This is a genomic window from Sulfitobacter sp. AS59, assembly GCF_038899995.1.
Taxonomy (GTDB): Bacteria; Pseudomonadota; Alphaproteobacteria; order Rhodobacterales; family Rhodobacteraceae; genus Sulfitobacter.
In genome coordinates this window covers 567,052-622,865 of record NZ_JBBMQK010000002.1, presented here as the reverse complement: position 1 = coordinate 622,865, position 55,814 = coordinate 567,052, and the positions used below count along the sequence as shown (strand labels likewise).

The 55,814-nt window shown below is 57.1% G+C and carries 57 protein-coding genes and 1 tRNA gene (2 of these 58 only partly in view); 39 read left to right on the top strand and 19 right to left on the bottom strand.

The features are described from left to right. The 9 genes from WNY39_RS07370 to WNY39_RS07330 all read left to right on the top strand — a co-directional run. Positions 1-1,321, top strand: partial view of a trypsin-like peptidase domain-containing protein gene (locus tag WNY39_RS07370; protein ID WP_342844962.1) — the 3' portion only. The gene continues 50 nt to the left of window position 1, outside the view; only the last 1,321 of its 1,371 coding nucleotides appear in the window; its start codon lies off the left edge, out of view; it ends in the stop codon at positions 1,319-1,321. Positions 1,322-1,324: 3 nt separating this feature from the next. After that, a complete protein-coding gene (locus WNY39_RS07365; protein WP_342844946.1) occupies positions 1,325-2,632 on the top strand; it encodes a replication-associated recombination protein A in 1,308 nt (435 codons plus the stop codon). A gap of 31 nt (positions 2,633-2,663) precedes the next feature. Then, entirely contained in the window at positions 2,664-3,044 is a 381-nt protein-coding gene (crcB, locus tag WNY39_RS07360; protein WP_341233842.1) for a fluoride efflux transporter CrcB, read from the top strand. Then, positions 3,041-4,090 (top strand): RluA family pseudouridine synthase, encoded by a 1,050-nt coding sequence (locus tag WNY39_RS07355; RefSeq protein ID WP_341233843.1) that lies wholly within the window; start codon positions 3,041-3,043, stop codon positions 4,088-4,090. Before crcB ends, WNY39_RS07355 begins: the two co-directional genes overlap by 4 nt. Before the next feature lie 73 nt (positions 4,091-4,163). Continuing rightward, on the top strand, positions 4,164-4,877 hold the full coding sequence (locus tag WNY39_RS07350) for an ATP12 family protein (protein ID WP_342844945.1): 714 nt from the start codon (positions 4,164-4,166) through the stop codon (positions 4,875-4,877). 185 nt (positions 4,878-5,062) lie between these two features. Further along, on the top strand, positions 5,063-6,079 hold the full coding sequence (locus WNY39_RS07345) for an amino acid ABC transporter substrate-binding protein (protein WP_341233845.1): 1,017 nt from the start codon (positions 5,063-5,065) through the stop codon (positions 6,077-6,079). 121 nt (positions 6,080-6,200) lie between these two features. Next, positions 6,201-7,415 (top strand): ABC transporter permease subunit, encoded by a 1,215-nt coding sequence (locus WNY39_RS07340; RefSeq protein WP_342844944.1) that lies wholly within the window; start codon positions 6,201-6,203, stop codon positions 7,413-7,415. Position 7,416: 1 nt separating this feature from the next. Next, on the top strand, positions 7,417-8,712 hold the full coding sequence (locus WNY39_RS07335; protein WP_342844943.1) for an amino acid ABC transporter permease: 1,296 nt from the start codon (positions 7,417-7,419) through the stop codon (positions 8,710-8,712). A gap of 15 nt (positions 8,713-8,727) precedes the next feature. Beyond that, positions 8,728-9,498 (top strand): amino acid ABC transporter ATP-binding protein, encoded by a 771-nt coding sequence (locus WNY39_RS07330; protein ID WP_093917665.1) that lies wholly within the window; start codon positions 8,728-8,730, stop codon positions 9,496-9,498. Between the two features lie 29 nt (positions 9,499-9,527). Here the strand turns inward: WNY39_RS07330 and WNY39_RS07325 are convergent, their stop codons facing one another. From WNY39_RS07325 to rpmH, 10 genes are all read right to left on the bottom strand, one after another. Beyond that, complete coding sequence (locus tag WNY39_RS07325) at positions 9,528-10,028, bottom strand: histidine phosphatase family protein (protein WP_342844942.1); 501 nt, start codon at positions 10,026-10,028, stop codon at positions 9,528-9,530. A 1-nt stretch (position 10,029) separates the two neighbouring features. Beyond that, on the bottom strand, positions 10,030-10,893 hold the full coding sequence (gene argB / locus WNY39_RS07320) for an acetylglutamate kinase (protein WP_342844941.1): 864 nt from the start codon (positions 10,891-10,893) through the stop codon (positions 10,030-10,032). Positions 10,894-10,922: 29 nt separating this feature from the next. Continuing rightward, complete coding sequence (yihA, locus tag WNY39_RS07315) at positions 10,923-11,573, bottom strand: ribosome biogenesis GTP-binding protein YihA/YsxC (protein WP_342844940.1); 651 nt, start codon at positions 11,571-11,573, stop codon at positions 10,923-10,925. Then, positions 11,573-12,325 carry an MOSC N-terminal beta barrel domain-containing protein gene (locus tag WNY39_RS07310; RefSeq protein ID WP_342844939.1) on the bottom strand — a complete coding sequence of 251 codons (753 nt, stop codon included), beginning with the start codon at positions 12,323-12,325 and terminating at the stop codon, positions 11,573-11,575. Before WNY39_RS07310 ends, yihA begins: the two co-directional genes overlap by 1 nt. Then, the gene (gene yidC / locus WNY39_RS07305) at positions 12,325-14,166 is read right to left on the bottom strand and encodes a membrane protein insertase YidC (protein WP_342844938.1); all 1,842 of its coding nucleotides are present in this window, start codon (positions 14,164-14,166) and stop codon (positions 12,325-12,327) included. Before yidC ends, WNY39_RS07310 begins: the two co-directional genes overlap by 1 nt. A gap of 115 nt (positions 14,167-14,281) precedes the next feature. Further along, positions 14,282-15,829, bottom strand: a complete 1,548-nt coding sequence (locus tag WNY39_RS07300) for a GGDEF domain-containing phosphodiesterase (protein WP_342844937.1) — start codon at positions 15,827-15,829, stop codon at positions 14,282-14,284. A 124-nt stretch (positions 15,830-15,953) separates the two neighbouring features. Beyond that, positions 15,954-16,781, bottom strand: coding sequence for a tRNA 2-thiocytidine(32) synthetase TtcA (gene ttcA, locus WNY39_RS07295; protein WP_342844936.1), 828 nt, complete (start codon positions 16,779-16,781; stop codon positions 15,954-15,956). Between the two features lie 113 nt (positions 16,782-16,894). Continuing rightward, entirely contained in the window at positions 16,895-17,116 is a 222-nt protein-coding gene (yidD, locus tag WNY39_RS07290) for a membrane protein insertion efficiency factor YidD (protein WP_342844935.1), read from the bottom strand. Beyond that, positions 17,113-17,529, bottom strand: coding sequence for a ribonuclease P protein component (gene rnpA, locus WNY39_RS07285; RefSeq protein WP_341233856.1), 417 nt, complete (start codon positions 17,527-17,529; stop codon positions 17,113-17,115). The genes yidD and rnpA overlap by 4 nt, the downstream gene beginning before the upstream one ends. Positions 17,530-17,554: 25 nt before the next feature. Then, on the bottom strand, positions 17,555-17,689 hold the full coding sequence (rpmH, locus tag WNY39_RS07280) for a 50S ribosomal protein L34 (protein ID WP_184562158.1): 135 nt from the start codon (positions 17,687-17,689) through the stop codon (positions 17,555-17,557). Positions 17,690-17,993: 304 nt separating this feature from the next. Between rpmH and WNY39_RS07275 the strand changes: the two genes are divergently transcribed. The 4 genes from WNY39_RS07275 to WNY39_RS07260 all read left to right on the top strand — a co-directional run bounded on the left by WNY39_RS07275 (position 17,994) and on the right by WNY39_RS07260 (position 21,696). Then, complete coding sequence (locus tag WNY39_RS07275) at positions 17,994-18,728, top strand: VTT domain-containing protein (RefSeq protein WP_342844934.1); 735 nt, start codon at positions 17,994-17,996, stop codon at positions 18,726-18,728. Next, positions 18,725-20,143: an FAD-dependent oxidoreductase gene (locus WNY39_RS07270; protein ID WP_342844933.1), complete on the top strand. Its 1,419-nt coding sequence runs from the start codon at positions 18,725-18,727 to the stop codon at positions 20,141-20,143. Before WNY39_RS07275 ends, WNY39_RS07270 begins: the two co-directional genes overlap by 4 nt. Positions 20,144-20,155: 12 nt before the next feature. Next, entirely contained in the window at positions 20,156-21,541 is a 1,386-nt protein-coding gene (locus tag WNY39_RS07265; RefSeq protein ID WP_342844932.1) for a HAMP domain-containing sensor histidine kinase, read from the top strand. Positions 21,542-21,619: 78 nt separating this feature from the next. Continuing rightward, a tRNA-Arg gene (locus WNY39_RS07260) sits at positions 21,620-21,696 on the top strand. A 90-nt stretch (positions 21,697-21,786) separates the two neighbouring features. On the opposite strand, the gene WNY39_RS07255 is transcribed toward WNY39_RS07260, so the two are convergent. Next, the gene (locus WNY39_RS07255) at positions 21,787-22,653 is read right to left on the bottom strand and encodes a MurR/RpiR family transcriptional regulator (RefSeq protein ID WP_342844931.1); all 867 of its coding nucleotides are present in this window, start codon (positions 22,651-22,653) and stop codon (positions 21,787-21,789) included. A 115-nt stretch (positions 22,654-22,768) separates the two neighbouring features. On the opposite strand from WNY39_RS07255, the gene WNY39_RS07250 reads away from it, so the two are divergent. The 7 genes from WNY39_RS07250 to WNY39_RS07220 all read left to right on the top strand — a co-directional run bounded on the left by WNY39_RS07250 (position 22,769) and on the right by WNY39_RS07220 (position 30,423). Then, entirely contained in the window at positions 22,769-23,518 is a 750-nt protein-coding gene (locus WNY39_RS07250; protein ID WP_342844930.1) for an N-formylglutamate amidohydrolase, read from the top strand. Next, entirely contained in the window at positions 23,515-24,036 is a 522-nt protein-coding gene (locus WNY39_RS07245) for a TRAP transporter small permease subunit (RefSeq protein ID WP_342844929.1), read from the top strand. The genes WNY39_RS07250 and WNY39_RS07245 overlap by 4 nt, the downstream gene beginning before the upstream one ends. Next, positions 24,026-25,351 carry a TRAP transporter large permease subunit gene (locus WNY39_RS07240; RefSeq protein WP_342844928.1) on the top strand — a complete coding sequence of 442 codons (1,326 nt, stop codon included), beginning with the start codon at positions 24,026-24,028 and terminating at the stop codon, positions 25,349-25,351. The genes WNY39_RS07245 and WNY39_RS07240 overlap by 11 nt, the downstream gene beginning before the upstream one ends. Before the next feature lie 69 nt (positions 25,352-25,420). Beyond that, on the top strand, positions 25,421-26,458 hold the full coding sequence (locus tag WNY39_RS07235; RefSeq protein WP_341233864.1) for a TRAP transporter substrate-binding protein: 1,038 nt from the start codon (positions 25,421-25,423) through the stop codon (positions 26,456-26,458). Positions 26,459-26,531: 73 nt separating this feature from the next. Then, positions 26,532-27,893, top strand: coding sequence for a glutamine synthetase family protein (locus WNY39_RS07230; RefSeq protein WP_342844927.1), 1,362 nt, complete (start codon positions 26,532-26,534; stop codon positions 27,891-27,893). A gap of 3 nt (positions 27,894-27,896) precedes the next feature. Then, entirely contained in the window at positions 27,897-29,273 is a 1,377-nt protein-coding gene (locus tag WNY39_RS07225) for an aldehyde dehydrogenase family protein (protein ID WP_342844926.1), read from the top strand. A 4-nt stretch (positions 29,274-29,277) separates the two neighbouring features. Then, a complete protein-coding gene (locus WNY39_RS07220) occupies positions 29,278-30,423 on the top strand; it encodes an iron-containing alcohol dehydrogenase (protein WP_342844925.1) in 1,146 nt (381 codons plus the stop codon). A 91-nt stretch (positions 30,424-30,514) separates the two neighbouring features. On the opposite strand, the gene WNY39_RS07215 is transcribed toward WNY39_RS07220, so the two are convergent. Continuing rightward, entirely contained in the window at positions 30,515-31,633 is a 1,119-nt protein-coding gene (locus tag WNY39_RS07215; RefSeq protein ID WP_342844924.1) for a Do family serine endopeptidase, read from the bottom strand. 158 nt (positions 31,634-31,791) lie between these two features. Here WNY39_RS07215 and WNY39_RS07210 point away from each other — a divergent pair, with 158 nt between their 5' ends. From WNY39_RS07210 to WNY39_RS07185, 6 genes are all read left to right on the top strand, one after another. After that, positions 31,792-32,463 (top strand): response regulator transcription factor, encoded by a 672-nt coding sequence (locus tag WNY39_RS07210; protein ID WP_342844923.1) that lies wholly within the window; start codon positions 31,792-31,794, stop codon positions 32,461-32,463. Then, complete coding sequence (locus tag WNY39_RS07205) at positions 32,460-33,827, top strand: HAMP domain-containing sensor histidine kinase (protein ID WP_342844922.1); 1,368 nt, start codon at positions 32,460-32,462, stop codon at positions 33,825-33,827. The genes WNY39_RS07210 and WNY39_RS07205 overlap by 4 nt, the downstream gene beginning before the upstream one ends. 86 nt (positions 33,828-33,913) lie before the next feature. Beyond that, positions 33,914-35,329, top strand: a complete 1,416-nt coding sequence (locus WNY39_RS07200; RefSeq protein WP_342844921.1) for a cytochrome ubiquinol oxidase subunit I — start codon at positions 33,914-33,916, stop codon at positions 35,327-35,329. Between the two features lie 10 nt (positions 35,330-35,339). Continuing rightward, entirely contained in the window at positions 35,340-36,347 is a 1,008-nt protein-coding gene (cydB, locus tag WNY39_RS07195) for a cytochrome d ubiquinol oxidase subunit II (RefSeq protein WP_342844920.1), read from the top strand. Beyond that, positions 36,347-36,457 carry a DUF2474 family protein gene (locus WNY39_RS07190; RefSeq protein ID WP_341233873.1) on the top strand — a complete coding sequence of 37 codons (111 nt, stop codon included), beginning with the start codon at positions 36,347-36,349 and terminating at the stop codon, positions 36,455-36,457. Before cydB ends, WNY39_RS07190 begins: the two co-directional genes overlap by 1 nt. Before the next feature lie 114 nt (positions 36,458-36,571). Then, positions 36,572-37,537: an NADPH:quinone oxidoreductase family protein gene (locus WNY39_RS07185; protein ID WP_342844919.1), complete on the top strand. Its 966-nt coding sequence runs from the start codon at positions 36,572-36,574 to the stop codon at positions 37,535-37,537. Here WNY39_RS07185 and WNY39_RS07180 read toward each other — a convergent pair. After that, positions 37,534-38,514 carry a DMT family transporter gene (locus WNY39_RS07180; protein WP_342844918.1) on the bottom strand — a complete coding sequence of 327 codons (981 nt, stop codon included), beginning with the start codon at positions 38,512-38,514 and terminating at the stop codon, positions 37,534-37,536. The genes WNY39_RS07185 and WNY39_RS07180 overlap by 4 nt on opposite strands. 108 nt (positions 38,515-38,622) lie before the next feature. Here WNY39_RS07180 and WNY39_RS07175 point away from each other — a divergent pair, with 108 nt between their 5' ends. The 10 genes from WNY39_RS07175 (at position 38,623) to WNY39_RS07130 (ending at position 47,290) form a co-directional block, all read left to right on the top strand. Then, positions 38,623-39,147, top strand: coding sequence for a carbon monoxide dehydrogenase subunit G (locus WNY39_RS07175; protein ID WP_342844917.1), 525 nt, complete (start codon positions 38,623-38,625; stop codon positions 39,145-39,147). A gap of 64 nt (positions 39,148-39,211) precedes the next feature. Then, complete coding sequence (locus WNY39_RS07170) at positions 39,212-40,141, top strand: ABC transporter ATP-binding protein (protein WP_342844916.1); 930 nt, start codon at positions 39,212-39,214, stop codon at positions 40,139-40,141. After that, entirely contained in the window at positions 40,138-40,899 is a 762-nt protein-coding gene (locus tag WNY39_RS07165) for an ABC transporter permease (RefSeq protein WP_342844915.1), read from the top strand. The genes WNY39_RS07170 and WNY39_RS07165 overlap by 4 nt, the downstream gene beginning before the upstream one ends. A gap of 53 nt (positions 40,900-40,952) precedes the next feature. Continuing rightward, complete coding sequence (locus WNY39_RS07160) at positions 40,953-41,750, top strand: S49 family peptidase (protein ID WP_342844914.1); 798 nt, start codon at positions 40,953-40,955, stop codon at positions 41,748-41,750. 172 nt (positions 41,751-41,922) lie between these two features. After that, a complete protein-coding gene (locus WNY39_RS07155; protein WP_342844913.1) occupies positions 41,923-42,876 on the top strand; it encodes a calcium/sodium antiporter in 954 nt (317 codons plus the stop codon). A gap of 13 nt (positions 42,877-42,889) precedes the next feature. Next, positions 42,890-43,669 carry an SDR family oxidoreductase gene (locus WNY39_RS07150; RefSeq protein ID WP_342844961.1) on the top strand — a complete coding sequence of 260 codons (780 nt, stop codon included), beginning with the start codon at positions 42,890-42,892 and terminating at the stop codon, positions 43,667-43,669. A gap of 286 nt (positions 43,670-43,955) precedes the next feature. Beyond that, positions 43,956-45,821 (top strand): excinuclease ABC subunit UvrC, encoded by a 1,866-nt coding sequence (uvrC, locus tag WNY39_RS07145; protein WP_341233881.1) that lies wholly within the window; start codon positions 43,956-43,958, stop codon positions 45,819-45,821. A gap of 119 nt (positions 45,822-45,940) precedes the next feature. After that, entirely contained in the window at positions 45,941-46,600 is a 660-nt protein-coding gene (gene pgsA / locus WNY39_RS07140) for a CDP-diacylglycerol--glycerol-3-phosphate 3-phosphatidyltransferase (RefSeq protein ID WP_342844912.1), read from the top strand. Beyond that, entirely contained in the window at positions 46,600-46,845 is a 246-nt protein-coding gene (moaD, locus tag WNY39_RS07135) for a molybdopterin converting factor subunit 1 (RefSeq protein WP_342844911.1), read from the top strand. The genes pgsA and moaD overlap by 1 nt, the downstream gene beginning before the upstream one ends. 1 nt (position 46,846) lies before the next feature. Further along, positions 46,847-47,290 carry a molybdenum cofactor biosynthesis protein MoaE gene (locus WNY39_RS07130; protein WP_342844910.1) on the top strand — a complete coding sequence of 148 codons (444 nt, stop codon included), beginning with the start codon at positions 46,847-46,849 and terminating at the stop codon, positions 47,288-47,290. On the opposite strand, the gene WNY39_RS07125 is transcribed toward WNY39_RS07130, so the two are convergent. The 3 genes from WNY39_RS07125 to ubiA all read right to left on the bottom strand — a co-directional run bounded on the left by WNY39_RS07125 (position 47,291) and on the right by ubiA (position 50,546). Further along, a complete protein-coding gene (locus WNY39_RS07125) occupies positions 47,291-47,617 on the bottom strand; it encodes a hypothetical protein (protein ID WP_341233885.1) in 327 nt (108 codons plus the stop codon). 1 nt (position 47,618) lies between these two features. Then, a complete protein-coding gene (locus WNY39_RS07120; RefSeq protein WP_342844909.1) occupies positions 47,619-49,508 on the bottom strand; it encodes an OmpA family protein in 1,890 nt (629 codons plus the stop codon). A gap of 63 nt (positions 49,509-49,571) precedes the next feature. Next, positions 49,572-50,546 carry a 4-hydroxybenzoate octaprenyltransferase gene (gene ubiA / locus WNY39_RS07115; protein ID WP_342844908.1) on the bottom strand — a complete coding sequence of 325 codons (975 nt, stop codon included), beginning with the start codon at positions 50,544-50,546 and terminating at the stop codon, positions 49,572-49,574. Positions 50,547-50,558: 12 nt separating this feature from the next. Here ubiA and WNY39_RS07110 point away from each other — a divergent pair, with 12 nt between their 5' ends. The 3 genes from WNY39_RS07110 (at position 50,559) to WNY39_RS07100 (ending at position 53,362) form a co-directional block, all read left to right on the top strand. Beyond that, entirely contained in the window at positions 50,559-51,281 is a 723-nt protein-coding gene (locus WNY39_RS07110) for a 16S rRNA (uracil(1498)-N(3))-methyltransferase (protein ID WP_342844907.1), read from the top strand. A gap of 94 nt (positions 51,282-51,375) precedes the next feature. Beyond that, positions 51,376-51,903: a hypothetical protein gene (locus WNY39_RS07105; RefSeq protein WP_341233889.1), complete on the top strand. Its 528-nt coding sequence runs from the start codon at positions 51,376-51,378 to the stop codon at positions 51,901-51,903. An 88-nt stretch (positions 51,904-51,991) separates the two neighbouring features. Then, complete coding sequence (locus tag WNY39_RS07100; RefSeq protein ID WP_342844906.1) at positions 51,992-53,362, top strand: glutamate--cysteine ligase; 1,371 nt, start codon at positions 51,992-51,994, stop codon at positions 53,360-53,362. A gap of 77 nt (positions 53,363-53,439) precedes the next feature. Here WNY39_RS07100 and plsY read toward each other — a convergent pair whose 3' ends face one another. From plsY to WNY39_RS07085, 3 genes are all read right to left on the bottom strand, one after another. Next, positions 53,440-54,051, bottom strand: coding sequence for a glycerol-3-phosphate 1-O-acyltransferase PlsY (plsY, locus tag WNY39_RS07095; RefSeq protein ID WP_342844905.1), 612 nt, complete (start codon positions 54,049-54,051; stop codon positions 53,440-53,442). Between the two features lie 2 nt (positions 54,052-54,053). Continuing rightward, positions 54,054-55,331, bottom strand: coding sequence for a dihydroorotase (gene pyrC, locus WNY39_RS07090; RefSeq protein WP_342844960.1), 1,278 nt, complete (start codon positions 55,329-55,331; stop codon positions 54,054-54,056). 125 nt (positions 55,332-55,456) lie between these two features. After that, a protein-coding gene (locus WNY39_RS07085) for a hypothetical protein (RefSeq protein WP_342844904.1) crosses the window boundary here: on the bottom strand, positions 55,457-55,814 show its 3' portion. The gene runs 179 nt beyond the window's last position; 358 of the gene's 537 nt are visible here — the last part of the coding sequence; its start codon lies beyond the right edge, outside the window — the gene reads right to left on this strand; its stop codon occupies positions 55,457-55,459.

Sequence of the window (55,814 nt, the reverse complement as noted above, 5' to 3'; positions counted from 1 at the left end):
GCAAACGGTGCCGACATCGGCAGCGCAAATGCAACTTAGCTTTGCCCCGTTGGTGAAAGAGGCGGTGCCCGCTGTCGTGAATATCTATGCGCGTAAGATCGTGCAAAGCAGCCGCACGCCGTTGCAATCAGACCCGTTTTTTGAGCGGTTTTTCCAAAGCCCGGATGCCGGACGTCCGCGGGTGCAAAATTCCCTGGGGTCAGGTGTGATCCTGTCGGAGGACGGGATTGTTGTGTCGAATTATCATGTCGTTAGTATGGCGACGGACATTCGTATTGTACTTGCCGATCGACGCGAGTTTTCGGCCCGTGTGATGCTGAGCGATGCAGAGAGCGATTTGGCGATTCTCAAGATTGACGATGTGGCTGACCTGCCGTTTTTGAACTTGCGCAACAGTGATGATGTCGAGGTCGGTGAACTGGCGCTGGCCATCGGGAACCCCTTTGGCGTCGGGCAGACGGTCAGCAGCGGTATTGTTTCGGGACTTGCGCGGTCGGGTGGTATGAATGGCGGCGGGCAGGGATATTTCATCCAGACCGATGCGCCGATCAATCCGGGCAATTCGGGCGGTGCGTTGATTGATATGCAGGGCAATCTGATTGGCATCAACACATCCATCCTGACCAGTTCGGGTGGGTCAAACGGCATCGGTTTTGCGATTCCCGCCAATTTGGTGGCGGCGTTTGTGGATCAGGCGCGGAAAGGGGCCACGCGGTTTGCGCGCCCCTGGGCGGGGCTAAGCGGGCAGGCGGTTGATGCAGATATGGCAGCGCCATTGGGGTTGGACCGGCCCGGCGGTATTATTCTATCGGGATTGCATCCGGTCAGCCCGTTTCTGGAAGCAGGGTTTCGTGTGGGCGATGTGATCATTGCCGTTGATGGCCAGGATGTGCATTCGCCAGCCGAAATGATTTATCGGATGAGCGTGGCCGGTTTGGGCAAGCAAGCCGTTATTACGCGCCTGCGTGAAGGTGTGCAGAGCGACGTCGTGGTGTCATTGATCCAAGCACCGGAAGAGCCGCCGCGTGATGCGGTTGTTTTGGGTGATCGCGAGCTGTTGCCCGGTCTGAAACTGGCGCGGATCAATCCGGCGGTTCTGTCCGAACTGAACCTGTCGCTTGAGGTGGAAGGGGTTGCCGTGATGGACGTCGGTGCCTTTGGCCTGCGGGTGGGGTTACGCCCCGGCGATGTCATCTTGGCTGTGAACGGTCAAAATGTACAGACGCCTGCGCAAGTGCGAACGGCGTTTAAAGGCAAACGCAGTGCGGAATTATTTGTGCAACGCGGCGGGCAGCGACTGTCCCTGCGGTTTCGGATTTAGCCTGTGGCGGATCTGTTTGGCAGTCCAGCAGTCGTAGCAGAAGGGGGGCATCGCCCGCTTGCGGACCGGTTGCGACCAAAATCCTTGGCCGAGGTAATCGGACAACGGCAGGTATTGGGCCCGGATGCGCCGCTTACGGTAATGCTTGAATCGGGGTCTTTAGGCTCGCTGATTTTCTGGGGTCCGCCGGGCGTTGGCAAGACCACGATCGCGCGGCTGCTGGCGGATGAAACCGACCTGCATTTTGTCCAGATCAGCGCGATTTTCAGCGGTGTTCCCGAATTACGCAAGGTGTTCGAGGCGGCCAAGATCAGGCGGCAGAACGGGCAGGGGACATTGCTGTTCGTTGACGAAATCCACCGTTTCAACAAGGCGCAGCAAGACGGTTTCCTGCCGCATATGGAGGACGGTACGATTTTGCTGGTCGGCGCGACCACGGAAAACCCGTCTTTCGAACTGAACGCCGCTGTGCTGAGCAGATCGCAGGTGTTGGTGCTTGAACGCTTGCCGCATGCTGATCTTGAGTTTCTGGCAGAGCGGGCAGAGGCCGAACTGGGCCGCCCGTTGCCTTTGGATAGTGCTGCGCGGGAAAACCTGCTTGAGATGGCAGATGGGGACGGACGCGCCTTGCTCAACCTGATCGAACAGGTTGCGGCGTGGAAAGTGGACGGCGCGTTGGATGGCAAGGCGCTATCGGCGCGGTTGATGCGGCGGGCAGCACAGTACGACAAAGGTGGCGACGCGCATTACAATCTGATCTCGGCGCTGCATAAATCGGTCCGCGGGTCCGACCCTGATGCGTCGCTTTATTGGTTGGCACGGATGCTGGAGGGCGGTGAAGACCCGCGCTATCTGATGCGTCGGATCACCCGCATGGCGGTCGAGGATATCGGGCTTGCCGATCCTCAGGCGCAAGCGATCTGCCTGCAGTCATGGGAAACCTACGAGCGGCTCGGATCGCCCGAGGGGGAATTGGCGCTGGCGCAGGCTGTGACCTATCTGGCGTTGGCCCCAAAATCGAACGCCGCCTATGTCGCCTATAAATCCGCGCGGCGCGCCGCAAAACAGACCGGGTCCGCCCCGCCGCCCAAACATATCATGAATGCGCCAACCAACCTGATGAAAGATCAGGGGTACGGTGCGGGCTATGCCTATGATCACGATGCCGAAGACGGGTTTTCGGGGCAGAACTACTTTCCCGACGGGATGGAGCGGCCGCAGTTGTATCAGCCCGTTGAACGCGGGTTCGAGCGTGACCTGAAAAAGCGGCTCGATTATTTTGAAAAGCTGCGCGCGACGCGCAAAACTTGACAATCCGCGCGCAACGCGTGACAGACCGCAGATGATTTCTACCCTGTTCTTTGTGGCCCTTGGTGGTGCGATTGGCGCGTCCTTGCGATACCTTTGGGGTGTCGGGATTATGCGTGCCTTTGGCATTCTGGATTTTCCGGTGGCTGTGTTGACGGTGAACATTCTGGGATCGTTCATTATGGGGCTGTTCATTGTGGCAGCCGCGCAAAAAGGCCTGACTCATCTGAACCCGTTCATTGCGACGGGTATCTTGGGCGGCTTTACGACGTTCTCATCGTTTTCGCTGGAAACGGTAACACTGATCGAGCGCGGCCAGATCGCATCGGCAGGGATATATGTGGCACTGTCAGTCGGGCTGTCGGTGCTAGGATTAATGCTGGGCCTGATGGTGGCCAGAGGAGTATTTGCATGAGCCGGGTTCAGAACCTGATCATTGAACAGGGCGACGGGGATCAGCGGTTGGACCGCTGGTTCAAACGTATGTTCCCGCTGATCAGTCAGGGGCGTATCGAAAAGATGTGCCGCAAGGGTGAAATTCGTGTCGATGGCGGGCGGGTCAAAGCGTCTACGCGGCTAGAGGTCGGGCAGGAAATTCGCATTCCACCGCTGCCCGATACCGAAGCCCCACCACCACCAAAACGCACACGGATTTCGGATGCGGATGCCAAATTCATCCGGTCCTGTGTGATTTACCGTGACGATTACATTATCGCCCTGAACAAGCCGCCGGGCCTGCCCGTGCAGGGTGGGTCAGGGCAATCTGATCGTCACGTTGATGCCTTGGCTGATGCGCTGATGTTCGATCTGGATGAAAAGCCACGGCTTGTGCACCGCTTGGATAAAGACACCTCGGGTGTGCTGATCATGGCGCGCACGCGGTCGATTGCGGCTGACCTGACATCATCGTTCCGCCACCGCCAAACGCGCAAGATTTACTGGGCGGCTGTCGCTGGTGTTCCACACCCCAAGAACGGGACGATTAAATTCGGTTTGGTCAAAGCGTTCGGTCACGGTGCGCGGGGCGAGGGCGAAAAGATGTATTGCGTCCACCCCAAGGACATGGACACCACCGAAGGGGCCAAGCGCGCCACGACGGATTACGCGACATTGGCACAAGCGGGCAACCGCACCTGTTGGGTCGCGCTGATCCCCGTCACCGGTCGTACGCACCAGCTGCGTGCGCATATGGCCGAGATCGGGCATCCGATTGTCGGTGACGGCAAATACGGTGGCTCCGGTCAGGAAAACATGGGCGACGGGTGGGGCGCGCAACTGGGCGGCGACATCTCGAAAAAGCTGCATCTGCATGCGCGGTCCTTGACGCTTGAGCATCCGGTGACCAAGGCCCGACTGAACCTGATCGCGCCGATGCCTGACCATATGGTGCGCACGTGGAACACGTTCCAATGGTCGCCATCGGATGTACCCGCTGACCCGTTCGAGGAAGACTGGGCGTAAGCGCAGCAGGGCACTTGATCAATCAACCCGATCAGGTGCCAGCAGTGCCGACCCAAATCTGGAGCATTGAAAAATGAGTGATTGGAAAGCCAAACGCTTTTGGAAAGAGGCGCAGGTTGTCGCGCGTGAGGGGGGGCATTCGGTCGAGCTGGATGGCCGTCCGATCAAAACGCCGGCAAAGCAGTTGCTGGTGTTGCCAACGGCCAAGATGGCCGATGCAATCGCCGCTGAATGGCAAGCGCAGGACGGGGTGATCAACCCGCAAACGATGCCATGCACGAAAACCGCCAATGCCGCGATCGACAAGGTTGCGGTTCAGCATACCGAAGTCGCCGATATGTTGGCGGCATATGGCGATTGCGATCTGCTATGTTACCGGGCGGACAGCCCGCAAGAGCTGGTTGACCGCCAAAGCGCTGTCTGGGACCCGATGCTTGACTGGGCAGAGGATGCGTTGGGCGCAAGGTTGCAGCCGCGCACAGGTATCATGCATGTCCCCCAAGACCCCGACGTGTTTGCGGGTCTGACCCGTCGGACACATGCCTTGGATCACTTTGAATTGGCGGCATTCCACGACCTTGTCAGCCTGTCTGGATCACTGGTTTTAGGCTTTGCTGCGGCGATGAATGCCCGCGAAATGGAATCGCTTTGGGATATGTCGCGCCTGGATGAGATCTGGCAGGCCGAATTATGGGGCAAAGACGATGATGCAGAAGCGCTTGCTGCCGCCAAAAAGGGCAGTTTTCTTCACGCAAAGTTAATGTTTGACCTGAGCAAGGCCACCTAGCTGGGAAACTAGGCGGTTGCCCTTTGGTCGAGGCTGTTTTTTAGGCATATAGCCTTGACGCGCCGGCATAAATTCGCCCAAACTCCGTAGCACTAATGGGATCATTCCATTAAAATAGCCTCCGACCCAAAAAAGGTGTCGGTTAAACCACCCATGAACGTGGTGGAAATCAGGAAGAGGTAACTATGAATAAATCCGTATTTTTCGGTGCGCTGACAGTTGCTGGCGTTCTCGCCGGTGCGTCCGCGGCCGCAACACTTGACGACGTGAAAGCGCGCGGCAAGCTGAACTGTGGTGTAACAACTGGTCTTGTCGGCTTTGCCGCACCAAACGCCAATGGCGAATGGGAAGGTTTCGACGTTGCGGTATGCCGCGCCGTTGCAGCCGCCGTTTTTGGTGATCCAACAGCCGTTGAATTCATTCCAACAACCGGCAAAACACGCTTCACAGCGCTTGCCTCGGGCGAGATCGACTTTCTTGCGCGTAACACAACATGGACGTTCTCCCGCGATGTCGACCTGAAGTTCGACTTTATCGGTGTGAACTACTATGACGGCCAAGGCTTCATGGTTCCAAAATCCTTGGGCGTTTCTTCCGCCAAGGATCTGGATGGCGCGACTGTCTGCATTCAAACCGGTACAACAACCGAACTGAACCTTGCTGACTTCTTCCGCTCCAACAACATCTCGTACGAGCCCGTGCCAATCGAGACAAACGCCGAAGGCCAGCAGCAGTACCTTGCCGGTGCATGCGACACTTACACAACTGACGCATCCGGTCTGGCATCCACACGTGCCACATTCGAGAACCCTGGCGATCACGTGATCCTGCCAGAAATCATCTCGAAAGAGCCTTTGGGTCCAGTGGTTCGCCACGGCGACAACGACTGGGGCGACGTGACACGTTGGGTTCTGTACGCTCTGATCGCAGCTGAAGAGCTGGGTGTTACATCGGCAAACGTCGAAGAAATGTCCATGAACACAACCAACCCCGAAGTTGCCCGCCTGTTGGGTTCCGAAGGTACGTTGGGTGAAATGTTGGGTCTTGAAGCCAACTGGGCCAAGAACGCAATCGCGTCTCAAGGCAACTACGGTGAAATCTTTGCCAAGAACATCGGCGAAGAAACACCAATCGGTCTGGCCCGTGGCCTGAACGCTCAGTGGACAGATGGCGGCCTGATGTACGCGCCTCCTTTCCGCTAAGAACTTTGCCAAAGGGCGTGGATTTTTCCACGCCCTTTGCGCCTTTCAAGACAAAAAAACAAAACCGGCCAGCGATATCGAATGATGCGCATGAATGGATCCGGAACACAGGGATAATCTGATGACGACAATGTCCGACCCTCAACAGGGCTCGTTCCGGCTGTCGATGTTGCTGAACGACACCCGCTATAGATCCTATACATTCCAATTTATCGCTTTGGTGCTGTTGATTGCGCTGATGGCCTTTTTGGGCGTCAACTTGATGCGCAACCTCGCCGAAGCGGGCCTCAATATCTCGTATGATTTCCTGGGCGTTCCAGCGGGTTACGATATCAACCAAACGCTGATTGACTATAACAGCCAATCCTCGAACCTTCGGGCGGCGATGGTTGGTATTATCAACACCTTGCTTGTCGCATTTCTGGCCTGTCTGACAGCCACAGTGATCGGTGTGATCGCCGGTGTTGCGCGCCTGTCGAAAAACTGGCTCGTGTCCAAGCTGATGTCCGTCTACGTCGAGATTTTCCGCAACATCCCCGTGCTGATCTGGATCTTGATGATCTACACGCTGATGACGGCGGTTCTGCCTGCGCCTAACGCGTTCCGCGGTGACAACGCCACTTCTAGCATGTTGTTTGATGCATTCGCCTTCACCAACCGCGGTGTTTATATACCCGCGCCAGTGTGGGGGCCGGGCTCGATGATGGTCGTGGCGACCTTCATTCTGTCGATTATCGCAGTGGTTTTCTATCGCCGCTACGCCGTCAAACTGTTGTTTGAAACCGGTAAACTGTTGCCAACCGGCTGGCCGACCTTGGCGATCCTGATTGTCCCAACTATTTTGATGTTCTTCATCATGGGCAGCCCCATCGGGTTGGATATGCCTGCGCTGAAAGGGTTTAACTTTCGCGGTGGTATTCAAATTGGCGCGCCATTGATCGCACTTTGGCTGGCGTTGTCGGTCTATACCGGTGCCTTTATTGCGGAAAACGTGCGGGCCGGTATTCAGGCGATCCCTAAAGGCCAGACCGAGGCCGCGGCATCGCTGGGCTTGCGCCCCAAGCGGGTCATGAACTTGGTCGTCTTGCCGCAAGCCTTGCGGGTGATCATTCCACCGCTGATTTCGCAATACCTGAACATCACCAAAAACTCGTCTCTGGCAATCGCGGTTGGCTATGCCGACATTACGGCGACGCTGGGCGGGATCACCTTGAACCAGACGGGCCGCGCGATCGAATGCGTGCTGTTGTTGATGCTGTTCTATCTCACGATCTCTTTGTCGATCTCTGCGATTATGAACGTCTACAACAAAAACGTCAGCCTGAAGGAGCGGTAATATGTCAGATACACATGCCCAAACCGTTACCTATGTCCGTGATACGATGCTGCCCCAGGCCGCACCGCCATCAACGGCACAAGGCCCGGTCAAATGGGTCCGCGAAAGTCTCTTTTCGTCGATCCCTTATACCATTCTGACGATTGCCGCGCTGTACGTGATCTATGTGCTGCTTTCCGGCTTCCTACCTTGGTTGCTGGGCGGCGTCTGGACGACATCCAACATCCGCGAATGTCGTGAAGTATTGGATGGCGCGACAGGGGGCTGTTTCTCGGTTCTGGCCGAGCGGTGGAACCAGCTGTTGTTCGGTATTTCGTATCCACAAGACGGATACTGGCGCCCGACATTGGCCTTTGTGCTGCTGTTCGTTGCTGTTGCACCGGTTCTGTTTTCAAACTTGCCGCGCCAGTTGCTGATCGTTACTGCGCTGTATCCTTTCATCGCATTCTGGTTGATCTGGGGTGGCTCGTTGTTGGTGCCGGTCTCGGCGCTCGTCAGCATTGTCGTCGGCTATGTCGTCTATGGTAAACTTGTGAAAACAAGCTTTGCAGCCGGACTGGCAGGCGGTGTCGTCGCCGCTGCGGTAGTATGGTTCGTCTTGAGCATGATCACACCAAGCTTGTCGGGCGCTCTCGCGCTTGAGGAAGTGGTGTCGCGGAACATGGGTGGCTTTATGCTGAACATGATCCTTGGGGTGGTGTGCGTGTCGCTCTCGCTGCCTCTGGGTATTCTGTTGGCCCTTGGCCGTCAGTCTCGCCTGCCGATCATCAAGATGATTTGCGTGGTGTTTATCGAATTCATCCGCGGCGTGCCGTTGATCACCTTGCTGTTCGTCGCAAACGTGGTTTTGGCATATTTCTTGCCACCGGGAACCAGCTTTGACCTGATCTTGCGCGTGATCATCATGATCACGATGTTCGCATCAGCATATATCGCCGAAGTTATTCGTGGCGGTCTGGCGGCGTTGCCGCGTGGCCAATACGAGGGCGCTGAAAGCCTTGGCCTTGATTATGCGCAGTCTATGCGTCTGATCATTCTGCCGCAGGCGTTGAAGATCTCGATCCCGGGCATCGTGAACGTCGCTGTGGGTCTGTTCAAAGACACCACACTGGTTTCGATCATTTCGATGTTCGATCTCGTGGGCATGATCCGCGGTCCGATCCTCGCCTCGACCGATTGGAACGGCGTTTATTGGGAACTCTGGGGCTTTGCCGCCCTTCTGTTCTTCGTCGTTTGCTACGGCATCTCGCAATATTCACAATGGCTGGAACGTCAACTCCAGACCGACCACCATTAAGGAAAGGCTGTTATTATGGCTGAACAAGCAAAAGCACTACAGGTCTCGGACGAGGTCGCCATTAGCATTCAAGGGATGAACAAGTGGTACGGCACATTTCACGTGCTGCGCGATATTGATCTGACCGTTTACCGTGGCGAACGTATCGTCATCGCGGGCCCATCCGGGTCGGGTAAATCGACGCTGATCCGTTGCATCAACGCGTTGGAAGAACACCAAAAAGGCCTGATCGAAGTTGATGGCACTGTGTTGTCCTCTGATGTGAAAAACATCGACAAGATCCGGTCAGAGGTTGGCATGTGCTTCCAGCACTTTAACCTCTTCCCGCATCTGACGATCCTTGAGAACTGCACCTTGGCACCGATCTGGGTACGCAAAACACCCAAGAAAGAAGCCGAAGAAATCGCGATGCATTTCCTTGAAAAGGTTAAGATCCCTGATCAAGCGGACAAGTACCCCGGCCAGCTTTCCGGTGGTCAGCAGCAGCGCGTGGCGATTGCGCGCAGCCTGTGTATGCGCCCGCGCATCATGCTGTTTGATGAACCGACATCCGCGCTTGACCCCGAGATGATCAAAGAAGTCTTGGACACCATGGTCGAACTCGCCGAAGAAGGCATGACCATGCTTTGCGTGACCCATGAGATGGGCTTTGCCCGTCAGGTCGCCAACCGCGTGATCTTTATGGATGAAGGTCAGATCGTTGAGCAAAACGAACCTGAAGAGTTCTTTAACAACCCACAAAGCCCACGGACACAACTGTTCCTGAGCCAGATTCTGGGTCACTAAAATACCAGTAAGGCGGGGGAAACCTCGCCTTACTGCTGCGGCGCGGGTAAATCGCGGGGCACGACGAACTGATCCATCGTACCCATACGCCATTTCACGTCCGCCCAATCCTCAACACTAAATGTCGCGACAAGCGTTGCACCCGTGGGATAGTCGGTGATCCCGCCGTTGTCTGACGTTTCGACAATCATTCCGGCCATCGTGCCGATGCCGGGATTGTGGCCGATGATCACGACGGTATCGCCCGATGCACCCCGCAGCGTGGCCAAGATCGTTTCTGGATCAGCGAGATACAGATCGCGGGTAAACTGCACGTCGGTGTCAGGACCAAGCGCAAGACCTTCCAACGTTTCGGCGGCGCGTGTGGCGGTCGAACAAAGAACGGTATCGGGGGCTATCTTTTGTTCACGCAGCCAATCACCAAGCGCTGCGGCACTGGCGCGGCCGCGTGTATTTAGCGGGCGATCATGGTCGGATGTGGCACCTGACCAATCCGACTTTGCATGCCGCATCAGGACAAGACGTTTCATCTTAACCCTTGCGGATGATGCTGCCGGCACCATGCTCGGTAAACAGCTCAAGCAGGCAGGCATTAGGTGCGCGACCGTCAAGGATGACAGCGGCACGCACACCGCCTTCGATTGCGTTCAGGGCGGTTTCCGTCTTGGGGATCATGCCGCCGGCAATCGTCCCATCTGCGATCATCTCGCGAATTTGGGCGGCTGTAAGTTCGGTCAGCACCTCGCCATCGGCGTTTTTGACGCCTGCAACATCCGTCAGCAACAGCAAGCGGTCAGCCTTGAGCGCGGCAGCAATTGCACCGGCTGCGGTGTCGCCGTTGATGTTAAATGTCTCGCCGTTGCGGCCCATTCCCAAGGGGGCAATGACCGGAATGATGCCCTTGTCGGCCAGATCACGCAAAAGGCGGGGGTTAACCTCTTTAGGGGCCCCAACGAGGCCCAATTCGGGGTCTTCCTGGTCGCAGATGATCAGACCGCTGTCTTTGCCAGATACGCCCACACAGCGTCCGCCTTGGGCGGTGATGGCCTGCACGATACGCGCGTTCACAAGGCCCGACAAAACCATCTCGACCACTTCCATAGTCGCAGCGTCGGTCACACGCTTGCCGTTAATAAATTCAGATTTGATATTGAGCCGCTTGAGCATGCTGTTGATCATCGGGCCGCCGCCGTGGATGATCACAGGGTTCACGCCAACCTGACGCATCAGGGCGACATCACGGGCGAATTCTTCCATCGCCTCGTCGCTGCCCATGGCATGGCCGCCCAGCTTGATCACCACCGTGGCGTCGGCATAGCGTTGAAGATAGGGCAAAGCCTGGCTTAGGGTTTGCGCTGTGGCGATCCAGTCGCGGTTCATCTCTTGTTTTCTCATTCTATGCCTAAGGTACCCAAGGGTGTATTCTACGTTAACGTGCTGATAATCGCACGCAATGTCGGAATACCCCAACCCTTTTCCGACGATGTCACGACGATTTCCGGATAGGCAGCGGGGTGTTTGGCAAGGGCCGCACGAACCTGCTCCAAGATCTTGCCGCGCTCTGCTTCTTTCACTTTGTCAGCTTTGGTCAAGACGCATTGAAAGGTCACTGCAGAACTGTCCAGCAGGGACATGATTTCTTCATCAACCTTTTTGACGCCATGGCGCGCATCGATCAACACAAAGGCCCGGCGCAATGTTTGGCGACCGGACAGATATTGCTTGAGCAGACGCTGCCATTTCTCGACCACGGGCAGGGGGGCATTCGCATAGCCATAGCCCGGCAGATCGACGAGGTAATGATCGTCGCCCGCGGTGAAATAGTTAATCTCTTGCGTCCGGCCCGGTGTGTTCGAGGCCCGCGCGAGGGCTTTCATCCCGGTCAAGGCGTTGATCAGTGTTGATTTGCCCACGTTTGACCGCCCGGCAAAGCAAACCTCCAAACGGTCGGCAGGCGGTAGCCCGTCCATGGCAACGACACCCTTTACGAACTCGGTCTCACCCGCGAACAGCAGCCGGCCCTTTTCAGCGGTCAGCGCGTCGGGTTCTTCTGCGATATTAAATTGAATTTGCATCAGATTACCTCTGCTTTTGTGCCAAGCGCGATATCGCCTGATGTGATGACCTCAGCATAGACGCCAAAATTCTGATGTCCAAATACGCTGTTCAAAATATCCAGCGTCGCTGTGTCGCGTTCGCCTGTAATCGGGTTTGTGTTGGTGACGGGGCACCGTTTGATCGGCTCGCGGATGCGCAATACCGCGTCTCCGATTTTGACGTCGCGGCCGATCCAGCCAAATTCAGACCATGCCGCAGTATCATCCAGCCAGATATTACCGCGCCAGCGTTCTTTGGTGATCTCAACCCCCAAGGCATCCGCGACCGCGTGGTGCGATGCCGTGTTCATGATGGATACCGACGGATAGGTGGTATCCGTCATCCCCCGGTTCGGTGCCGCAACGATGGCCGTTGGTGCCGCACGGTTTGACGGGCAAAGCGGTGCAACCCAGTCAAGGAAACGCGCAGTTTCAGCAGGGTCGTCGGGGTGAAAGGTCAGCGATGCAAGGGCCTGATGTGTCAACGTAATTGCACGGTCAGCTTCATCCATTATCGCCCAAATCCCGGCCAGACCTGGGGTGCGCGAGCCGATCATAAAGTTATTGCAGCTCGCCCATTTGGGCGCGCCTGCATCAAACTTTGTCGCCTCGTGCGTCACGGCCCATACCCGATCCCAAGGCATGGTCGCGCCCTGAGCAAGGTGCACTCTCTCAATTGCCTCGCGCCCGTGGCTTTTTATCGGGTGCCGGTAAAGGGCGCAGACCTGCATTACTTTTTGCCTTTGGACGGCGCCTTAGGATCGTTTGCAGCGGATTTGTCCTTGCGTTTCAGCCCGCTTGTAATGTTCCCAAGCAGATCAGGTTTATACCCTTGGCTGCGCATGATCAGGTACTGCTGCGTAAATGTGATGGTGTTGTTCGCGATCCAGTAGACGACTAGACCCGATGCAAAGCCACCCAGCATGAACATAAACACCCATGGCATCCAGGCGAAAATCATTTGCTGTGTCGGGTCTGTGGGGGCCGGGTTCAGCTTTTGCTGAAGGAACATGGATATGCCCAATAGCAGCGGCAAAATACCGATAAATACCAGGGCCATGATCGAACCCGCATCAGGTGAAGCCCATGGCAGAAGGCCGTAAAAGTTGAAAATCGATGTGGGGTCCGGCGCGCTCAGGTCCTGGAAGGGACCAAAGAAAGGCGCGTGGCGCAGCTCGAGCGTGACAAAGATCACCTTGTAGAGCGAGAAAAAGATCGGGATCTGCATCACGATCGGCAAACAGCCCGCTGCGGGGTTTACCTTCTCGCGCTTGTACAGCTCCATCATGCCTTGCTGAAGTTTTTGGCGATCTTCGCCAGCGTCCTTTTTCAGCTTCTCCATCTGGGGCTGAAGCTCTTTCATCTTTGCCATCGAGACATATGATTTATAGGCCAGCGGGAACAACAGCGCCTTGATCAGCAGGGTAAGCCCGATGATGGCGACACCCATGTTGCCGATCAGCAGGTTCAGGTGGTGCAGCACCCAGAAGATTGGCTTGGTCAGGAAGAAGAACCAGCCCCAATCGATCGAGTCGATAAACTTGTAGACACCTTTTGCCTCATACTCGCGCAGGATTTCCCATTCCTTTGCACCGGCGAACAACTGGGTTGTCACTGTCGCGGTCGTGCCCGATGCAATCGTTTGCGTCGGCAATACGGCTTCGGTCTGGAAGATTTCGGTGTTTGGCAGATATTTGACCGTCAGGCGCGATGCTTGTGCAGGGTCGGGGATAAGGTTTGTCATGAAATAGTGGCCGGTGAAACCGATCCAGCCGTTCGTGACGCCGTCAATCCGTTCCGATGGCACACCGTTAATCGGATCAAGGTCCGGGATATCGTCCCAACCTGTTTCAAGAAGTTCGCCATTGTTCATGGCGACCATACCTTCGTGAAGAATAAAGAAGTTTTGCGCGTCAGACGGAATGCCGTGCCGGGCAATGATCCCATAAGGGGCCATCGTCACAGATGTATCGGATGTGTTTTCAACCGATTGCGCGACGTTGAACATATAGTTTTCATCGATGGAGATAACCCGAGAGAAAACCTGACCCGCGCCGTTATCCCATGTCATCGTAACAGGGCTACCCACCGTAAGGGTGTCGCCTTCAGTCAAAGACCAAAGCGTGTTGGGACCTGGGACCTGTTCGGGGGCGATGCCCGCACCAGCGGCCCAGCCGTAAAGCGCGTAATAGGCATCATCAGTGCCGGCGGGGGACAAGAGCGTCACAATCGGTGCGTCGTCGTCAATTGTCGTCCGGTAATCTTTAAGCATCAGATCATCGACCCGACCGCCCAAAAGCGAGATGGACCCGGTAAGGCGCGCAGTCTCGACCGGGATGCGCGGCGCTTGTTCAAGGGCGTCTGCCCGGGTTTCGGAGGACGCAGGCGTTGTTGCCGCATTCGTGCCGGTTGGCACCGACGCGATTGGCGCAGCGGTGCCACCCGAGGTTGCCGCAGCCGTTTCCTGAACGGCGGGTGTGGTTTCCGGAGGGGGGAATAGTACGAACCACCCAAGGATCACTATGAAACTTAGAACCGTCGCTATGATGAGATTCTTGTTCTGATCGTCCATATGACCGCCACCTGATGTCTATAATATCAGCGTGGGTTCAACAGAGTGCAGCACCAAAGGTCAAGCAGATTCGGCCTTTCGCCTGTAGTATTGAAGTTGGTTTCGGGCCGCGGAACTATGCTTTTCCACCCATGATCCTTGGAACGTCGTGCAGTTTTGCGTTATGCGCTTCGATCCACGCAATTGTTTCGTCCATGGGCATCGGGTGCGCAATCCCGAAGCCTTGGACATGGTCGCAGCCAAGTTGGGCCAGAATGACGTGTTCTCCAACGGTTTCGACCCCTTCGGCCAGCGTCTCTACACCCAATCTTTCTGCCATGGTGAGGATCGCGCTGATCATGCGTTGTTGTTCAGGGTCACGGTCGGCCCTCAAGACAAAGGAGCGGTCGATTTTTATGCGGTTTACGCCAAACCGTCGGATCGAAGTGATAGAGGCGTGGCCCGTGCCAAAATCGTCTAGGTCAATCCGGCAGCCTAGGTCGCCCAATGCATTGATGTTTCGGGTGATCATGTCATCAGGCGCGCTTGCTACGACTGTTTCAAGCACCTCAATCGCCAGCCTGCCTGCTGTGAGGTCAAAGCGATCCAATTCCCAGCTGATTTTTCGAATGAGTAAGGGGTTACTAAGTTCAGAACCGGCAAAATTCACGCCGATTTGCGGCACGTGTAACCCGGCTGCGTCCCAGCTTTGTACTGCTGCGAACGCGTGATACATCATCATCTCGGCAAGCCGTTCCGACAATTCAGCCTGTTCTAATGCGGGCAGGAAATCTGATGGGAGCAGCATGCCGCGGGTCGGGTGAGACCATCTGGCCAATGCCTCGAACCCGCTGATTTGGCCTGTTTCGGTCGATATCTGGGGCTGGAACCAAGGCATGATCTGACCATTCTCAAGCGCCTGCGCAACTTCGTCGATAAGGGCGGCAGAATGTGCGGTTGGCGGTATCATGCGGTCGGTAAAGGCACGGATGCCTGATGGCCCGTGGCGCGTTGCCTCTTTCAGCGCGGTAAGTGCGGCACCCAACCAACCTTCGCCAGTGTTGCTGGGCGATCTGCTGTGCTGGCAAAATCCGACAGAGACCGAAACGTAAATAACGGTGCCGTCTATGGAAATAGGGTCTTCCGACACGCGTTGCAGCCTCGCGGCCATTTGGATGCAAAGCTCAAGATCAAGGTGGCGCACCGGATCAAGGCAGACGGCAAAGGTAACATTGTCGACGATGCCCACGCTGTCCTTGTCACGAAGGGATGACATCAAACGTTCTGAAATCTGTGTTCTGACCTGATCCGCGGCGGCCTTTCCAAAGCGGTTTTGTAATTCGGAAAAATCCTCTATCTCGAATGAAAAGACGGCTGATTTCCACCCGATTTCAGTCGCTTTTAGAAATACCTGATCGGCCAAGTCTTTGAACGCATTTGGTTGCAGGAGGCCTGTAACCCCTTCGCGGGCCAGAAGCAGTTGGTTCGCTGACCCATAAAAACTGCCTAGAAAAAGATAGGTAAGGGGGATGGCGACGGCGCAGATCAGTAACGCCTCTTCGCCACCGAACCAGTAGGTAGACAGGCAAAGGGCGGGTAAAAACGCCAACGCCGGGGGGCCGGTCATGATCGTTGAAATGCTGCGTCCCAAGTGTAGAACTGTTGCCTGCAAACTGCGCGCCATCGTTAAACCCCCATCTGACGCGGCTTGCGCGTCGTTGGATCAGCACTAGGGGCTTGCTGGTATCTGTCAGGTTAATGTTCCTGTTTTCTTCCAACCTGAATGCATAAGATTAGACGAAATTCTGCTAGGTATTTCGGGTCAACGCAGCAAAATCGAACAGTTTCGGGTCCAACAGGTGGGAGGGTCTGGCGTTCATCAGGGCGCGGAACATCACCTGACGACGACCAGGACTGTTGGCTTCCCAACCATCCAGAATCGCCTTGACCTGTTGACGTTGCAGACCGTCTTGCGATCCACATAGATCACAAGGAATAATAGGGTAACTCATGGCGTTAGAGAATTTTTCGCAATCAACCTCGGCAACATGGGCGAGTGGCCGATACACGAAAACATCGCCTTCTTCATTCAGCAGTTTGGGCGGCATCGTCGCCAGCCTTCCGCCGTGAAACAAATTCATGAAAAATGTCTCTAAAATGTCATCGCGGTGATGGCCCAAGACAACCGCGCTGCAGCCTTCTTCGCGGGCGATGCGGTACAAATGGCCACGACGCAATCGGCTGCACAGGGCACAGAACGTGCGGCCTGCAGGTATTTTATCCATCACGATTGAATAGGTATCTTGATATTCAATGCGATGCGGAACGCCCATTTTTTCAAGAAATGCTGGCAAAACGGTAGCAGGGAAATTCGGCTGACCCTGATCCAGATTGCAGGCGATAAGCTCAACCGGTAGCAATCCGCGCCATTTCAGTTCGTGCAGAATAGCCAGCAAAGTATAGCTATCCTTGCCGCCGGACATGCAAACCAGCCATTTGGTCCCTGGTTCGATCATGCCATATTGTTCAATCGCCTCGCGCGTGTGCCTCACAAGCCGCTTGCGCAGTTTGCGAAATTCGGTGCTTTGGGGTGCACCGTAAAAAAGCGGGTGAATATCGTCAGGTTGATCCAGCATGGGCTTGGCTTAGATCAACTGCCTGCGCCGATCAAGCGGCGGTTTAAGTCTGGCGCGCGCGATGGCGGCATTTTGTATGAGCTTTGACTGTAAACCGCAGGGCCAACAGGCAGCTAGTCCGGCACGTTATCAATGCCGCTGCCACCCCACGGATGACAGCGTGCAATACGGCGCAGGGCAAGCCAGCCGCCTTTGATGCCGCCATGTTTGTTTAAAGCTTCAAGCGCGTAGGCGCTGCATGTCGGCTGATAGCGGCAGTTTTGGCCAATCCACGGGCTGAAAACCAAGCGGTAAACATGCACCGGACCAGCAAGAATGCGCGCCAATACTGTCATTTGGCTTTGCCGTGTAGGATGTTGAGCGCTTTGATGAGATCGGCCTGAAGCTGCGAAAAGGGAATGCTGGCGGTCGCGCCCTGCCGCCCGATCAACACGTAGTCCATCCCGTCGCGACCGTGGTCCGGCAAGGCCAAGCGGGCAATTTCGCGCAGACGGCGTTTGGCGCGATTGCGCGCGACGGCATTCCCGACCTTTTTCGAACAGGTGAACCCGACGCGGACGCCTTCGGCCTCGTCTGGGGCGCGTTTGCGCATCTGCAGGATAAATCCCGGCATGGCGACGCGGGGCGATCTGGTGGCCCGTTGAAAGTCGGGCCTGTTTTTGAGGGTGGTCAAACGCAAAGAAACCGCCGGAAGCGGTTCCCGTTGGGCGGCGTTGGTGCCATCCATGGGTGCTTCCGACGGTGTCATAATTGCAAAGTCCTGAAAGCGCGAATTACGCGCTCAGTTCTTTCCGGCCTTGGGCACGGCGCGAGTTGATGATCTTGCGACCCGCTTTTGTTGCCATACGTGCACGGAAACCGTGGCGCCGCTTGCGCACAAGGTTTGAAGGTTGAAAGGTGCGTTTCATCGCTCCGGCTCCACTTAATACGTTAGATCAACACCAGATTCGGCGCATCACTGTCAATTCAAGCCCTGCCTCTAAAGCTGCTGCGCCCGCAAGTCAAACCCTTGAGACGGCAAATTTGGCGAAGCTGCAATAAAAACGGCGATTTTTCCCGCCGACTGTTTCAATAAGCTATCATAACCTTGGTTTTCTGCAACATACAGGGGTTTGCGATCAAGCGCGCGTGATGCCTCTGTCTGACAACGGCGATGTGGCCCATCTATAGGGTACGCGGCCACATTGACCGACATAGAGGGCGACCCGAGACATGGCAGATCAGACAGACAACAAACCCGCATGGCTTGGATACCTGCCAATCGCTGTGATCGTTCTTGTGGCAATCGTGGGCTTTTTCACGCTGCGTGATTACCTGACCTTTGAAACGCTGCGCGATAATCACGAGGCATTGATCGCATTTCGTGATGCGCATTACGTGCTGACTGTCCTTGTCTTCATCGCGACCTATATCCTGATTGTGGGGTTTTCACTGCCGGGGGCCGGGATCACCACCATCACGGGGGGGTTCCTGTTTGGTACCTTCTTTGGTGTGCTTTTTAACGTGACAGGGGCCACCCTAGGGGCCGTTGTGATTTTTCTGGCCGCGCGGATGGGCTTTGGCGAAAAGCTCAAGGCGCGCATGGATGCGTCAGAGGGTATGGTGCGTAAAATTAAGGACGGGATCGATAAAAACCAGTGGTCAATGTTGTTCTTTATCCGGTTTGTACCTGTGGTGCCGTTTTTTGTCGCCAACCTGATCCCTGCGTTTCTGGGCGTCATGCTGTACCGTTTTGTAATCTCGACATTTCTGGGAATTATTCCCGGGTCATTGGTCTTTACGTCGATCGGCGCGGGGCTAGGTACAGTGTTCGCCCGTGGTGAGACACCGAATTTCGGCGTCATATTCGAGCCATATGTTTTGCTACCTATTCTCGGCCTCGGTGCCTTGTCGCTTCTTCCCGTAATACTGAAAGCCGTCACTGGCAAAAAGGAACTGCTGAAATGAACCGTATTAAAACCGATCTTTTGATCATTGGCGCAGGTTCTGGCGGGCTGTCTGTTGCGGCGGGGGCCGCGCAAATGGGGGCGGATGTTGTCCTGCTTGAGGGGCACAAAATGGGCGGCGATTGCCTGAACTACGGCTGTGTCCCCTCAAAAGCGTTGATCGCGACGGGTAAGGCGGCATACGGCCAGCGGCATTCGGAACAGTTTGGCGTGACCAACGGCGCGGGCAATGTGGATTATGCAGCGGCCAAAGACCACGTGGCCGATGTGATCGCGCAGATTGCCCCCGTCGACAGTCAAGAACGGTTCGAGGGGTTCGGGGTCAACGTGATCCGTGAATTCGGGCGCTTTATCTCGAAGGATGAGGTGCAGGCCGGTGACACGATCATCAAGGCGCGCCGTATCGTGATTGCGACCGGGTCGTCCCCCTTGGTGCCGCCGATTCCTGGGTTGGACAAGACCCCGCACGAGACGAACGAAACCCTGTTCGATCTGCGCGAGAAACCCGATCATCTGTTGATCATTGGCGGCGGACCCATCGGCATGGAAATGGCTCAGGCACATATTCGCATGGGCTGCCAAGTGACGGTGATCGAAGGCAGCAAGGCGCTGGCCAAGGACGATCCCGAAACGGCTGCAATCGTGCTTCAATCGCTGAAAGACGAGGGCGTTGAGATTGCAGAAGATGCTGAGGCATCCGAGATCAGCGGTGATGTCGGTGCGATTGTGGTGAAATCTAAGGATGGCCGCGTGTTCAAGGGCTCGCATCTGCTCGTCGCTGTTGGGCGCAAGACGAATACAGATAGGCTGGACCTGGACAAAGCCGGGGTCGAACCCACCAAGAACGGCATCAAGGTGGATGCATCCCTGCGCACGACGAATCGCAAGATTTATGCGATTGGTGACGTGGCAGGTGGCATGCAATTCACCCATGTCGCGGGCTATCACGCTGGCGTTGTGATTAGATCACTGATGTTTGCGATCCCGTCCAAAGCCAAGACCGCGCATATCCCTTGGGCAACATATACTGACCCCGAATTGTCTCAGGTCGGCCTGACCGAAGCGCAGGCCAAAGAAGAGCACGGCGACAAGGTCGAGGTGGTACGCTTTCACTATAATCACAACGACCGCGCGATTGCGGAGCGGAAAACCAAGGGGTTTATCAAGGTCATGGTGGTTAAAGGCCGGCCCGTTGGCGTCAGCATTGTCGGCTATCAGGCGGGCGAGCTGATCAACCTGTGGGCATTGGCACTGGCAAATAACATGAAAATGAGCCAGATTGCAGGCATGGTTGCACCGTACCCCACGATTGGCGAAGTCAATAAACGCGCGGCAGGGGCCTATTTCTCGCCGCGGCTGTTCGAAAGCGATCTGGTCAAGACCGTCGTGCGATTGGTGCAACGGTTCATCCCCTAGGGCACGCCGCGCATGTTGAAATCCTTTTCAGGCCGATTGCTTATTCTAACCACCGTCTTTGTGATGTTGGCAGAGGTTCTGATTTTCGTCCCGACCATCGCGCGGTTCCGCGAAGAATACCTGATGAACCGGCTTGAACGGGCGCAGATTGCATCGCTGACGCTGCTGGCCAATGACATGATTGATCCCGCGCTCGAGGCCGAGCTGTTAAGGACCGCCGAGGTGTTCAACGTGGTGTTGCGGCGCGACGAGGTGCGGCAATTGGTGCTGTCATCGCCCATGCCGCAGTCGATTATCAACACCTATGATCTGCGCGATTCTACGCCGCTGATTTTGATCAGGGACGCGTTCATGCAATTGGCTGATACGCGGGACGGTGTGATCCGGGTGATCGGTGCGCCGGTTCAGGATGCGGGGAGTTCGATCGAAATTACCATGCAGACCGTGCCGCTGCGCGACGCGATGATTGATTATGGGCTTCGCATTTTGCTGCTGTCTGCCGTGATCTCGATCATTACTGCATCGTTGCTGTTCGTCGCGTTGCGGGTGTTATTGTTGAAACCGATCAAGGGCGTCGTTGGCCATATGCAAAACTATGCGCTGGCCCCCGAAGACGCCCGCCGCATTATCACGCCCTCGGCCGGTGTGACCGAGGTCCGCGAGGCCGAGGAAGCCTTGATGAAGCTTGAGACGGAGCTGACCCAAGCTTTGCGCCAGAAAGAACGTTTGGCGCAGTTGGGGCAGGCGGTCAGCAAGGTCAGCCACGATTTGCGCAACATCCTGACCACCGCGCAGCTGTTTACCGACCGTATCGAGATGTCCGAGGACCCCAGCGTGAAACGGATGGCCCCCAAGCTGGTCAGCTCCATCACCCGTGCTGTGCATCTGTGCGAATCAACGCTGGCCTTCGGTAAGGCCGAAGAACCCAGCCCGACACTGACGGTCACCGCATTGGATCACATCATCCAAGATGTTGTTGAGAACGAGCGTCTGGCCGCTGATGGGGCTGATATCAAATTTGTGATGGATGTCCCCGAAAACCTGAAAGTTCGTGCCGACCCTGAACAGTTATTCCGTGTGCTGTCTAACCTGACACGCAACGCCCGTCAGGCGATTGCCGCCACAGGGCAGGGCGGAGAGATTCGTTTAACCGCCACGGATCAGCCCGGATATTGGGTGATTGATGTCCAAGATGACGGCCCCGGCCTGCCGCCAAAGGCGCGCGAGCATCTGTTCACAGCCTTTCGGGGCGGCGCGCGCAAGGGCGGCTCTGGCCTTGGCCTTGCCATCGCTGCCGAATTGGTGCGCGGCCATGGTGGTACGCTTGAACTAAAGGAAACCGGCGCATCGGGGACCGTTTTCCGCATATCGCTGCCCAAAGGCGATGGCACGTTCTAGGTCAACGGCAGGAAATTGCAATTCAGGCCAAACAAGGGGTTGCAAAGCTCTGCGCCCAGAACTAAACCGCGCCGTAGTGCACCCGTAGCTCAGCTGGATAGAGTACCTGACTACGAATCAGGGGGTCAGAGGTTCGAATCCTCTCGGGTGCACCATTATTCTCTCAGCTATATCCCGCCTTCTTGGTATGATCCGAAGGCACGAGCGGATTCGTAATTCCCCGCTCCGTCCACGACTGGGCGTGATCAGTTGCTGCGAAAGATTCGCGACTCACCGATCATCTGTTCAAGGGCTGCAATGCGGTCTGCACTTTGATCAGAGCTGCGCAGCTGAATCTCAGCAACCAGTGCTTCGATCAGGAAATTGATCGCAAGGGTCGAATCCCAGCTCGACGGGACTTCGACCATTGAGCGAAAACAGAACCGCGCGTGTTTTTCGATGGGCGACCCCCATGCGTCGGTGAACAGCACAATGCTTGCCCCCTGTTTCACGGCAAGATTGGCCAGTTTTTCCAGCTCTTTCTCGTAACGGCGGATGTCAAAGATCACCAAAATCGCACCGGCATCCATATCCAGCAAGGATTGCGGCCAGACGCTTGGCGATGAATCCAGCAGCGTCACCTTGGGGCGGATGATTTGTAGGTGGTTAAAAAAGTAATGCGCGTTGGACCGCGTGATACGCCCACCCAATAAATAAAGGCGATGGGCGGGGTCCGACAGCACTTCGGCGACCTGATTGAATTCTGCCAGATCAAGGCGGTCTAGTGTGCGGTTGATGTTGTCGGACACTGCCTCGATAAACCGCGAGACCATGTGATCGCGGCTGTCAGTAGGGGCCACGGCATCCAGCTTGGCCAGTGGTTGCTTCATCCGCGCGCCGATTTCCTCGCGGATGGCGTCTTGCATATCCGAGAACCCGTCGAAGCCCAGTTTGCGCGCCAATCGAATAATGGTGGGCGATGACACCTCGGCGCATTCGGCCAACCGGTTGATGGATTGCAGGCCGGTCAACAAGGAATCGTCGAGCAGAACAGCGGACAATTTGCGCTCTGCTGCCGTAAGCTCTGTCTGCTTTTCTTTTAGCAAATCGCGGACGAGTGCTTTTTTGTGCAAAAGCTGTTCCTTTCGGTACAGAAATTCTGTGTATGAAGCAAAGGTTACAGGAAAATTCTTGACAGGCTAGAAAAATCTGTAGTGATGGGGGCCAGTCAAAAAGGATATTTTCGTTTTGAGCAGCGATTGGACAGCGGCGCGGGTGATTGGTAGCAGCGGGCAGACCCCGGTGTTGTTGATATGCGAACACGCATCCAATTTTATCCCTGATACGTTCGATTTGGGGCTTAGCGCAGATGCGCAGGCGTCCCATGCTGCGTGGGATATTGGTGCGCTGGATGTCGCGATTGAACTATGTGACGCGCTTGATGCGCCATTGGTGGCCGGCGGTGTTTCGCGCCTGATCTATGATTGTAACAGGCCCCTTGCTGCGCCGGATTGCGTTCCGGCCCGCAGCGAAGTTTTCGATATTCCGGGGAATGCGGGCCTGTCCGAGCAGGGAAAACAGGACCGGTTTGACCAAGTGCACACACCGTTTCACGACGCCGTGGATAAACAGCGCGCCCGGATGGCACCGCAGCTGGTCGTCACCATTCACAGCTTTACCCCGATCTATAACGGCAAAAAGCGCGAGGTAGAGTTGGGGTATCTCTATCACTCTGATCCCTCGGCTGCCCAAGCGCTTTTGGCGCAAGAACAGGCGCAAGGCACTTATCTAGCAGCGTTGAACGAACCTTATGCAGCCACGGATGGTGTGACCTATTCCCTTGAGAAACACGGAGAGGCGCACGGTGTGCCAGCCGTGATGATCGAAATCCGAAATGACCTGATCGATACCGGACCAAAGGCAAAAGCAATGGCGCAACATCTGGTTGGATCGCTTACCGCCGCGTTCCCCTCTCTTTTCCACGAGGCTGATAAATGAACGCCATGCGCAAATATATCTCGGTTGTGGATGGGTTTAACCACGGGCTGGGCCGTATCGCGATGTATGGCATCTTTGTCCTGATGGGCATTTTGCTATGGTCGTCCTACAATAAGACCTTTGCATCACCCCAGCTTTGGACGCTGGAAATGGCGCAGTTTGTCATGGTGGGCTATTACATTCTGGGCGGCCCCTACGCGATGCAAATGGGCGCGAACGTGCGGATGGACCTGTTCTATGCCGAACTGACCCCGCGCAAAAAGGCGTGGACCGATTGCATTACTGTACTGTTTTTGCTGGCTTATCTGTTCATCCTGCTGTGGGGCGGAATCGAATCCACGATGTATTCCTTTAAATACGGTGGCGAACGGAGCCCGACGGCGTGGCGCCCCTATATGTGGCCGGTCAAGGTAACCATGTGCATCGGCATATCGCTGATGTTGCTTCAAGCTGTCTCTGAGCTGTTCAAGGACATCCTTTTCCTCAAATCCGGTGAGGACACACGCGATGCCCTATGAACTGATCGCCATATTGATGTTTTCGACCATGATGCTGATGCTTCTGACGGGGCAGCGGGTGTTTGGTGCCATCGGTTTTGTCGCCGTGATCGCTGCGCTGTTTTTATGGGGTGACAGGGGCGGCTATGACATCGGGTTTTCAGCCGCGATCAAGCTGATGCGCTGGTATCCGTTGCTGACCCTGCCGATGTTCATCTTCATGGGCTATGTGCTGTCCGAGTCTAAAATCGCGGATGACCTCTATAAGATGTTTCACGTCTTTATGGGCGGCGTGCGGGGCGGGCTGGCGATTGGGACAATCGGTCTGATGGTGCTGATTTCCGCCATGAACGGGTTGTCTGTTGCGGGGATGGCGATTGGTGCAACGATTGCGCTGCCTGAATTGCTGAAACGGAATTATGACAAGCTGATGGTGACGGGTGTCATTCAGGCCGGGTCAAGTTTGGGCATCCTTGTGCCGCCATCCGTGGTGCTGGTGCTATATGCGATGATCGCGCGTCAGCCGGTGGGGCAATTGTGGCTGGCGGGGGCCATTCCGGGGCTGATGATGGCGACGATGTTCATTATCTATATCGCCATTCGCTGCCGGATTAACCCAGAGCTTGGGCCAGCGCTGTCGCCCGAAGAACGTGATGTCGGTTGGCCCGAAAAGCTGCGCCTGCTGCGCGCTGGGCTGCTGCCAGTGGTGATCTTTGCCGTGATGATGGTGCCCTTTGTGAACGGGTGGACATCGCTGGTCGAAAGCTCGGCCATTGGGGCCATCGCCGCCTTTTTGGCCGCGATCCTTAAGGGGCGTATGACACGGCAGGTATTCGAGACATCGGTGCGTCAGACCCTTGCGATTACCTGTATGTTCATGTGGATCATTTTGGCGGCGCTGGCGTTTGGTGCGGTGTTTGACGGTCTGGGTGCGGTCAAGGCGATTGAAAACCTGTTTACCGAACAATGGGGGCTGAACCCTTGGGTGATCCTGATCCTGATGCAGCTGTCATTTTTGGTCATGGGCACCTTTCTGGATGACACAGCAATGCTGGTTATCGTGGCCCCGCTGTATGTGCCGCTGGTTGGCGCGTTGGGCTTTGATCTGGTGTGGTACGGCGTGCTATACACGATCACCTGTCAGATCGCTTATATGACGCCGCCGTTTGGCTATAACCTGTTCCTGATGCGGGCCATGGCCCCGCCCGAGATTACGATTACAGATATCTACCGTTCCATCATTCCGTTTGTGGGTGTGATGATACTGGCCTTGGCCGTTGTGATGCTGTTCCCGCAGATCGCCCTTTGGCTGCCCAATTACGTTTACGGCAAGTAACCGAATTAACCACCACGTGGCCGGGTGAACCGGCCCTTGAAATCCGAAACCCGACAAGGAGTATGTCACATGACAACCAGACGTAAGTTTCTTAAGGGGGCCGCAATTGCAGGTCCCGCAGCCATTGCCACACCGTCGATCCTGCATGCGCAGGAACCGATCCGCTGGCGTTTTCAAACCTATGCCGGTGCGGCACTGGGCGAAGAAGTAACAAAACCCGCCATCGACGCCATCAATGCTGCGTGTCAGGGCGAGCTTGAGATCGAACTGTTCTATGCAGACCAAATCGTTCCCACGGGCGAGCTGTTCCAGGCGTTGCAGCGCGGCACCATCGACGGCGTGCATTCGGATGATGATTCCATGGCGTCGCCAACACCTGTGCGGTCCTTTGGCGGGTATTTCCCGCTGGCGACCAAGCACGCGTTGGACGTGCCTGTGCTGTTCAACCAATACGGTCTGGCCGATATCTGGCGTGAAGAATACGCCAAGGTTGGCGTGCATTGGCTGTCCGCTGCGGGTCAGGATCCGTGCAACTTTAACACCGTTAAACCGATCACATCGCTTGCCGACATGGACGGTCTGAAACTCTATACCTTCCCAACTGCTGGCCGTTTCTTGTCGCAGTTTGGTGTTGTGCCGGTGAACATCCCCTATGAGGACGCCGAAGTTGCCGTTCAAACAGGCGAGCTGGACGGTATGGCATGGTCAGGCATCACCGAAGACTACACCGTGGGCTGGGCAGATGTGACCAATTATTTCTGCACCAACAACATTTCGGGCGCATGGATCGGGTCGTTCTTTGTCAACGCCGAGAAATGGGCAGAGCTGCCTGATCACCTGAAACAGATCGTGTCCTCGGCCATCGAGGCAAGCCACACCTACCGCAACCAGTGGTATTGGGGCGGCGAGGCGCGTCTGCGCGCATCTGGCGAAAAGCTGGAGCTGACATCGGTCCCGCAGGAAGAATGGAAGGTCGTCGAAGAGGCAGCCGTCAAGTTCTGGGACGAGATGGCCGAAGAAGGCGAAACAGCCGCGAAGATCGTTCAGATTTTCCGCGACTACAACGAAGTGACATCGAAAGCGGGCCCGCCCTATACCTTTGGCTGATCCGCGATAAACTTATGATAAATGGGGCGGCGCGGTTGTGCCGCCCTCACACATGCAAAAGGAACGTCTGCACATGGGCAATTTAACATTCGATACGCTCAGGGAAATGGCCGATAACGGCGAGGTTGATACCGTATTGGTGGCCCTTGTCGATATGCAGGGCCGTCTGATGGGCAAGCGCTTCCACGTCACAAATTTTATCGAGCATTCCCATGCCGAGACCCACTGCTGCAATTATCTGCTGGCCACCGATCTGGTGATGTCCACGCCCGAAGGGTTCGCATCGACCAGTTGGCAAACCGGCTATGGTGACTATGTTTTGCGCCCCGATCTGTCGACGATGCGGCAGGTGCCGTGGTTGGATAAAACCGTATTGGTGCTGGGCGATGTGCTGGATCACCACACCCATGAACCTGTGCCTCATTCGCCGCGTTCGATGCTGAAAAAGCAGATCGCGCGGCTGGATGCCTTGGGCTTTGACGCGATGATGGCGACCGAGCTTGAGTTCTTTTTGTTCGAGGGCGATTACCGCACCCTTCAGAAAGAGAAATACGCAAACCTCGTGCCGCTGAACGGCCATAACGAGGATTACTGCCTGTTCCAAACCTCCAAAGAGGAAGCATTCTTGCAGCCGTTGCGCAATCATCTGGTTGCCGCTGACGTGCCGATTGAATGCACCAAGGGCGAGGCCGAAACCGGCCAGCAAGAGCTGAACATCCGCTATGCAGCGGCTCTTGATTGCGCGGATAATCATACGATTGCGAAACAGGCGACCAAGGAAATCGCCTTTCAGCAGGGGTTTTCGGCGTCGTTCCTGCCAAAATGGGCACCGGACAAGGTCGGGTCGTCCAGCCACGTGCATATGTCACTGTGGAAAGACGGCACGCCTGCATTTTTCGACAAAGACGCCAAGCTGGGCATGTCCGAACTGATGGGCCATTTCATGGCGGGTTTGATCAAATACGCGCCTGATTTCACCTATTTTCTGGCCCCCTATATCAACAGCTACAAACGCTTTGCCAAAGGCACCTTTGCGCCCACGAAAACGGTTTGGTCTGTCGATAACCGCACCGCCGGTTTCCGGCTGTGTGGAGATGGCACCAAGGGTATTCGCGTTGAATGTCGCATCGGCGGGTCGGACCTGAACCCCTATCTGGCGCAGGCTGTTTTGCTGGCGGCGGGCCTCAAGGGGATCGAGGAAAAGCTGCCCCTGCAAGAACCGACAATGGGCGATGTCTATGAAGACGCAAGCGTCACGGAAATCCCGCGTACCTTGCGGGCTGCGACCGACACTTTGCGCAACTCTGCTATGCTGCGCGAGGCCCTTGGCGACGACGTGGTTGACCATTACACCCGCGCAGCTGAATGGGAGCAGGAGGAATACGACAAGGTCGTAACCGACTGGGAAATTAACCGCGGATTTGAGCGAGCATAAGCAATGACAAAGACCCTGAAATGTATCTCACCGATTGACGGATCGGTTTATCTGGAACGCCCTGTCCTGTCGCTGGATGCTGCGCGCGACGTCTGCGCACAGGCGAAATCGGCGCAAGTTTTGTGGGCGGCACGTCCGCTGACTGAGCGCATTGATCTGGTGCGCGCCGCCATCGCCGAGGTTGGCAAAACGACAGACCGCATGGCAGTTGAACTGGCCCATCAAATGGGCCGCCCCGTCCGCTATGGCGGTGAGTTTGGCGGCTTCAACGAACGTGCCAGCTATATGGCCGACATCGCCGAAGAGGCGCTGGCCCCGATGATTATCGAGGACAGCGAAACAGCCACCCGCAAGATCACCCGCGAGGCGCGCGGCGTGGTGTTGGTCGTGGCCCCTTGGAACTACCCTTACATGACGGCGATCAACACCGTTGCCCCTGCGTTGATCGCGGGCAACACTGTTGTGCTGAAGCACGCCACGCAAACCTTGCAAGTGGGCGAACGTCTGGCCGAGGCATTCCACGCCGCGGGTATTCCCGAACATGTATTCCAGAACGTGTTTCTGGATCACGACACCACGTCGGCCCTGATCGCTGAACGCCAATTTGGTTTCGTGAACTTCACTGGTTCCGTTGGTGGCGGCAAGGCGATGGAGGTCGCCGCAGCAGGCACATTCACCCCCGTGGCGACTGAATTGGGCGGCAAAGACCCCGGTTACGTGCGCGCTGATGCGAATGTGGATGCGGCGGTGGACGGGTTGATGGACGGCGCAATGTTTAACGCGGGCCAATGTTGCTGCGGGATTGAGCGGATTTACGTGCATGAAAGCCTGTATGACGCATTCGTAGAAAAAGCCGTTGCATGGGTAAACGCCCTGAAACTTGGCAACCCGTTGGAGCAGGAAACCACCATCGGCCCAATGGCCAACGTCCGCTTTGCCGCCGAAGTCCGCGCGCAGATCGCCGAGGCTGTGGCGGATGGCGCGACCGCGTTGATCGAACCCTTTGCGCAGGATGACGGGGCCGCCTATCTGACGCCGCAAATCCTGACGAACGTGAACCACAACATGCGCGTGATGCGCGACGAAAGCTTTGGCCCCGTGGCTGGCATCATGCCGGTCAAGGATGACGCCGAAGCGATTGCGCTGATGAACGACTGCCAGTTCGGGCTGACCGCTGCGATCTTTACCAAAGACGCGGATGCCGCTGACGCTATCGGTGCGCAACTGGAAACCGGCACTGTGTTCATGAACCGTTGTGATTACCTCGATCCCGCGTTGTGCTGGACGGGCTGCAAAGACACCGGCCAAGGCGCGGGCCTGTCCGTGCTTGGCTATCAGGCGCTGACGCGTCCCAAATCTTACCACCTTAAAAAGGCTTGATCCTATGGAGCTGAAAAACAACTGGTCCTACCCCACTGCAATGCGTTTTGGTGCGGGCCGCATATCCGAGATCGGCGAGGCCTGCGCGGCCGCTGGGATCAAGAAACCACTGCTTGTCACGGACAAGGGGCTGGCATCGATGGCCATCACCACCAAGACGCTTGACCTGCTTGAGGCCGCGGGCCTTGGCCGTGCGATGTTTTCCGAAGTGGACGCGAACCCGACCGAGATTAACCTTGATGCGGGCCTGAAGGTTTACCGCGACGGGGGCCATGACGGTGTGGTTGCCTTTGGCGGTGGGTCTGGCCTTGATCTGGGTAAGATGGTTGCGTTTATGGCGGGCCAAACGCGCCCTGTTTGGGATTATGAGGATGTCGGCGATTGGTGGACCCGCGCCGACGCAGATGCCATCGCGCCGATCATCGCCGTGCCGACCACGGCTGGTACGGGATCAGAGGTCGGTCGCGCGTCGGTGCTGACCAACTCTGAAACCCACGTGAAAAAGATCATCTTTCACCCCAAGGTGCTGCCAACGGTTGTGATCTGTGACCCCGAACTGACTGTCGGGATGCCAAAACATATCACCGCAGGCACCGGCCTTGATGCCTTTGCCCACTGTGTCGAGGCGTTTAGCAGCCCGCATTACCATCCCATGAGCCAAGGTATCGCGCTGGAAGGCATGCGTCTGGTCATCGATTATCTGCCTCGCGCCTATGCCGATGGCACCGATATCGAGGCGCGCGCGCAGATGATGTCAGCCGCCGCGATGGGGGCCACAGCATTTCAAAAAGGTCTGGGTGCGATCCACGCGATGAGCCACCCGATTGGCGCGGTGTTCAACACCCACCACGGCACCACCAACGCCGTGTGTATGCCTGCGGTGCTGGACCTGAATGAAAGCATGATCCGCGAACGCTTCGACCGTGCCGCAGGATATCTGGGCATCGAGGGCGGCTATGACGGTTTCCGCGCCTTTGTGCAGGATTTCAATGACAGCTTTGCCATCCCACGCAAACTGTCCGAGATGGGCGTGACCGCTGATCGTATGGATGATCTGGTCGCCATGGCGTTGGAAGACCCGTCTTGCGGCGGCAATCCGGTTACCTTGACCAGCGATAACCTGCGCAAGCTGTTCGAGGCGACAATCTAAACTGAAAAAATGCCCCGATAGGTTTCTATCGGGGCATACAGGCTGGAGTGTGACTGCCAGCTTGAACGAGGCAAGCCCGCTGGCAGCTCTGTTATGCGTCTTGTGCGGCCAAGGTGCCGATCTTGACGGCGCGGGTCACTTCCTTGCCCCGGTGCAGAACCACCACATCAGCCGTTTGATCGGGGTCCGTGTCCGCCACGGCGCGGGTCAGATCGCGCAGTTCGTCAATCTCGGTCCCGTTGAACGACAAGATGATATCGCCCTTTTTCAGCCCTGCCTTTTGCGCGGGACTATCGTCGCTAATGGCTTCGATCACGGCCCCTTTGGGCGCGTCATAACCCAAGACCTGCGCGATCTCGTCGGTCATCGGGCGGATTTGAACGCCCAGCCAGCCGCGTGTGATCGACCCGTCATCAGCCAGATCGGCAACGATGTTTTGCACCAGATCGGAGGGCACGGAAAACCCGATCCCAACAGACCCGCCACCGGGGGACAGGATCGCGGTGTTGACGCCGATCACTTCGCCAGCGTTGTTAAACAGCGGCCCACCCGAATTGCCACGGTTGATCGCTGCATCGGTCTGGATGAAGTCATCATAAGGGCCCGCGTTGATGTTGCGCGATTTGGCCGAGATGATACCGGTGGTCACTGTGCCACCAAGGCCAAAGGGGTTGCCCATGGCCACAACCTCATCGCCCACACGCATGCTGTCAGATGATCCAAAGTTCACGGCGGGCAGATCAACATCGGCCTCGATTTTCAGCAGGGCAATGTCGGTCAACGGATCGCTGCCGACAACTTTGGCCTCAAAGCTGCGCCCGTCCGACAGCTTGACGGTAACCTTGTCCGCGCCTTCGACGACGTGGTTGTTGGTCACGATCTGACCGTCGGTTGAGATAATAAACCCTGAGCCAAGACCCTGAACCGGCTGCGCCTCGGCCCCTTGGCCGGGCATCATTTGTTCAAACCGCTTGCGCAATTCTTCGGGCATGCCTTGGGGCAATTCAACCTGCGCCTGGGGTTTCGTGGTTGTCCCTGAAACTTCGATAAACACGACCGAAGGCGATATCGTTTCGACCAGATCGGCATAACCGCCTGCCGGAACCGCCAATGCGGTGGTGGGGGCGATTGCCACCAAAGATGTCGACGCCAAAGCGGCAGCCAGAACAAATGGCAATGCGCGGCGGGGTGATTTCGTTAAAGATGTCATGTTTGCTTCCTTACATCATTGGTATGGTCCCCAAATGGCTGCCCGTTGTTACAGGGCGTTTTTGCGCCATATACAAATCTGTAAGATTGCTTTGCAGGGCTGCCGGACGCCTCTTTTTTGAGGTATCGCCAAGGCATGGCTTGGACGGAACGGATGAAATGAAACTGCTTGTAGTAGAAGACGATGCCACCACGGGCACCTATATCGCGCGCGGTTTGCGCGAAGAGGGGCATACCGTTGATCTGGTGACGGATGGCCGCGAGGGGCTGTTTCAGGCCACATCAGGCAGCTATGACGTGCTGATCATTGACCGGATGCTGCCAGAGGTCGACGGGCTGACGCTGGTCAAAACGCTGCGCGGTGCGGGCAATACCACGCCTGTGTTGTTCCTGACGGCGATGGGTAGTGTTGATGATCGGATCAGTGGTTTGAATGCGGGCGGGGATGATTATTTGGTCAAGCCGTTTGCGTTTGGCGAATTGTCGGCGCGGGTCGCGGCATTGGCCCGCCGCCCCCAAGCGCTGGAGCAGGAAACGGTACTGCGCGCGGGCGACCTTGAGATGCATTTGATCACCCGCAAGGTCACGCGGGCGGGGCAAGAGATTGATCTGCTGCCGCGTGAATTTGCGCTGCTGGAACATCTGTTGCGCCGCAAGGGCCGGGTGCAGACGCGCACCATGCTGCTTGAGGCGGTTTGGGACATCAGCTTTGATCCGATGACCAATGTGGTCGAAACCCACATCAGCCGGCTGCGCGCGAAAGTAGACAAACCGTTTGAGCGTGAGTTGATCCAGACCGTGCGCGGCGCGGGCTATAGGATCGCTGGATGAGGGGCCGGATCAGTCAGCTTTGGCGGTCGATGCCGGTTCGGTTGGCGCTGCTGTTGGTGTTGCTGTTTTCAACCGTCAGCTTGATCAGCCTTTTGGCCAGCTATGCCGTGACCCAAAATTCGTTTGAAACCGCGATCCGCGCTGACCTTGAACAAGACATCGCAGGGTTTCGCGCAGCCCCTAATTCGCGGGCGGTTTCATTGTTGGTAGATGCTGAATCCCGTGGGACAGACCCGAGTCGCGTGATCCTAAGCTATATCACCCCGAACGGGCAGATATTTGGCAACGGGGCCATCGCGCGTGATGACGAAGGGTATCACATCGTTTCCCTCGCCGAGGGGCAGGCGCAATATGACGGGGAATATTTGTCGCTGACCACACGGCTTTATGGCGGGCAGCTGACCGTTGCGCGCAGCCTTGCCCAAGTCGAAGCGTTGCGCGTCGTGTTCTTTAACATCCTGTTGCTCAGCCTCTTGCCAACGGTTCTGATTGCGTTGTCGGGGGGCCTATATCTGGCGCGGCGCAGCAAACGCCACGTCGAGGTCATTGGCGGTATGTTGGATGATCTGACCAATGGCGATCTGTCGGCGCGCGTGACAGTGGGGCCGCGTTGGGCGGATGATTTGGTGCGCATCGGTGGCAAGCTAAACCAGATGGCCAGCGCGCAAGAGGCGCAGACGCAGATGTTGCGGCAGGTATCCTCGGACATCGCGCATGATCTGAAGACGCCGATCCAACGGGTTGCCGTGCATCTGGATGATCTGGCCCGCACCATTCCGCCTGCGTCAGAGGAAGGTGCGTTGCTGGGGCAGGTCCAAGACGAGGTTGCTGGCATCGCATCAGTCTTTCAATCGCTGCTGCAAATTGCGTCGGTCGAATCCGGATCACCCAAGGCGCATTTCAAACCCGTCGATTTGAACCAGCTGTGCCAGACCATGACCGAGGTTTATGAACCAGCGGCTGCAGCCAATGATCAATCGTTGATCTGCGAGGTGCCAGCGCAGGTGGTTCAGGTGTCAGGCGATAAAAATCTGTTGGGGCAGGTGCTGGCAAATCTGGTTGAAAACGCCGTGCGCCACACCCCCAAGGGCAGTGAAATTACCGTAAACCTTGTGCAAAACGCAGGTCGCGCGGTTCTTGAGGTCGCCGATAACGGGCCAGGCATTCCGGCGTCCGAGCGTGAAAATGTGGTGCGCCGGCTTTATCGTCTGGACCGTAGCAGGCACACCCCGGGCAATGGTCTGGGGCTAAGCTTGGTTGAGGGCGTCGTGAAGCTGCACGGCGGTGATTTGGCATTGTTGGATAATGGGCCGGGCCTAAAGGTCAGGATTGAATTTCCAACATATTCACCTGCGGCAATTTGATATTGTGACACTGGCCAAGGTTTAGATTAGATCTAAGTTGAGCAATGCGAAGCGATGCCTTTGCACTCAATGACGAAAGGTCTGATATGTTAGATGGGTTTTCTGCCGAGGTGTTGGCGCGGGTCCAGTTCGCCTTTACCGTTTCATTCCACATCATTTTCCCGGCATTCTCGATCGGGTTGGCCAGCTTTCTGGCCGTCCTGAATGCGCTGTGGTTGTGGACCAAGGACGACACATATCAGGTTCTGTTCGACTACTGGAAAAAAATATTCGCCGTGGCATTCGGCATGGGCGTCGTGTCGGGCATCGTTATGTCCTATCAATTCGGCACCAACTGGTCGGTGTTTTCGGACAAAGCCGGGCCGGTCATCGGGCCGTTGATGGCCTATGAGGTCCTTTCGGCATTCTTTCTTGAGGCCGGATTTCTGGGCATCATGCTGTTCGGTCTGAAACGCGTCGGCGCGGGACTGCACATGTTTGCCACCGCGATGGTCGCCTTTGGTACCTTGCTATCGGCCACTTGGATTTTGTCGGTGAACAGTTGGATGCAGACGCCAGCGGGTTACGGCCTCAACGAGGTCGGGCAATATATCCCGCTTGATTGGTGGAAGATCGTCTTCAACCCGTCCTTCCCTTATCGCTTGGTCCATATGGTTCTGGCGGCCTATCTGACAACGGCGCTGGTTGTTGGCGCGGTCGGCGCATGGCATCTGTTGAAAGACAACAAAGGGCCCGCATCGCAACGCATGTTTTCGATGGCGATGTGGATGCTGCTGTTTGTAACGCCCCTGCAAATCGCGGCAGGGGACTTCCAGGGCATCAACACGCTGGAACATCAGCCTGCAAAAGTCATGGCGATGGAAGGCCATTTCGACAGCCACCCCGATGGTGCGCCGCTGATCCTGTTCGGCATCCCGAACCAAGCGGAAAAGCGCGTGGACTATGCCATTGAGGTGCCCAAGCTGTCGTCGCTGATCCTTAAACACGATCTGAACGCGCCGCTGGCTGGCCTTGATACCATCCCCGACGAAGACGAGCCGCCGGTTGCAATCGTGTTCTTTTCGTTCAGGGTAATGGTCGGTTTGGGCTTTGCGATGCTGGGGCTTGGCTTGTGGGGCGCAATCATGCGGTGGCGTGGGAAATTACACAGCAGCCCGATGCTGCACCGCGCGGCCATCGTGATGGGGCCGATGGGGTTTGTTGCGGTGCTGGCTGGCTGGATCACCACCGAAGTCGGCAGGCAGCCGTTCACGATCTACGGGCTTTTGCGTACCTCTGACAGCCTTGCACCTGTCAGCGCACCAGCCGTTGCTGCATCGCTTACTGCCTTTATCATCGTGTATTTTTTCGTCTTTGGCGCGGGGGTCTATTACATCCTGCGTTTGATGGGGAAACGGCCCAAGGTCGGTGCCGTGGGCGAGATTACGGATGGCCCAATTCGGACGGCAGGCACGACGCAAGTCGCGCATAAAGGCCACAAAAACCAACGCCCCGCGGAATAGGAGAGATACCATGTTTGGACTTGAGCTTTCTTTCATCTGGGCGGGCCTCATCGCGCTGTCGGTTTTGATCTATGTGATCCTAGACGGGTTCGATCTGGGCGTCGGCCTGCTGTTCCCGCTGTCCAAAGATGAGGAAGAGCGTAACCTGATGATGAATTCGGTCGCGCCGATCTGGGACGGGAATGAAACCTGGCTGGTGCTGGGGGGCGGCGGGTTGTTCGCCGTCTTCCCGCTGGCCTATGCCACGATCATGCCCGCGCTATATATGCCGATCATCCTGATGCTTCTGGGGTTGGTGTTTCGCGGCGTGGCCTTTGAATACCGCTGGCGGACGACGCGTTGGAAAGGGCTTTGGGATATCTCATTTTTTGGCGGGTCTTTTGTTGCGGCGTTCTGTCAGGGCATCGCCTTGGGCGCGCTGGTGCAAGGGATCGAGATCGAAAACCGCGCCTATGCGGGCGGTTGGTGGGATTGGCTGACGCCGTTTTCCATCCTGACCGGCGTCGCGGTGACGATGGGCTATGCCATGCTGGGCGCGACTTGGCTGAACATGAAGCTTGAGGGACGCATTCAGGCCCATATGCGGCGGTTGGCGTGGCCTTTTGCCATTGCGACCGTGGCCTTCATGGGCGTTTTCAGCATTTGGACCCCGTTTCTGGATGGCGAATACTACACCCGCTGGTTCGCCTTCCCCACGGCCATCTTTACGTTCTTGGTGCCTGCGCTGGTCGCTGTTGCCGTTTTCGGACTGTTCCAAGGTCTGCGGCGGCACTGGGATGTGACGCCGTTCCTCTGCGCCTTGGCCTTGTTTGTGCTTGGGTTTGCGGGCATCGGGATCAGCTTTTACCCGCATATAGTCCCGCCATCCCTGACCATTGCCGAAGCGGCGGCACCTGACAGCAGCCTGAAATTCGCGCTGGTCGGCACGTTGGTCTTGCTGCCGATGATCCTGTCCTACACCGCCTACACCTATTGGGTGTTCCGGGGTAAAATTGACCCTGCCGAAGGGTATCACTGATGGGTGGCAAGTGGCTGTCCAGAACCGGCTGGTTCGTGCTGATCTGGGTGCTAAGCGTGCTGGCCCTTGGTATTGTCGCCTATGCGATCCGGTTGGCGATTGTTCCGTAACGCAAGGTAATCGGGTTGAATGCCATTGGGCCAGCGGACGGGGTTGCAAAACTGCCGATCCTCTGGCCCTTTTGCGTCCAGATTTATCGACGGACCAACCCCAAGGAATTTCCCATGCGCGCCATGCAAGTCACCGCCTATGATCAGCCGCTTCGCCTGCAAGACCTCAAGGTGCCGACGCCGGGCCCCGGTGAAGTCTTGGTTAAGGTTGAAACCTGCGGTTTGAATTTTGGCGATCTGCTGCTGATCAAGGGGACCTATCAGGAAAAACCCGCCTTGCCGTTTACCTTGGGCATGGAGTTGGCCGGCACCGTGACCGCAGTGGGCGAGGGGGTGCAGGGCCTCGCAGTGGGCCAGCGCATCGCGGCCTACAGCGGTTTTCACGGGTTAGCGGAATATGCGGTGGTTTCTGCCGACATCTGCGTGCCGATCCCAGATGAGATGAACGCGGTCGACGCGGCCGCGTTTCTGATTGCGTATGGGACCAGCCATGTGGCGTTGGAGTATAAGGCGCGGTTGCAGCCCGGTGAACGGCTGTTGGTGTTGGGCGCATCGGGCGGCGTGGGCCTGACGGCGGTTGAGCTGGGCAAGCTGATGGGGGCCGAGGTGATCGCCTGTGCACGTGGTCAGGCCAAGCTTGATATCTGCCGCGCGGCGGGCGCGGACCATCTGATTGATTCCGAGGTTGATGACATCCGCGAACTCGTCAAATCGCTGGGCGGTGCCGACGTGGTCTATGACCCGATTGGCGGTGATCAGTTCAAGGCCGCCATGCGTGCGTGCAACCCCGAGGCACGATTATTGCCGCTTGGCTTTGCCTCGGGCGAGGTGCCGCAGATCCCTGCGAATATTGTCATGGTTAAGAACCTGAATATTCTTGGCCTGTTCTGGGGCGGTTATAAGAAATTCAAACCCAAGGTGCTGACTGACAGCTTTAGAACGCTGATCGATTGGTATGTTGCGGGCAAGTTGAAACCCCATGTCAGCCATGTGTTGCCGTTGGAACAGGCGAACGAAGCGCTGGACCTGCTGCGCACTCGCAAGGCAACCGGCAAGGTCATCGTGCGCGTGTCAGACTAAAGTCCGCGCAAGGGCTGCCTGCGCAAGGATGCGCGGGCTTTTTGACGTTCGCGCAGAAACACGAACAATCCCGACCCCAAGATCAGCGCGATGCCAACCCAGACTTCCCACACGGGCAAGTCGCCAAAGATCACCAGCCCCCAGAACACCGCCAGCGGCAGGCCGATATATTCAAAGGGTGCCACGGTTGCAGCGTCGGCAATGCGATAGGCTTGGCTGAGGCAATAGCCGATTACGGCGGCGTTCAGGCCCAGACCCAAGAACACCCAGATGTCGCCCTGCGCTGGCCAGACCCATGCTCGCAGCAAGAACTGCATTGACGGGGCGCTGCCATCGGTGGCAAAGCGGCCATCGCCCGCGAATAGGAAAAACCCGATCGAGACGACCAGAAACGTGCCTTGAATATAGATCGCCAGCGCCGACGCCTTGCTGTGCACGCCAAGCTTGCGGGTCATCAGTTGGTTCAAGGCATAGGTCAGCGCCGCCACCACGGGGAGCAAAAGCACCAGCCGCGAGGCCTGCAAGCTTTCTGCATCCGCCCACGGACGCTGCATAATTATGACCCCCAAAAAGCCAACTGCCACGGCACCCAACCGCATGATGCCGACTTTCTCGCCCAAGATCGGGATCGACAGCAATGTGATAAACAGCGGTGCCACAAAAAACAGCGCGGTCGCATCGGCCAAGGGCAGGGCGGCCAAAGCCAAAAAGAACGTCATATTGGCGATCACCACGAGCAATCCGCGTAGCAAGTGCCAGTGCCACTGCGACGTTTTCAAGATGCGCCATCCGCCCTCTAGCTGAACAAGGGCAAGGCCGAACAGGATACCGATAAAGGCGCGTGCAAAGACGATTTCATGCAAAGGATAGCCGCCCGACAATTGCTTGATCAGCATGTCGTTGATCGAAATTGCGAACACCCCGGCAAAGATAAAAGCGATGGCTGCGCTGGACTGGCTGTGTGCATTTGCATTCATATCGAAGACCTATCAGCTATATGCATCCTGTCCAGCGTGTTTCCGTCTTGGCGCGCGCATTGTAACTGCGCTAGGCTGGTGGAAATATCGCCTCAGGAGGATACACCGATGCAAATGTCAGACACGCGCCAGATCGCCGCCACCCCCGAAGAGGTTTACGCCGCATTGCTGGACCCCGACATGCTGATCAAATGCGTGCCGGGCGCGACCGAAGTCACCGGATCGCCGGAAGAAGGCTTTGAGGCGACCGTGGTGCAAAAGGTCGGGCCGGTCAAAGCGACCTTTAAGGGCCAAGTCGAAATGTCCGATCTGGTGCCGGGGCAATCGCTGAAAATCAGCGGCGAGGGCAAGGGCGGCGCAGCAGGCTTTGCCAAGGGTGGCGCGGATGTCCGGCTGTCGGCCAAGGATGGCGGCACTGAATTGACCTATGATGTTGAGGCCAAGGTAGGCGGCAAGCTGGCGCAACTTGGCAGCCGGATCATTGACGGCTTTGCCAAGAAAATGGCCGATCAGTTTTTCAACAACCTGCAAGAAACCCTTGAAGGGCCAGCTGGTGCGGAGGCGGCGGACGCGGATGAGGTCGCCGCCGAGGCACCAAAAAAGAAGGGGTGGTTCGGGCGCGAAAAGTCCTGAACTAACCCCCTGTTATCTTGGCCCTAATCAGTTTAGCTTTCGGAAAAATTATCCGGAGGCTGTGATGCCAGATATTGTCGAAATTCATAACTTGCGCAAAGCCTATGATGACGGGTTCGAGGCCCTTAAAGGGGTCACGCTAAACATCAAGAAGGGCGAAATTCTGGCCCTTCTTGGCCCGAATGGGGCAGGAAAAACAACACTTATTTCAACGGTTTGCGGGATTACCACAGCAACCGGCGGGACGGTCAAAGTGGGCGGTCACGACACGGTTTCCGATTACCGCGCGGCCCGTACGATGATCGGTTTGGTCCCCCAGGAAATCAACCTAGAGCCGTTCGAGACGGTGATGAGCACCGTACGGTTTTCACGCGGCTTGTTTGGCAGGCCCAAAAATGACGCGGCGTTGGAAAAGATCCTCAAGCAGTTGTCGCTGTGGGATAAGAAAGACACGCAGATCCGGGCATTGTCAGGCGGCATGAAGCGCCGCGTGTTGATCGCCAAGGCACTTGCTCACGATCCGCGCGTATTGTTCTTGGACGAACCCACCGCTGGCGTCGACGTCGAATTGCGCCGCGACATGTGGGAGATCGTGGCCGAGCTGAAAGCCGACGGTGTGACGATCATTCTGACGACCCACTATATCGAGGAAGCCGAAGCAATCGCAGACCGTATCGGCGTGATCGCCCACGGTGAATTGCTGCTGGTCGAGGATAAAGACAAGCTGATGGCGCGCATGGGCAAAAAGCAACTGACCGTGCAGCTGTCCAAACCGATTGATAAACTGCCCGCCAGCCTGACCTCTGACGCGTTGGTGTTGTCACCGAACGGCGAAAGCCTGATCTATACATATGACACGCGCGCTGAACGCACGGGCATCACCAAATTGCTATCCGATGTAGCGGCGGCTGGCCTTGTGCTGACCGATATTGAAACGTCCCAAAGCAGTCTGGAAGACATCTTTGTGGATCTGGTAAAGGAGGATGCAGCATGAACTGGATCGCTGTTTCATCCATCTATAAATTCGAGATGACCCGCTTTTTCCGGACGATCACGCAAAGCTTTGTATCGCCGGTTTTGTCGACATCGCTGTATTTTGTCGTCTTCGGGGCCGCCATTGGCAGCCGCATCCAAGAGGTCGAAGGCATCAGCTATGGGGCGTTCATCGTGCCGGGCCTGATCATGCTAAGCGTCATCACTCAGTCGATTTCGAACGCGTCCTTTGGCATCTATTTCCCCAAATTTATCGGCACTGTGTTTGAGCTGCTGTCGGCACCGATCAACTTTATCGAGATCGTGCTGGGCTATGTTGGGGCTGCTGCGACCAAGGCGCTGTTCATCGGGGTGATCATTCTGGGTACGGCGTTCTTCTTTGTCGATATCACCATCCAGCACCCTGTTTGGATGGTCCTGTTCTTGGTACTGACCTGCATCAGTTTTTCCCTGTTCGGTTTTATCATCGGGATTTGGGCGGGCAATTTTGAGCAGCTTCAATTGGTGCCGCTCTTGATCATCACGCCGCTCGTGTTTTTGGGTGGGTCATTCTATTCAATCTCGATGTTGCCGCCCGTTTGGCAGGTAATCTCTCACTTCAATCCGGTTGTTTATCTGATCTCGGGCTTCCGCTGGTCCTTTTTCGGGGCCGCTGATGTGCCGATTGTCACCAGCCTCTTTGCGATTGCGGGTTTCACCGCGCTGTGTCTTGCCGTGATTTGGTGGATTTTCCGCACCGGGTGGCGGATTAGGCAATAACTATCGTGAGGTCCTTCTTGTTTGGGAACGATACGCGTTCTACATGGAGGAGTATGAGAACATACATTCCCTTCCTGAAGTCGCATCCAATCGTTGCGGTCGTCCGTTTGTCTGGCGTGATCGGCGGTCGTGGCCGTAGCGGCCTAACCGACGAAAGCATTGGACCCGTCCTTGAAAAAGCATTCCGTCGCGGTAAACCAGCGGCGGTCGCCCTCGAAATCAGCTCTCCCGGCGGTAGCCCGGTGCAGTCGTCGTTGATCGGGGCGCGGATCAGACGTTTGGCGGCGGAAAAGAACATTCCAGTCATCGCCTTTGTCGAAGATGTGGCCGCTTCGGGCGGGTACTGGCTGGCAGCGGCGGCGGATGAGATTTATGGCGACCCAAGCTCAATCGTCGGCTCAATCGGTGTTATCTCGTCCTCCTTCGGGGTGAACGAACTGATCAATCGCCACGGCATCGAACGGCGCGTCTATACGGCGGGGCAATCGAAATCGATGCTTGACCCGTTCCGCCCTGAAAAGGCCGAAGACGTCGCGCGGCTGAAAGCTTTGCTTGGCGATATCCACACCAATTTCATTGATCACGTTCAAGAGCGGCGCGGCGACAAGCTGGATACGGAAACGGATTTGTTCACCGGCGAAATCTGGCTGGCAAAACGTGCCACCGAATTGGGGCTGATCGACGGCATTGGCCACATGCTGCCCATGCTCAAGGAACGCTTTGGCGATAAGGTGAAATTCGCACGCTACGGCAACAAAAAAGGTCTGTTGTCACGCTTTGGTGCGCAGATACTCGGCGATGCCGTTGACGGCATCGAAGAACGCGCCGCCTATGCGAAATTCGGCCTGTAGGTATGGTTCTTAAGATCGTCCTGCTGTTTCTGGTCGCTATGGGTGTACTTGCCTGGTTTGGTAAAATGCACTGGATCGGCGGCAAAAGATTCAGCCAATCAAAGTGTAAGTCTTGCGGTCGCTACCGCATCGGTAAAAACCCCTGTGGCTGTGGGGGTAAAAGCGGATGATCATGCCATGGCTGCTAAGTATTCTGGGGCTGGTAATCCTGCTTTTGTCGGGTGACGCTTTGGTTAAAGGGGCGGTGAACCTGTCGCTGCGATTGGGCGTTCCAGCGTTGATCGTTAGTTTGACGATTGTCGCATTCGGGACTTCTGCGCCGGAACTGCTCATCTCGATCAAGGCGATATTGGACGATGCACCGGGCATCGCGCTTGGGAATGTGGTTGGGTCGAACACCGCCAATATTCTGCTGGTGCTTGGTGTGCCTGCGTTGCTGGCCACGATGCACACGTCTGAATGCAATACGCGTAAGACGTATAATATGATGATCGGCGCATCGATTATCTTTATCTTGCTCGCCTTGCGCGGCGTGTATGATTTCTATGCGGGTGCCGTTTTGCTCGCCTGTCTTGCCTATGTCTTGTTCGATGCGGTTTGCGACACCCGCAAACACCGTCGCGATAGCAAAGGCGCGTGTCCGGTCGATATGGAAGAACCCGAAGGCGCGGACCCCGATATGCCGGGCTGGCGCATTGCTGTGTTCCTCGTGCTGGGCTTGATCGGCTTGCCATTGGGCGCGGGCTTGTTGGTGGATAATGCATCCGTGATCGCGCGGGCATACGGCATCAGCGATACGGTCATTGGCCTGACCCTTGTTGCGATTGGTACGTCCCTGCCGGAACTTGCGACCACGGTCATGGCCGCGTTGCGCCGTCAGGCGGATGTGGCACTGGGCAATGTCATCGGATCGAACATGTTCAACCTGTTGGGCATCATTGGCGTGGCCAGCTTGGTTGGCCCGATTGAGGTTGATCCGCAGTTTATGCGCTTTGATTTCTGGGTGATGCTGGGCGCGTCTTTGCTGCTGATCCCCTTTGTCTATTTGCGAAAAGATATCACACGGGTTTGGGGTATCGTGCTTTGCGGACTATATGTGCTGTACTTGGGCGCTATTCTGATCTGAGAGAGGCCGCATGATGAAGACTGCATTGGTAACGGGTGCCGGTGCGCGGCTGGGCCGTGCTATGGCGCTGTATCTCGGCACGCGCGGCTATGATGTCGCTGTGCATTACAATACATCCTCCGAAGGCGCGGATGAAGTCGTTGCAGCGCTAGAGGCGATGGGCCAGCGCGGCGTTGCTGTTCAAGCGGACCTGCTGAACGAGGATGAAACCCAGAGCCTGTTTTCCCGCGCTGTAGCGGCTTTGGGTGCACCGATTACATGTTTGGTCAATAACGCATCAATCTTCGAATACGACAACGTCACGACCGCAACGGCTGAGAGTTGGGACCGCCACATCGGCAGCAACCTGCGAGCGCCGTTCATTCTGACACAAGCGATGGCCAAGCAGGGGCTTACCCCGCTGACCGACGAGAATGGCGAGCCGAAAGCGCGCGGGTTGATCGTGAATATGCTGGACCAAAAGGTGCGCAAGCTGAACCCGGAATTCATGACCTATACCATCGCCAAAATGGGGTTGTGGGCCATGACACAGACCACGGCACAAGCCTTGGCCCCGGCCATCCGGGTGAACGCCATCGGCCCGGGCCCGACGCTGCAAGGTGCCCACCAAACCGCTGAGACTTTTGCAAAACAGCGGACGCGGGTCCTTTTGGCACGCGGCGCGAACCCCGAGGATATTACGGCTGCACTAGGCTATTTTCTGGACGCACCATCGGTAACAGGGCAGCTGTTATGCGCGGACGGCGGAGAGCACTTGGCGTGGAAGACGCAGGATGTACATGGGTTTGAGTAGACCAAACCGTGAAAGTTTTGCACTTTGTCACATGCGTTTACAAATCTGTAACAAATAATGTCGTGTTTTCAGTAGTTTGGGAAGTGACGGCAGAAATGTGGCGCAATTACAGGCATTTGAGGGTGTGCCTAAAAAATAGGCGTTCGGTGGAAGTCTGCTGAAAACAAGGAAAAACACGGCTTCGCAGAAAGTTATCTGCAAGGTTATCCACAGGAGTCGGGGGTATGTTTCGTCTTGTCCCTGATCGCCAACCATTGCAGCACAGGACCTAGAGTTTAGCGAATCGATGACGGATAAATCTGAAACACCAAAGACCGGCTATGAGGTCATCCAAAGCTACCTGAAGACCATTGACGGGTCTCCGGGGGTGTATCGCATGCTGGATTCGGAAAGTCGGGTTTTATACGTGGGCAAGGCGCGCAACCTGCGGGCACGGGTCAGTAATTATGCGCGCCCGTCAGGGCATTCGGGGCGCATCACGCGGATGATCTCGAACACCGCGTCAATGATGTTTCTGACCACCAAAACCGAGACCGAAGCGTTGCTGCTGGAACAAAATCTGATCAAGCAACTCAAGCCCAAGTTCAACGTTCTGCTGCGCGACGACAAAAGCTTTCCCAATATCTTGGTCACGGACGATCAAGACTATCCGCAGATTAAAAAGCATCGCGGCGCGAAGAAAGAAAAGGGCAGCTATTACGGCCCCTTCGCCAGCGCGGGGGCGGTGAACCGCACATTGAACCAGTTGCAGCGGGTGTTTTTGCTGCGCGATTGTTCCAATGCGATGTTCGAAAGCCGAACGCGCCCGTGTTTGCAACATCAGATCAAGCGGTGCTCGGCCCCGTGCGTGGGCAAGATCAGCCCCGAGGAATACCAAAAAACCGTTCAGGACGCGCAGAAGTTTTTGAATGGGAAATCGACAGACATCCAAGGCCGGCTTGCCGCAGAAATGGCTAAGGCATCCGAGGAGATGGAGTTTGAGCGGGCGGCGGCCTTGCGCGATCGGATCAAGGCGCTGACACAGGTGCAGACCGCCCAAGGGATCAATCCGCAAGGGGTATCCGAGGCCGACATCATCGCCTTGCATATGGCGCAGGGGCAGGCCTGTGTTCAGGTGTTCTTTATCCGGGCCAATCAGAACTGGGGCAACCGTGACTATTATCCGCGCGTCGGCCCCGATGTGGACGCCGCCGAGGTGCTGGAGGCCTTTATTGGCCAGTTCTATGACACCCGCGAACCACCCCGGCAGTTGATCCTGTCAAACGAGGTCGAGAACATGGATCTGATGGCAGATGCGTTGTCGGGAAAACTGGGCCGCAAGGTTGAGCTCCTCGTGCCCAAGCGCGGCGAAAAGGCCGAACTGGTCGATGGTGCGCTGCGCAATGCGCGCGAATCCCTTGCGCGCAAGATGGCCGAAACCGCGACGCAGGCGAACCTGCTGAAGGGGCTGGCCGAGGCGTTTGATCTGGACGGCCCGCCGCAGCGTATCGAGGTGTACGACAACTCGCATATCCAAGGGACCAATGCCGTGGGGGGCATGATTGTCGCTGGGCCTGACGGGATGATGAAAAACCAGTACCGCAAGTTCAACATTCGCGGCGAGGACCTGACCCCCGGCGATGACTTTGGCATGATGAAAGAGGTTCTGACACGGCGGTTTAAACGGCTGCTGAAAGAAGACCCCGATCGTAGTCTGGGCATGTGGCCGGAACTGTTGCTGATTGACGGCGGGGCAGGGCAGGTCAGCGCGGTTGCGTCGATCATGCGCGAATACGGGGTGGAGGATATCCCGATGGTGGGGGTCGCCAAGGGCGTGGATCGCGATGCGGGCAAGGAAGAATTCTACCGCGTCGGTAAACGCCCCATGGCGCTGCGCCACAATGATCCGGTGCTCTATTTCATTCAGCGTTTGCGGGACGAGGCGCACCGCTTTGCAATCGGGACACATCGGGCCAAACGGGCCAAGGCCGTGGGGGCAACACCGTTGGACGATGTGCCGGGCGTTGGCGCGGCGCGCAAGCGTGCTTTGCTCGCGCATTTCGGATCGGCCAAGGCGGTGGGTCGCGCAAATCTAAACGATTTGCTGGCGGTCGACGGGGTCTCTCGTGCCTTGGCCGAGCGCATATATGCATTTTTTCATGAGGGTGGTTGACCAGATTGCAGGTTGGTTGCTGTATCTGCGGTGGGACGCTCCGCGGGGAGTTTATTTGGCAAAATGAAGAAGATATGTTGGTGCTTCCCCCCCGCTGGTTCGCGCTGTAGGGTGCGGATATGAAGTGGAATATTCCAAATACGCTGACGTTATTACGTCTGATCGCTGCACCCGGTATTGCCGTGCTGTTTTTGTTTCTGTCACGGCCCTATGCGGACGGGTTTGCAATGCTTTTGTTCATCGCTGCGGCGGTGACGGACTGGTTTGACGGCTATCTGGCGCGGGCTTGGAAGCAAGAGACAAAGCTGGGTGCGATGTTGGACCCGATTGCCGACAAGGCGATGGTGGTCATTGCCTTGATGGTGATTGTCGCGTTTTCCAGTTGGTCGCCTTGGTTAGTGCTGCCTGCGACCGTGGTTTTGTTCCGCGAAGTATTTGTGTCAGGCCTGCGTGAATTTCTGGGTGACGTTTCAGGCACGCTGAAGGTGACCAAGCTTGCCAAGTGGAAGACCACCGCGCAGATGGTCGCGATTGCGGTGTTGTTCAGCCAAGGCGTCTTTGAGCATTACTTTGGCATTTCTGACATCGGGGTGGATATCATCTCGGGCGAGACAACGGGCGTTGGCCTTGAGTATGAGCTGATCGGTCATGACATGGACCTAGAGATATGGGCAGGTCGGGTCGGATTGGTACTGTTGTGGATCGCCGCCGCGCTGACTGCGATCACCGGGATCGATTATCTGCGCAAGGCACTGCCGCATTTGACGGAGCCGAAGTAATGGATGTTCTGTATTTCGCATGGGTGCGTGAACGTATCGGTGTGCCCCGTGAACAGGTCGATACAGATGCCGCGACAGTGATGGATTTAGTGGCGGAGCTGCGGGCGCGGGAAGAACGTTATGCGCTGGCGTTTTCGGACCTGAGCAGCCTGCGGGTCGCTGTGGATCAAGAGCTGTCTGATTTTGATGCGCCCTTGGCCGGTGTGCGCGAGGTTGCATTTTTTCCACCCATGACCGGGGGCTGACATGCATATTTCAGTTCAGCAGGGGGCCTTTGATCTGGGTGCTGTGTCGGCTGAGTTCGCGCGGGGGCACACAGACATGGGGGCTATCGTCACCTTTACCGGCATTGTGCGCGACCTGCCCGACGACCCGTTGCAAGCGATGGAGATCGAACATTACCCCGGCATGACCGAATCTGCGCTGCGTGGCATGGCCGAGCAAGCGATAGAGCGGTTTTCGCTGGGCGATGCTTTGGTCATTCACCGGTATGGGACGTTGGTGCCCGGTGAGATGATCATGATGGTCGCAACAGCTGCGCGGCATCGCAAAGATGCGTTCGAGGCGGCCGAGTTCTTGATGGATTACCTGAAATCCCGTGCGCCATTCTGGAAACGTGAAATCACCAAAAGTGGTTCGGAATGGGTGGCGTCGAAAGACGAGGACGAGGACGCGTTGGCCCGCTGGTGATCAGCTGGCCCGTTCGCGTTCAATAAAGGCGCGCATTTCTTCGGCCTCTTGGCGCGCATCGCGTAAACCATCCATCGCCGCACGCAATTCCGCCTCGGTCTGGCTGAGCTGGTTGGTCAGCTCTGCCTCGCGTTGTTGAAGATAGGTGATTGCCTGATCACGGGTTTCTTCGGCTTCGTGCAGTTCCTGGCTCATCCGGTCAAGTTCGGCCACATCACCCGCCGCGACGCGTGTAAACCTGTGCAGCAGCCAATTGGCAAACCAGCCCAAGCTAAAGGCAACAAATAGGACAATCGCAGTGGCGATAATAAACTCGGTTCTGCTCATGCTACTTGCCTTCCTGCGTGGTCGTTGATGCGTCGGGATTTGTATCGCCTGTATCTTCGGCGTTTTCCAGCGCTGTTTCGCCTGTTTCGGGGCGGATCAGGCGGAACTCGATCCGACGGTTGGCTTCGCGGCCCTCTTCGGTGTTGTTAGGGGCAATCGGGTTCTCTTCGCCAAAGCCCTTTGCGACAAAGGATGCTGTGAGCACGCGGCGGGCGCGCAGTTCGTTCAGAACCGACTGGGCGCGCGACTGGCTGAGGGCAAGGTTCATTTCCTCGCGGCCCTGACTGTCTGTATAGCCTTGGACCTCTAGCGCGATACCGCCGCATTCTTTCAGGATCTCGGCGATCTGGTCCATTGTTCCCAAGGCGGATGCATCGATGGTCGCACTGCCCGGTTCAAAGGTGATCTTGCCCTTGGCAATCACGGCAGCAATTTGGGCTTCGCATTCTTCGGGGGTTGGCAGGCTTAGCACGGGGTCGAGCCGTTCCTGATAGACAACCGCCACATCGTAATCTTGGCTTTCGCCCAGCTTTCCGGCCAGCAAGGTCGCGATTTGCGATCCGGCATCGGGGTTGCCCGTGTTGCCCGTTACGCTGATGGTGTCAGGGCTGACGATCACAGTACCGTTCGCCAGTTTCGCCAGGGCATCAAGCCCGGACAACACCCGCGTGGGCCAATCACTGGGCAGCCCTTCGACGACGCGGGCGGCGGTATATACCTTGTCCGAGCCGAAGTTGGCCTTGGCATAGCTGTCGGCCAAATTGCGCAGCGCCTCGTTGCTGAGGCGGCCGCGCAGTTGCACGTCGCCTGTGGGCGACAAGGTCGCGACAAATTCCGGGGGGCCAGCATTGGGGTCGGCTGCGACGGGCAGCTTGGCCGTCAGGGCGAAAACATCGGGGAGCGAGGTTTCCAGCTCTCCGATCACGCGGTCGAACAGCGCCTGATCGGCCCCTTCTTCTGCGATCAGGTGAATGTCGGCATCAACAAAGCTGACCGACCCGCCACCAATTTCGGCAAGCGCAGCAATTGCGGTTTCAACAGCATCGGCCCAACGGGGCGTTGGCACGCCCATGCCCACGGTGCAGCGTTGCCCTTCGGGTGCCCCTGCGTTTACCGCCGCCTTCAGGATTTGATCGCGGGCAGCTTCGGTATCGGCGCTACAGGCGTCAAAGTCCGTCTCTTCTTCGCTGATCTGAAAACGCAGGGTAAAGGGCGTGATGACCGGGCGGGGGGCCGAGATGTTCAGCGTCACGTTCAGGCCGGGCGGGGTCGCGCGGCGCAACTGGGTCTCAAGCCGTGCCTTGGCCTCAGCGCTGTCAGAGATGGCCGTGATGATCACTCGGCCTGCGGAGACGGATACTTTGGCGCGGGGCAGTTTAGCCATGGCTGAAATGGCAAATCCAAACGCGTCTTCCCAACCGTGCGGCGACGGGTAATTCGCAGATTCAAGAAAATCGGCGACATGATCCTTACCAGCCATCGCATTAAAGCGTTCAATGGCGGCGTCGCGGTCTGTGGTGGTCGGGATCAACCCGCTGATGGACACGCCGGAATCATTGCGCAGAATTTCAGCCGAAAACCGCGGTGCCGCGATTGCAGCCTGCGATTCAACCGACATCAGATCAATCACACGGGCCGCATCAACCACCGTTCCGGCAGCGCTTAGCGCGTTAAAGCGAACCACCTCGTTTGGTGCAGTCCCCGAAAGCGTTACCTGAAGCCCGTCTGCCTCGACCTCTGCCCATGTCATACCTTGTTCATCCAACACGTCGCGGACACCGATTTCAGAATTGTCTTCGATCAGCGTGACCGAGAAATTTGCAGCAACCAGCGACAGCGTTGCAGCGACTGAAAACGTCAGCGCGATGATCAGAATGGCAGACAAACGCATAAGTTCATTTCTAGGATCGTTAATGTTAAACAAGGTGATACGCGGGGGGGCTGGTCTGTGCAATCAGGCCAGCAGCGCGGCTGCAAAAAATAGCAGCGGAATTATGCCGGTATCGCGGTTAACGTGAAACAGCTTCAACAATTTATCGTTATCGTTGATATCCAAGCCCCGCAATTGCCATGCCATATGCCAGCCCATCGCCCACGGGCCTGCAATCGCCAACACCATCGCGAGGAAAGAACCATTGTCGCGTAGGGCAAAGATAACGGCGAGGCCCATCATCCCGACCGTCGCCGTCAAAAAACGCCGCATCCATTGTGCCGTTTCGTCGCCAAACAGCCGCGCCGTGGATTTGATCCCGATCAAGGCGTCATCCTCGGTATCAAGATGCGCATAGATCGTGTCGTAAAAAAGCGTCCAGGCGATGCCCGCCACATAAAGCAGGACGGCAGGGGCACCCAGCGATCCGGTGTGCGCAGTCCACGCCAGTAAAGCGCCCCAGTTGAACGCGATGCCCAAGAAGACCTGAGGCCACCATGTAAAACGCTTGGCAAAGGGATAGACCGCCACCGGCAAGAGCGCGAGAATGCCCAAGGCAATTGCGGCGGTGTTAAAGCTTAGCAAAATGCCAAAGGCGATCAGGGCTTGGGCAGCCATCCACGCCACCGCCCCTTTTACGCTGACCTGCCCAGACGGTATCGGGCGCGAACGTGTACGAGCCACCTGTGCGTCAAAGTCGCGGTCGGTGATGTCGTTCCATGTACAGCCGGCCCCCCGCATCAGCCACGCGCCCATGGCGCAGCCAATGAAAATCCACAGATCAAACCAGCGCGGCTGTTGATCTGAAAGCATCGCCAGCATTAACCCCCACCAACAGGGCAGCAACAGCAGCCACGTTCCAATCGGGCGATCTGCACGGCTCAGCCGCAGATAGGGGCGGGTAAAACCCGGTGCAAAACGATCAACCCAATTGCCAGCGACCGCATCTGCCACAGGTTCATTTTCGGTGCCATCTGGTACAGTTGGGTCGTCTTGCATATATCCGTGCCTATGAATGCGAAAATCAGACTTTATGTAGAGCATGCCTTGGGTCAGGGGCAATCGGTTCCTTTGGACAAGGCGCAGGCGCATTACCTTTTCGGGGTGATGCGACAGACCGAAGGCGCGCATGTGCTTTTGTTCAACGGCACCGATGGCGAATGGCTGGCGCAGGTCACCCAAGCTGGCAAACGTGGCGGGGTTTTAACATGTGTGGAGGCGACGAAGCCTTTGCAGATGCCGCCCGATCTGTGGTTGATCTTTGCGCCGATCAAAAAGGCCCGCACAGATTTTATTGTCGAGAAAGCCGCCGAAATGGGCGCGCGCCGGATTGTGCCTGTGCAGACGGACTTTACAAACTCGGGCCGTGTTCAACGCGACCGGTTGCAGGCCCACGCGGTAGAGGCGGCAGAGCAATGCGGCGGGACATTCGTGCCGGAGGTGGCCGAGATGGTGAAACTCGACCGCTTGTTGGATCAATGGACGCCGGAGCGTTCCCTGATGTTCTGTGACGAGGCATTGGCGGGACAAGACGCAGGGTTGAGCGCAGCAAAACCCGGACCATGGGGAATTCTGATCGGCCCAGAGGGCGGGTTTTCGGATCGCGAACGCACACGGTTGCGGGGGCTGGAGTACGCGCAGTCAGTTACCCTTGGCCCTCGTATCCTGAGGGCCGACACGGCTGCGGTTGCTGCGATGACAGTTTGGCAGCAAGTCTTGGGGGATTGGTCATGAGCGTGAAACCTGTGTCGACCGATACCCAAGTGGGGGTTGCACACCCCCACACCCCCGTGGAGTTTACTTGGCAAAATGAAGGTGGGATGAAACCATGAGTTTTTTGCGCCCTGAGGCGAAAGCAGAGTTGTGGCGGTGGCGCGAAGTTCTTGGCGGCGCGGCCGTTATCCTGCTGGGATTGTGGTTGGTTGCTGGCCCCGGTCTTTTGCTGGCGGTACCTGGATATGCGTTGATTGCGGGCGGCGTGGCGTTTGTCTGGCTGGGTGTGCAGCGGGTTCGGTTTCGTAAATCGGGACACGGGGCCGGTGCCGTGCAGGTGGACGAAGGGCAAATCGCCTATTTCGGGCCTCTGACCGGCGGGATCGTGGCGCTGCGCGAGATGGAGCGGCTGAGCCTTGTGCGCGGATCCTATCCGGCCCATTGGAAGTTGGAGCAGCCCGGACAAAATGCCGTGATGATCCCGGTCGATGCGGCAGGCACAGACGCGTTGTTTGATGCCTTTGCGGTTTTGCCGGGGTTGAAAACCGAACGGATGTTGGCCGAGCTTGCCGATGACAAGACGCTTTCGGTGGTGATCTGGGAACGACAATCAATGCGCCCCACAAGCACCCTGTTGCATTGACACCCCCGAGAATTCGAACCATCCCTAACGAACACTTGAATTAATTTTGCCCTGACACCTAGCGAAACAAACCCGGAGCCACCCCCTTATGTCTATCCCTCAATCCGGCGGCGGCCCGATCGAAAACCATGCACAGCTGGCGCAGTATCTGGCTGATGGCTGCAAGCCCAAAGAAGACTGGCGCATCGGCACAGAGCACGAGAAATTCGGCTACAACAAAGAAACGCATTTGCCGCTGCCCTATGAGGGAGCGTGTTCCATCCGTGCGATGCTTGAGGGGTTGCGTGACGGCCATGGTTGGGCCCCCGTCGAAGAAGGCGGCAAGCTGATTGGCTTGGTCAAAGACGGCGCGAATGTATCATTGGAGCCGGGCGGCCAGCTTGAGCTGTCTGGCGCGCCTGTTGAGACCATCCACGAGACCTGCGACGAGGTAAACGTGCATCTGCGCGAGGTTCGCGATGTGGCAGATCGTATTGGCGCAGGGTTTATCGGGTTGGGTGCCGCACCAGAATGGACCCACGAGCAGATGGATCTGATGCCCAAGGGGCGTTACAAACTCATGAACGAATACATGACCAAGGTTGGCACGATGGGCCGGGTCATGATGCGCCGGACCTGTACTGTGCAGGTGAACCTTGATTTCGGATCAGAGGCGGACATGGTGCAAAAGCTGCGCGTTGCCTTGGCTTTGCAGCCGGTTGCGACAGCGCTGTTTGCGAATTCCCCGTTCTTTGAGGGTAAACCAAACGGTCATAAATCCTGGCGCAGCCGGGTGTGGCGTGATCTGGACCCCGCGCGCACGGGCATGTTGCCTTGGGCGTTTGAGGACGGCATGGGTTTTGAACGTTGGGTTGAATACGCGTTGGATGTGCCGATGTATTTCGTCTACCGCGACGGGCAATATATCGACGCATTGGGGCAGTCGTTCCGTGATTTCCTGAAGGGCCAGCTGCCCGCATTGCCGGGTGAAATGCCGACGCTCAGCGATTGGGCGGATCATCTGACGACGGCCTTCCCCGAGGCGCGGATCAAGAAATTCATCGAAATGCGCGGTGCGGATGGTGGCCCTTGGCGGCGTTTGTGTGCTTTGCCCGCGTTTTGGGTCGGCTTGATGTATGACCAGACCGCGTTGAATGGCGCGTGGGATTTGGCCAAGGGCTGGGATGCAGAAACCCGCGAAGGGTTGCGGGTGGCGGCGTCGGTCGATGGCTTGCAGGCTGAATTCAACGGCGTGAAAATGCATCATCTGGCGCGCGAAGTGGTGGCACTGTCCGAGCATGGGTTGAAAGCCCGCGCGCGCACCGGTGCCGGTGGCATGGTCCCGGATGAGACTCATTTCCTGAACGCGCTGAAGGAAAGCATCGAGACTGGCAAAGTGCCAGCGGATGAGTTGCTGGACGACTACAACGGTAAATGGAATGGCGATCTAAGCCGGATTTACGCTGAGTATTCCTACTAAGGGGCAGGGGCCGCAGACAGGTTTGTCTGCGGCATTGAGCCGAAGATGTGTCGGCGAAAGTCTGTTCGCAGCAGTGCCTAGGCTTTCTTTGCGCCGATCTTGGGCTCGGTGCCTGCTCTGATCCGTTTGATGTTTTCGCGGTGCCGCCAAAAGATCAGCAGGGTCAAAATGACGCCTAGGAAAAATGCGCTTCCGTAGCCGAGGATGACCAAAAATATGGTCGAGGTGGATGCCGCAGCAATCGCGCCCATCGACGAAATGCGCGTGACCAGCGCGCCGATCAGCCAGGCCAGACAACAGGCCAGACCGGCGGGCCATGCCAGCGCCAAGATCACGCCAAGGAATGTCGCGACGCCTTTGCCACCTTTGAATTTCAGCCAAACCGGATAGCAATGCCCGATCATCGCAGCCAGACCAGCGACCTGTGCGGCGTCTTCACCAGCAAAGAAACGGGCCAGCAAAACGGCAACGGCCCCTTTGGCCCCGTCCAGCACCAAGGTCAGGGCAGCGGCGGTTTTATTGCCGGTGCGCAAGACATTCGTCGCGCCGATATTGCCCGATCCAATCGTGCGCAAATCACCCAAATTCATGGCGCGCGCCAATAGCAGGCCAAAGGCGATTGAGCCGATGAGATAGCCCAGCACGCCCCAGAGAGAGAGCACGGCGAGTGATGAATCGATGATGGGCATAGTTACGAGGCCTTATAAATACATTTACCGGAAACATAGGTTTCCAAGACCTTACCCTGCATGCGCATCCCGTCAAAGGGCGTATTGCGCGATTTCGACCGCAGGGTTTCACGGTCCATCACAAAGGGCGCGCCATCGTCAAATAGCACCAGATCGGCGGGCGCACCGGCGGTCAGGCGACCGCCCGGCAGGCCAAGACGCTTTGCGGTGTTAAATGACAAGGCCCGCCACAGGGTTGCAATGTCCATCATATCGGAATGCACCAACCGCAGGGCGGCAGGCAGCAATGTCTCAAGACCCACGGCACCGGACGCTGCTTCCTCGAAGGGCAAGCGTTTGGATTCCTCATCCTGAGGGGTGTGCATGGAACAGATGATATCAATCAGCCCCGAGGCGACAGCCTCGACCACGGCGATGCGGTCGTCTTCGTCACGCAATGGCGGCTTGAGCTTGAAGAATGTGCGGTAGTCGGCCACGTCGAGCGCGTTCAAAGTCAGGTGGTGAATGCCAACACCTGCGGTAATATCCAGCCCGTTCTTTTTCGCACGTTCAAGCGCGGGCAGGGCGCGGGCGGTGGTGATTTGATCGGCGTGATAACGGGCACCGGTCATTTCGACCAAGGCGATGTCGCGGTCCAGCCCCATGCGTTCAGCCATCGGTGACACGGCGGGCAACCCGCGCAGCGACGCGAATTTACCCGACGTGGCCGCTGCACCTTTGCTGAGGATAGGTTCCTGCGGGTGGGCGATGACCAGCGCGCCCAGACTGCGGGCATAGGTCAACGCGCGAGAGAATACTTTGGTGTCGGTGATGACGCGGTCACAATCGGTGAAGGCTATTGCACCTGCATCCATCAGAAACCCGATCTCGGTCATCTCGCGGCCTTCGCGGCCCTTGGTCAGCGCGGCCATGGGCACGACATTCACCGGTGCGGCCTCGTTCGCGCGGCGGGTGACAAATTCCAACACCTCGGGGCTGTCGATTGACGGGTCAGTGTCGGGGCGGGTGATCATCGTGGTGACACCGCCCGCCGCGGCGGCCAGTCCGGCAGAGCGAAAGCTTTCCTTGTGACGTTCGCCCGGCTCGCACACCTTGACGCCCAGATCGACGATCCCGGGGGCCAGATATTTGCCGCGACAATCGACAATCGTGCTGTCACCGGGGATGGGCGCGTCTTCGGCCAACACCGCCGTGATCTGGCTGCCCTCAACCCGCAGGGTGCCGTGGGTCACAGTGCCCGCCTCGGGGTCGATCAGTTTCGCGTTCACAAAGTGCAGCATGACGTTACTATCTTTCACAAAGGGCTATCCGCCGATCCACACCATCATTGCCACGACGCCAAAGGCGACAAGCAGGGCAACGGTGGCCACACGGCCGGACATTTTCGGATCAGGTTTGGGTTCTTTCACAGCAGCCACCATAGGATCAGGCCAAGCGCGACGATCAGCGCCAGCAGTATCACGGCCCCGCCCGCGCGGCCACGTGGCGGCGTTGTGGGCGTCAGGTTCGGCACACCGGTGTAGGGCTGTGCGGCATCGGCGGTCAGGGGCGGGGCCGCCATCGCGGGCTGTTCTTCGCCATAGGTGCCGATCAGGGTTAGGTCCGGCCCGACGCGCAGCGTGGTTTCAGCCCCGTCAAAGGCGGATGAAAACAGCAGTAGAACATAACCTTCCAAAGCATCCAGGCGGGCGCGGTCCGCGCTAATCTGCGCCTCGGTCACGGTATAGCCATCCATTAGGTACCTAGGCAGCCCCACGCCTGTC

What these genes read in the sequence shown, in the direction of transcription:
- WNY39_RS07330 (WP_093917665.1), top strand. Translation starts at nt 8,728, where the DNA reads ATGGCTGAACAAGCAAAAGCACTACAGGTCTCGGACGAGGTCGCCATT.
- WNY39_RS07155 (WP_342844913.1), top strand. Translation starts at nt 41,923, where the DNA reads ATGCCATGGCTGCTAAGTATTCTGGGGCTGGTAATCCTGCTTTTGTCG.
- WNY39_RS07190 (WP_341233873.1), top strand. Translation starts at nt 36,347, where the DNA reads ATGGGTGGCAAGTGGCTGTCCAGAACCGGCTGGTTCGTGCTGATCTGG.
- WNY39_RS07120 (WP_342844909.1), bottom strand. Translation starts at nt 49,508, where the DNA reads ATGCGTTTGTCTGCCATTCTGATCATCGCGCTGACGTTTTCAGTCGCT.
- rpmH (WP_184562158.1), bottom strand. Translation starts at nt 17,689, where the DNA reads ATGAAACGCACCTTTCAACCTTCAAACCTTGTGCGCAAGCGGCGCCAC.
- WNY39_RS07210 (WP_342844923.1), top strand. Translation starts at nt 31,792, where the DNA reads ATGAAACTGCTTGTAGTAGAAGACGATGCCACCACGGGCACCTATATC.
- WNY39_RS07165 (WP_342844915.1), top strand. Translation starts at nt 40,138, where the DNA reads ATGAACTGGATCGCTGTTTCATCCATCTATAAATTCGAGATGACCCGC.
- WNY39_RS07325 (WP_342844942.1), bottom strand. Translation starts at nt 10,028, where the DNA reads ATGAAACGTCTTGTCCTGATGCGGCATGCAAAGTCGGATTGGTCAGGT.
- WNY39_RS07185 (WP_342844919.1), top strand. Translation starts at nt 36,572, where the DNA reads ATGCGCGCCATGCAAGTCACCGCCTATGATCAGCCGCTTCGCCTGCAA.
- WNY39_RS07170 (WP_342844916.1), top strand. Translation starts at nt 39,212, where the DNA reads ATGCCAGATATTGTCGAAATTCATAACTTGCGCAAAGCCTATGATGAC.
- moaD (WP_342844911.1), top strand. Translation starts at nt 46,600, where the DNA reads ATGGATGTTCTGTATTTCGCATGGGTGCGTGAACGTATCGGTGTGCCC.
- WNY39_RS07230 (WP_342844927.1), top strand. Translation starts at nt 26,532, where the DNA reads ATGGGCAATTTAACATTCGATACGCTCAGGGAAATGGCCGATAACGGC.
- ubiA (WP_342844908.1), bottom strand. Translation starts at nt 50,546, where the DNA reads ATGCAAGACGACCCAACTGTACCAGATGGCACCGAAAATGAACCTGTG.
- WNY39_RS07150 (WP_342844961.1), top strand. Translation starts at nt 42,890, where the DNA reads ATGAAGACTGCATTGGTAACGGGTGCCGGTGCGCGGCTGGGCCGTGCT.
- yihA (WP_342844940.1), bottom strand. Translation starts at nt 11,573, where the DNA reads ATGCAAATTCAATTTAATATCGCAGAAGAACCCGACGCGCTGACCGCT.
- plsY (WP_342844905.1), bottom strand. Translation starts at nt 54,051, where the DNA reads ATGCCCATCATCGATTCATCACTCGCCGTGCTCTCTCTCTGGGGCGTG.
- ttcA (WP_342844936.1), bottom strand. Translation starts at nt 16,781, where the DNA reads ATGCTGGATCAACCTGACGATATTCACCCGCTTTTTTACGGTGCACCC.
- WNY39_RS07275 (WP_342844934.1), top strand. Translation starts at nt 17,994, where the DNA reads ATGGCAGATCAGACAGACAACAAACCCGCATGGCTTGGATACCTGCCA.
- WNY39_RS07270 (WP_342844933.1), top strand. Translation starts at nt 18,725, where the DNA reads ATGAACCGTATTAAAACCGATCTTTTGATCATTGGCGCAGGTTCTGGC.
- yidC (WP_342844938.1), bottom strand. Translation starts at nt 14,166, where the DNA reads ATGGACGATCAGAACAAGAATCTCATCATAGCGACGGTTCTAAGTTTC.
- WNY39_RS07265 (WP_342844932.1), top strand. Translation starts at nt 20,156, where the DNA reads ATGTTGAAATCCTTTTCAGGCCGATTGCTTATTCTAACCACCGTCTTT.
- WNY39_RS07100 (WP_342844906.1), top strand. Translation starts at nt 51,992, where the DNA reads ATGTCTATCCCTCAATCCGGCGGCGGCCCGATCGAAAACCATGCACAG.
- WNY39_RS07335 (WP_342844943.1), top strand. Translation starts at nt 7,417, where the DNA reads ATGTCAGATACACATGCCCAAACCGTTACCTATGTCCGTGATACGATG.
- WNY39_RS07235 (WP_341233864.1), top strand. Translation starts at nt 25,421, where the DNA reads ATGACAACCAGACGTAAGTTTCTTAAGGGGGCCGCAATTGCAGGTCCC.
- yidD (WP_342844935.1), bottom strand. Translation starts at nt 17,116, where the DNA reads ATGACAGTATTGGCGCGCATTCTTGCTGGTCCGGTGCATGTTTACCGC.
- WNY39_RS07110 (WP_342844907.1), top strand. Translation starts at nt 50,559, where the DNA reads ATGAATGCGAAAATCAGACTTTATGTAGAGCATGCCTTGGGTCAGGGG.
- WNY39_RS07355 (WP_341233843.1), top strand. Translation starts at nt 3,041, where the DNA reads ATGAGCCGGGTTCAGAACCTGATCATTGAACAGGGCGACGGGGATCAG.
- pgsA (WP_342844912.1), top strand. Translation starts at nt 45,941, where the DNA reads ATGAAGTGGAATATTCCAAATACGCTGACGTTATTACGTCTGATCGCT.
- rnpA (WP_341233856.1), bottom strand. Translation starts at nt 17,529, where the DNA reads ATGACACCGTCGGAAGCACCCATGGATGGCACCAACGCCGCCCAACGG.
- WNY39_RS07220 (WP_342844925.1), top strand. Translation starts at nt 29,278, where the DNA reads ATGGAGCTGAAAAACAACTGGTCCTACCCCACTGCAATGCGTTTTGGT.
- WNY39_RS07175 (WP_342844917.1), top strand. Translation starts at nt 38,623, where the DNA reads ATGCAAATGTCAGACACGCGCCAGATCGCCGCCACCCCCGAAGAGGTT.
- WNY39_RS07105 (WP_341233889.1), top strand. Translation starts at nt 51,376, where the DNA reads ATGAGTTTTTTGCGCCCTGAGGCGAAAGCAGAGTTGTGGCGGTGGCGC.
- WNY39_RS07130 (WP_342844910.1), top strand. Translation starts at nt 46,847, where the DNA reads ATGCATATTTCAGTTCAGCAGGGGGCCTTTGATCTGGGTGCTGTGTCG.
- pyrC (WP_342844960.1), bottom strand. Translation starts at nt 55,331, where the DNA reads ATGCTGCACTTTGTGAACGCGAAACTGATCGACCCCGAGGCGGGCACT.
- WNY39_RS07205 (WP_342844922.1), top strand. Translation starts at nt 32,460, where the DNA reads ATGAGGGGCCGGATCAGTCAGCTTTGGCGGTCGATGCCGGTTCGGTTG.
- WNY39_RS07310 (WP_342844939.1), bottom strand. Translation starts at nt 12,325, where the DNA reads ATGCAGGTCTGCGCCCTTTACCGGCACCCGATAAAAAGCCACGGGCGC.
- WNY39_RS07160 (WP_342844914.1), top strand. Translation starts at nt 40,953, where the DNA reads ATGAGAACATACATTCCCTTCCTGAAGTCGCATCCAATCGTTGCGGTC.
- uvrC (WP_341233881.1), top strand. Translation starts at nt 43,956, where the DNA reads ATGACGGATAAATCTGAAACACCAAAGACCGGCTATGAGGTCATCCAA.
- WNY39_RS07245 (WP_342844929.1), top strand. Translation starts at nt 23,515, where the DNA reads ATGAACGCCATGCGCAAATATATCTCGGTTGTGGATGGGTTTAACCAC.
- crcB (WP_341233842.1), top strand. Translation starts at nt 2,664, where the DNA reads ATGATTTCTACCCTGTTCTTTGTGGCCCTTGGTGGTGCGATTGGCGCG.
- WNY39_RS07200 (WP_342844921.1), top strand. Translation starts at nt 33,914, where the DNA reads ATGTTAGATGGGTTTTCTGCCGAGGTGTTGGCGCGGGTCCAGTTCGCC.
- WNY39_RS07300 (WP_342844937.1), bottom strand. Translation starts at nt 15,829, where the DNA reads ATGGCGCGCAGTTTGCAGGCAACAGTTCTACACTTGGGACGCAGCATT.
- WNY39_RS07225 (WP_342844926.1), top strand. Translation starts at nt 27,897, where the DNA reads ATGACAAAGACCCTGAAATGTATCTCACCGATTGACGGATCGGTTTAT.
- WNY39_RS07215 (WP_342844924.1), bottom strand. Translation starts at nt 31,633, where the DNA reads ATGACATCTTTAACGAAATCACCCCGCCGCGCATTGCCATTTGTTCTG.
- WNY39_RS07125 (WP_341233885.1), bottom strand. Translation starts at nt 47,617, where the DNA reads ATGAGCAGAACCGAGTTTATTATCGCCACTGCGATTGTCCTATTTGTT.
- argB (WP_342844941.1), bottom strand. Translation starts at nt 10,893, where the DNA reads ATGAGAAAACAAGAGATGAACCGCGACTGGATCGCCACAGCGCAAACC.
- WNY39_RS07350 (WP_342844945.1), top strand. Translation starts at nt 4,164, where the DNA reads ATGAGTGATTGGAAAGCCAAACGCTTTTGGAAAGAGGCGCAGGTTGTC.
- cydB (WP_342844920.1), top strand. Translation starts at nt 35,340, where the DNA reads ATGTTTGGACTTGAGCTTTCTTTCATCTGGGCGGGCCTCATCGCGCTG.
- WNY39_RS07240 (WP_342844928.1), top strand. Translation starts at nt 24,026, where the DNA reads ATGCCCTATGAACTGATCGCCATATTGATGTTTTCGACCATGATGCTG.
- WNY39_RS07345 (WP_341233845.1), top strand. Translation starts at nt 5,063, where the DNA reads ATGAATAAATCCGTATTTTTCGGTGCGCTGACAGTTGCTGGCGTTCTC.
- WNY39_RS07340 (WP_342844944.1), top strand. Translation starts at nt 6,201, where the DNA reads ATGACGACAATGTCCGACCCTCAACAGGGCTCGTTCCGGCTGTCGATG.
- WNY39_RS07180 (WP_342844918.1), bottom strand. Translation starts at nt 38,514, where the DNA reads ATGAATGCAAATGCACACAGCCAGTCCAGCGCAGCCATCGCTTTTATC.